This is a genomic window from Campylobacter sp. CCS1377 (assembly GCF_040008265.1).
Lineage (GTDB): Bacteria > Campylobacterota > Campylobacteria > Campylobacterales > Campylobacteraceae > Campylobacter_D.
The window spans coordinates 403,699-461,369 of record NZ_CP155620.1 but is presented as its reverse complement, the minus strand read 5'-3'; the positions used below and the strand labels follow the sequence as shown (position 1 = coordinate 461,369).

50 protein-coding genes and 2 pseudogenes (2 of these 52 only partly in view) are annotated in these 57,671 nt (G+C 31.4%); 26 read left to right on the top strand and 26 right to left on the bottom strand.

Annotated features, from left to right (window positions below):
* Positions 1 to 204, bottom strand: partial view of a translation elongation factor 4 gene (gene lepA, locus AAH949_RS02340; protein ID WP_348518868.1) — the 5' portion only. 1,587 nt of this gene lie to the left of the window's left edge; 204 of the gene's 1,791 nt are visible here — the first part of the coding sequence; it begins with the start codon at positions 202 to 204; the stop codon falls past the left edge of the window.
* Positions 205 to 349: 145 nt separating this feature from the next.
* Between lepA and pseI the strand changes: the two genes are divergently transcribed.
* From pseI to AAH949_RS02240, 20 genes and pseudogenes are all read left to right on the top strand, one after another.
* On the top strand, positions 350 to 1,381 hold the full coding sequence (pseI, locus tag AAH949_RS02335; RefSeq protein ID WP_348518867.1) for a pseudaminic acid synthase: 1,032 nt from the start codon (positions 350 to 352) through the stop codon (positions 1,379 to 1,381).
* A complete protein-coding gene (gene legB / locus AAH949_RS02330) occupies positions 1,378 to 2,346 on the top strand; it encodes a 4,6-dehydratase LegB (protein WP_348518866.1) in 969 nt (322 codons plus the stop codon). The genes pseI and legB overlap by 4 nt, the downstream gene beginning before the upstream one ends.
* Positions 2,339 to 3,481, top strand: a complete 1,143-nt coding sequence (locus AAH949_RS02325; protein WP_348518865.1) for a LegC family aminotransferase — start codon at positions 2,339 to 2,341, stop codon at positions 3,479 to 3,481. The genes legB and AAH949_RS02325 overlap by 8 nt, the downstream gene beginning before the upstream one ends.
* A complete protein-coding gene (locus tag AAH949_RS02320; RefSeq protein WP_348518864.1) occupies positions 3,481 to 4,098 on the top strand; it encodes an acetyltransferase in 618 nt (205 codons plus the stop codon). Before AAH949_RS02325 ends, AAH949_RS02320 begins: the two co-directional genes overlap by 1 nt.
* Complete coding sequence (locus AAH949_RS02315) at positions 4,095 to 4,715, top strand: NeuD/PglB/VioB family sugar acetyltransferase (protein WP_348518863.1); 621 nt, start codon at positions 4,095 to 4,097, stop codon at positions 4,713 to 4,715. The genes AAH949_RS02320 and AAH949_RS02315 overlap by 4 nt, the downstream gene beginning before the upstream one ends.
* Positions 4,712 to 5,464: a 3-hydroxyacyl-CoA dehydrogenase NAD-binding domain-containing protein gene (locus AAH949_RS02310; RefSeq protein ID WP_348518862.1), complete on the top strand. Its 753-nt coding sequence runs from the start codon at positions 4,712 to 4,714 to the stop codon at positions 5,462 to 5,464. The genes AAH949_RS02315 and AAH949_RS02310 overlap by 4 nt, the downstream gene beginning before the upstream one ends.
* 12 nt (positions 5,465 to 5,476) lie before the next feature.
* Complete coding sequence (locus AAH949_RS02305) at positions 5,477 to 6,196, top strand: class I SAM-dependent methyltransferase (RefSeq protein ID WP_134238525.1); 720 nt, start codon at positions 5,477 to 5,479, stop codon at positions 6,194 to 6,196.
* Positions 6,197 to 6,484: 288 nt separating this feature from the next.
* Entirely contained in the window at positions 6,485 to 7,204 is a 720-nt protein-coding gene (locus tag AAH949_RS02300) for a class I SAM-dependent methyltransferase (RefSeq protein ID WP_348518861.1), read from the top strand.
* Positions 7,201 to 8,166 (top strand): hypothetical protein, encoded by a 966-nt coding sequence (locus AAH949_RS02295; protein WP_348518860.1) that lies wholly within the window; start codon positions 7,201 to 7,203, stop codon positions 8,164 to 8,166. The genes AAH949_RS02300 and AAH949_RS02295 overlap by 4 nt, the downstream gene beginning before the upstream one ends.
* 40 nt (positions 8,167 to 8,206) lie before the next feature.
* Positions 8,207 to 9,330, top strand: a pseudogene (locus AAH949_RS02290) (N-acetyl sugar amidotransferase).
* A gap of 10 nt (positions 9,331 to 9,340) precedes the next feature.
* Positions 9,341 to 10,020: pseudogene (locus tag AAH949_RS02285) on the top strand (class I SAM-dependent methyltransferase).
* A 38-nt stretch (positions 10,021 to 10,058) separates the two neighbouring features.
* On the top strand, positions 10,059 to 11,063 hold the full coding sequence (gene neuB, locus AAH949_RS02280; protein WP_348518859.1) for an N-acetylneuraminate synthase: 1,005 nt from the start codon (positions 10,059 to 10,061) through the stop codon (positions 11,061 to 11,063).
* Positions 11,056 to 12,213: a UDP-N-acetylglucosamine 2-epimerase gene (neuC, locus tag AAH949_RS02275; RefSeq protein ID WP_348518858.1), complete on the top strand. Its 1,158-nt coding sequence runs from the start codon at positions 11,056 to 11,058 to the stop codon at positions 12,211 to 12,213. Before neuB ends, neuC begins: the two co-directional genes overlap by 8 nt.
* A gap of 3 nt (positions 12,214 to 12,216) precedes the next feature.
* A complete protein-coding gene (locus tag AAH949_RS02270) occupies positions 12,217 to 13,251 on the top strand; it encodes a nucleotidyltransferase family protein (RefSeq protein ID WP_348518857.1) in 1,035 nt (344 codons plus the stop codon).
* On the top strand, positions 13,248 to 14,153 hold the full coding sequence (locus AAH949_RS02265; RefSeq protein ID WP_348518856.1) for a gfo/Idh/MocA family oxidoreductase: 906 nt from the start codon (positions 13,248 to 13,250) through the stop codon (positions 14,151 to 14,153). The genes AAH949_RS02270 and AAH949_RS02265 overlap by 4 nt, the downstream gene beginning before the upstream one ends.
* Entirely contained in the window at positions 14,146 to 14,853 is a 708-nt protein-coding gene (locus tag AAH949_RS02260; protein ID WP_348518855.1) for a flagellar modification protein B, read from the top strand. Before AAH949_RS02265 ends, AAH949_RS02260 begins: the two co-directional genes overlap by 8 nt.
* On the top strand, positions 14,853 to 15,623 hold the full coding sequence (locus tag AAH949_RS02255) for an oxidoreductase (protein WP_348518854.1): 771 nt from the start codon (positions 14,853 to 14,855) through the stop codon (positions 15,621 to 15,623). Before AAH949_RS02260 ends, AAH949_RS02255 begins: the two co-directional genes overlap by 1 nt.
* Positions 15,623 to 17,476 carry a motility associated factor glycosyltransferase family protein gene (locus tag AAH949_RS02250; protein ID WP_348518853.1) on the top strand — a complete coding sequence of 618 codons (1,854 nt, stop codon included), beginning with the start codon at positions 15,623 to 15,625 and terminating at the stop codon, positions 17,474 to 17,476. Before AAH949_RS02255 ends, AAH949_RS02250 begins: the two co-directional genes overlap by 1 nt.
* Before the next feature lie 9 nt (positions 17,477 to 17,485).
* The gene (locus tag AAH949_RS02245) at positions 17,486 to 19,435 is read left to right on the top strand and encodes a motility associated factor glycosyltransferase family protein (RefSeq protein ID WP_348518852.1); all 1,950 of its coding nucleotides are present in this window, start codon (positions 17,486 to 17,488) and stop codon (positions 19,433 to 19,435) included.
* Entirely contained in the window at positions 19,436 to 21,349 is a 1,914-nt protein-coding gene (locus tag AAH949_RS02240; RefSeq protein ID WP_348518851.1) for a 6-hydroxymethylpterin diphosphokinase MptE-like protein, read from the top strand.
* An 824-nt stretch (positions 21,350 to 22,173) separates the two neighbouring features.
* On the opposite strand, the gene AAH949_RS02235 is transcribed toward AAH949_RS02240, so the two are convergent.
* Together AAH949_RS02235 and AAH949_RS02230 are read right to left on the bottom strand one after the other, a co-directional pair.
* Positions 22,174 to 24,072 carry a flagellin gene (locus AAH949_RS02235; RefSeq protein ID WP_348518850.1) on the bottom strand — a complete coding sequence of 633 codons (1,899 nt, stop codon included), beginning with the start codon at positions 24,070 to 24,072 and terminating at the stop codon, positions 22,174 to 22,176.
* A 251-nt stretch (positions 24,073 to 24,323) separates the two neighbouring features.
* Positions 24,324 to 25,547 carry a tyrosine-type recombinase/integrase gene (locus AAH949_RS02230; RefSeq protein ID WP_348518849.1) on the bottom strand — a complete coding sequence of 408 codons (1,224 nt, stop codon included), beginning with the start codon at positions 25,545 to 25,547 and terminating at the stop codon, positions 24,324 to 24,326.
* A 158-nt stretch (positions 25,548 to 25,705) separates the two neighbouring features.
* Between AAH949_RS02230 and AAH949_RS02225 the strand changes: the two genes are divergently transcribed.
* The 5 genes from AAH949_RS02225 (at position 25,706) to AAH949_RS02205 (ending at position 35,034) form a co-directional block, all read left to right on the top strand.
* Positions 25,706 to 27,463 (top strand): flagellin, encoded by a 1,758-nt coding sequence (locus AAH949_RS02225; protein WP_348518848.1) that lies wholly within the window; start codon positions 25,706 to 25,708, stop codon positions 27,461 to 27,463.
* Positions 27,464 to 28,032: 569 nt separating this feature from the next.
* Entirely contained in the window at positions 28,033 to 29,904 is a 1,872-nt protein-coding gene (locus AAH949_RS02220) for a flagellin (protein ID WP_348518847.1), read from the top strand.
* A gap of 113 nt (positions 29,905 to 30,017) precedes the next feature.
* A complete protein-coding gene (locus AAH949_RS02215) occupies positions 30,018 to 31,271 on the top strand; it encodes a TolC family protein (protein ID WP_134237739.1) in 1,254 nt (417 codons plus the stop codon).
* Positions 31,268 to 32,011 carry an efflux RND transporter periplasmic adaptor subunit gene (locus tag AAH949_RS02210; protein WP_348518846.1) on the top strand — a complete coding sequence of 248 codons (744 nt, stop codon included), beginning with the start codon at positions 31,268 to 31,270 and terminating at the stop codon, positions 32,009 to 32,011. Before AAH949_RS02215 ends, AAH949_RS02210 begins: the two co-directional genes overlap by 4 nt.
* The gene (locus AAH949_RS02205; RefSeq protein ID WP_348518845.1) at positions 32,011 to 35,034 is read left to right on the top strand and encodes an efflux RND transporter permease subunit; all 3,024 of its coding nucleotides are present in this window, start codon (positions 32,011 to 32,013) and stop codon (positions 35,032 to 35,034) included. Before AAH949_RS02210 ends, AAH949_RS02205 begins: the two co-directional genes overlap by 1 nt.
* Before the next feature lie 38 nt (positions 35,035 to 35,072).
* On the opposite strand, the gene serC is transcribed toward AAH949_RS02205, so the two are convergent.
* From serC to AAH949_RS02115, 18 genes are all read right to left on the bottom strand, one after another.
* Positions 35,073 to 36,149: a phosphoserine transaminase gene (gene serC / locus AAH949_RS02200; protein WP_348518844.1), complete on the bottom strand. Its 1,077-nt coding sequence runs from the start codon at positions 36,147 to 36,149 to the stop codon at positions 35,073 to 35,075.
* A gap of 9 nt (positions 36,150 to 36,158) precedes the next feature.
* A complete protein-coding gene (xseA, locus tag AAH949_RS02195; RefSeq protein ID WP_348518843.1) occupies positions 36,159 to 37,322 on the bottom strand; it encodes an exodeoxyribonuclease VII large subunit in 1,164 nt (387 codons plus the stop codon).
* A complete protein-coding gene (ubiE, locus tag AAH949_RS02190; RefSeq protein ID WP_348518842.1) occupies positions 37,319 to 38,026 on the bottom strand; it encodes a bifunctional demethylmenaquinone methyltransferase/2-methoxy-6-polyprenyl-1,4-benzoquinol methylase UbiE in 708 nt (235 codons plus the stop codon). Before ubiE ends, xseA begins: the two co-directional genes overlap by 4 nt.
* A gap of 8 nt (positions 38,027 to 38,034) precedes the next feature.
* Positions 38,035 to 38,796, bottom strand: a complete 762-nt coding sequence (locus AAH949_RS02185) for a hypothetical protein (protein ID WP_134237733.1) — start codon at positions 38,794 to 38,796, stop codon at positions 38,035 to 38,037.
* Positions 38,796 to 39,209 (bottom strand): peroxide-responsive transcriptional repressor PerR, encoded by a 414-nt coding sequence (gene perR / locus AAH949_RS02180; protein WP_134237732.1) that lies wholly within the window; start codon positions 39,207 to 39,209, stop codon positions 38,796 to 38,798. The genes AAH949_RS02185 and perR overlap by 1 nt, the downstream gene beginning before the upstream one ends.
* Before the next feature lie 167 nt (positions 39,210 to 39,376).
* Positions 39,377 to 41,215: a 1-deoxy-D-xylulose-5-phosphate synthase gene (gene dxs, locus AAH949_RS02175; protein WP_348518841.1), complete on the bottom strand. Its 1,839-nt coding sequence runs from the start codon at positions 41,213 to 41,215 to the stop codon at positions 39,377 to 39,379.
* Positions 41,212 to 42,030 carry a flagellar assembly protein FliH gene (gene fliH, locus AAH949_RS02170; protein WP_134237730.1) on the bottom strand — a complete coding sequence of 273 codons (819 nt, stop codon included), beginning with the start codon at positions 42,028 to 42,030 and terminating at the stop codon, positions 41,212 to 41,214. The genes dxs and fliH overlap by 4 nt, the downstream gene beginning before the upstream one ends.
* Before the next feature lie 8 nt (positions 42,031 to 42,038).
* On the bottom strand, positions 42,039 to 43,067 hold the full coding sequence (fliG, locus tag AAH949_RS02165) for a flagellar motor switch protein FliG (protein ID WP_134237729.1): 1,029 nt from the start codon (positions 43,065 to 43,067) through the stop codon (positions 42,039 to 42,041).
* Entirely contained in the window at positions 43,067 to 44,752 is a 1,686-nt protein-coding gene (fliF, locus tag AAH949_RS02160; RefSeq protein WP_348518840.1) for a flagellar basal-body MS-ring/collar protein FliF, read from the bottom strand. The genes fliG and fliF overlap by 1 nt, the downstream gene beginning before the upstream one ends.
* A 161-nt stretch (positions 44,753 to 44,913) precedes the next feature.
* Complete coding sequence (locus AAH949_RS02155; protein WP_348518839.1) at positions 44,914 to 45,279, bottom strand: hypothetical protein; 366 nt, start codon at positions 45,277 to 45,279, stop codon at positions 44,914 to 44,916.
* A 159-nt stretch (positions 45,280 to 45,438) separates the two neighbouring features.
* A complete protein-coding gene (gene hisC / locus AAH949_RS02150; protein ID WP_348518838.1) occupies positions 45,439 to 46,539 on the bottom strand; it encodes a histidinol-phosphate transaminase in 1,101 nt (366 codons plus the stop codon).
* Positions 46,529 to 47,602: a prephenate dehydratase gene (gene pheA / locus AAH949_RS02145; RefSeq protein ID WP_348518837.1), complete on the bottom strand. Its 1,074-nt coding sequence runs from the start codon at positions 47,600 to 47,602 to the stop codon at positions 46,529 to 46,531. The genes hisC and pheA overlap by 11 nt, the downstream gene beginning before the upstream one ends.
* The gene (locus AAH949_RS02140) at positions 47,590 to 48,357 is read right to left on the bottom strand and encodes an HAD-IIA family hydrolase (RefSeq protein WP_348518836.1); all 768 of its coding nucleotides are present in this window, start codon (positions 48,355 to 48,357) and stop codon (positions 47,590 to 47,592) included. Before AAH949_RS02140 ends, pheA begins: the two co-directional genes overlap by 13 nt.
* 1 nt (position 48,358) lies before the next feature.
* A complete protein-coding gene (gene lysA / locus AAH949_RS02135; RefSeq protein ID WP_134237725.1) occupies positions 48,359 to 49,564 on the bottom strand; it encodes a diaminopimelate decarboxylase in 1,206 nt (401 codons plus the stop codon).
* Between the two features lie 16 nt (positions 49,565 to 49,580).
* Positions 49,581 to 50,639, bottom strand: coding sequence for an LptF/LptG family permease (locus tag AAH949_RS02130; RefSeq protein ID WP_348518835.1), 1,059 nt, complete (start codon positions 50,637 to 50,639; stop codon positions 49,581 to 49,583).
* 2 nt (positions 50,640 to 50,641) lie between these two features.
* Positions 50,642 to 51,187 carry an aminoacyl-tRNA hydrolase gene (pth, locus tag AAH949_RS02125; protein ID WP_134237723.1) on the bottom strand — a complete coding sequence of 182 codons (546 nt, stop codon included), beginning with the start codon at positions 51,185 to 51,187 and terminating at the stop codon, positions 50,642 to 50,644.
* Positions 51,184 to 51,720, bottom strand: coding sequence for a 50S ribosomal protein L25/general stress protein Ctc (locus tag AAH949_RS02120; RefSeq protein WP_134237722.1), 537 nt, complete (start codon positions 51,718 to 51,720; stop codon positions 51,184 to 51,186). Before AAH949_RS02120 ends, pth begins: the two co-directional genes overlap by 4 nt.
* A gap of 64 nt (positions 51,721 to 51,784) precedes the next feature.
* Positions 51,785 to 51,916 carry a hypothetical protein gene (locus AAH949_RS02115; RefSeq protein WP_243832557.1) on the bottom strand — a complete coding sequence of 44 codons (132 nt, stop codon included), beginning with the start codon at positions 51,914 to 51,916 and terminating at the stop codon, positions 51,785 to 51,787.
* A gap of 198 nt (positions 51,917 to 52,114) precedes the next feature.
* On the opposite strand from AAH949_RS02115, the gene AAH949_RS02110 reads away from it, so the two are divergent.
* Positions 52,115 to 52,573 (top strand): hypothetical protein, encoded by a 459-nt coding sequence (locus AAH949_RS02110; RefSeq protein WP_348518834.1) that lies wholly within the window; start codon positions 52,115 to 52,117, stop codon positions 52,571 to 52,573.
* 23 nt (positions 52,574 to 52,596) lie between these two features.
* Here the strand turns inward: AAH949_RS02110 and AAH949_RS02105 are convergent, their stop codons facing one another.
* The 5 genes in view from AAH949_RS02105 to AAH949_RS02085 are tightly spaced (at most 4 nt apart) and all read right to left on the bottom strand, a layout consistent with a single transcriptional unit that may run on beyond the window.
* Positions 52,597 to 53,565 (bottom strand): transaldolase, encoded by a 969-nt coding sequence (locus AAH949_RS02105; protein WP_348518833.1) that lies wholly within the window; start codon positions 53,563 to 53,565, stop codon positions 52,597 to 52,599.
* Positions 53,562 to 54,188, bottom strand: coding sequence for a phosphoserine phosphatase SerB (gene serB, locus AAH949_RS02100; protein WP_348518832.1), 627 nt, complete (start codon positions 54,186 to 54,188; stop codon positions 53,562 to 53,564). Before serB ends, AAH949_RS02105 begins: the two co-directional genes overlap by 4 nt.
* Positions 54,188 to 54,706 carry a chemotaxis protein CheW gene (locus tag AAH949_RS02095; protein ID WP_134237719.1) on the bottom strand — a complete coding sequence of 173 codons (519 nt, stop codon included), beginning with the start codon at positions 54,704 to 54,706 and terminating at the stop codon, positions 54,188 to 54,190. The genes serB and AAH949_RS02095 overlap by 1 nt, the downstream gene beginning before the upstream one ends.
* Before the next feature lie 4 nt (positions 54,707 to 54,710).
* Positions 54,711 to 57,038 (bottom strand): chemotaxis protein CheW, encoded by a 2,328-nt coding sequence (locus AAH949_RS02090; protein ID WP_348518831.1) that lies wholly within the window; start codon positions 57,036 to 57,038, stop codon positions 54,711 to 54,713.
* Between the two features lie 3 nt (positions 57,039 to 57,041).
* Positions 57,042 to 57,671, bottom strand: the 3' portion of a protein-coding gene (locus AAH949_RS02085) for a chemotaxis protein (protein WP_348518830.1). The gene runs 327 nt beyond the window's last position; only the last 630 of its 957 coding nucleotides appear in the window; the start codon falls outside the window, past its right edge; the stop codon is at positions 57,042 to 57,044.

Sequence of the window (57,671 nt, the reverse complement as noted above, 5' to 3'; positions counted from 1 at the left end):
TTCATTATTTAACTTATAATTTAATCTTACAGATTGTGCTTTTATGGTGATACCGCGTTCCTTTTCTATATCCATAGTATCCATAACTTGTGAACTCATTTGCCTATCGCTAATGGCTCCGCACTCACTTATAATCCTATCTGCAAGAGTTGATTTTCCATGATCAATATGTGCTATGATAGAGAAATTTCTAATATTTTTCATAATATTTGTTTTCCTAAAAATTAACTTTAAAGTCTGAAATTGTAACAAAATTATTTTTGAAAAATAATAAAATAAAATTCTATAAATTTTTAAATTTCGAAATTAAAAAACCGATATAATATCAACAAAAACAAAGGCTATTTTAATGTTAATAAGAAATTTTGATACAAATGAAAAAGTTTTTATAATAGCAGAACTTAGTGCAAATCACGCAGGAAGTCTTGATACGGCGATAGAAACAATAAAAGCAGCTAAAAAAGCTGGTGCAGATGCGATAAAAATTCAAACCTACACCCCAGATAGTTTAACACTAAATTGCGATAAAGATGATTTTATCATCAAAGGTGGACTTTGGGATAAGCGTAAATTTTATGAGCTTTATGAAAAAGCCAGAACACCTTATGAATGGCATTCTCAAATTTTTGAAGCCGCACAAGATGTTGGAATACTTTGTTTTTCAAGCCCATTTGCAAAAGAAGATGTGGAATTTTTAAAACGCTTTGATATGTGTGCTTATAAAATTGCCTCTTTTGAAGCCAATGATGAAAACTTCGTTCGTTTAATCGCTAAGGAAAATAAACCTACTATCATTTCAACCGGCATTGCTACCGAAGAAGAACTTTTTAAAATATGTGAGATTTTCAAAGAAGTTAAAAATCCTAATCTAATCTTTCTAAAATGCACTTCAGCTTATCCGGCAAAAATTTCTGATATGAATTTAAAAGGTATAGTGAGTTTAAGAGAAAAATTTAATGTTGAAGTAGGTTTAAGCGATCATAGTTTTGGATATTTAGCTCCTGTTATGGCAGTGGCTTTAGGAGCTAGAGTGATAGAAAAGCATTTTATACTTGATAAAAATATAAAAAGTGAAGATAGTAAATTTAGCCTTGATTTTGATGAATTTAAGGCCATGGTTGAAGCAGTAAGAGAAGCTGAAAGTGCTTTGGGAGATGGTAATTTAAGTTTAGATGACAAAAGTCTTAAAAACCGTGCTTTTGCGAGAAGTTTGTATGCAAGCAAAGATATTAAAAAAGGCGAAATTTTTAGCGAAGAAAATGTAAAATCTGTGCGTCCTTCTTTTGGACTTCATCCTAAATTTTATAAAGAAATTCTAGGCAAAAGTGCCACTAAGAATATAGAATTTGGCACGGCTTTAAAAGAAGAGGATTTTAAATGAATGTTTTAGTCACAGGAGCAGATGGCTTCATAGGTTCGCATCTTTGCGAAAGTTTGGTTAAAAAAGACTATCAAGTAAGGGCTTTAAGCCAGTATAATTCTTTTAATTTTTGGGGACATTTGGAAAAAAGTCCTTATTTAAAAGATATGGAAATTATAAGCGGAGATTTAAGAGATAGTTTTTTTTGCGAAAAAATCACTAAAGGAATGGATGCTATTTTTCATCTTGGAGCCTTAATTGCCATTCCTTATTCTTACGAAGCACCACAAAGCTATGTGGATACTAATGTAAAAGGCACCTTAAATATGCTTGAAGCTGCTAGAAAAAATGAAATTTCACATTTTATCCACACTTCTACAAGTGAAGTTTATGGTACAGCCTCTTATGTGCCTATTGACGAAAAACACCCTTTGCAACCTCAAAGCCCTTATTCTGCTAGTAAAATCGCAGCGGATATGATGGCGCTTAGCTACTATAATTCTTTTAATTTAAATGTAAATATTGCACGCCCTTTTAATACTTATGGCCCAAGACAGAGCGCAAGGGCCATTATACCCACTATCATCACACAAATTTTAAGCGGAGCAAAAGAATTAAAACTTGGGGATTTAAGTCCGACAAGAGATTTAAATTTCGTCCTTGATACTTGCGAGGGCTTTATCTCACTTTTAAATTTAAATCATTTTGGAGAAGTTTATAATATAGGCTCAGGGATTGAATATTCCATGCAAGAAGCGCTTGATCTTATACAAAAAATTCTAAACTCAAATGTAAAAATCATTCAAGATGAAAAAAGATTGCGTCCAAAAAATAGCGAAGTTTTTAGATTATGCTGCGATTCAAGCAAACTTAAAGCCGCGACCAATTGGCAAAGCAAAATAAGTCTTGAAGAAGGTTTGAGGCAAAGTATAGAATATTTTAGAGAAAATTTAGCAAATTATAAAAGTGAAATTTACAATGTTTGAAAAAGAAATTGCTTTTATTAAGAAGCTTTTTGATAAAGAAAAAATTGCCTTGCATGAACCTTGTTTTATAGGCAATGAAAAAAAATATTTAATAGAATGCATTGATAGCGGTTTTGTTTCAAGCGTGGGTGAATTTGTAACGCGTTTTGAAGAAGCTTTAAAGCAAAAAACAAAAGCTAAATTTGTTATCGCTACAAACACAGGCACTGCGGCGCTTCATATCGCTTTACTTGCTAATGATATCAATGAAAATTGCGAAATCATCACGCAAAGTATTAGTTTTATAGCAACAGCAAATGCTATTGCTTATACAGGCGCTAAGCCCATTTTTTTAGATATTGATGAAGAAACCTTGAGTCTAAGTCCTAAAGCCTTACAAGATTTTTTGGAAAATCATACTTATCAAAAAAATGGCTTTACCTACAACAAAACCACGCACAAACACATCAAAGCTTGCGTTGTAATGCATACTTTTGGGCTTAGTGCAGACATAGAAAAGCTTTGTAAAATTTGCAAAAATTATAATATTATTTTAATCGAAGATGCAGCAGAAGCCTTAGGAAGTACTTATAAAAACAAGGCCTTAGGCACTTTTGGCAAATGTGGAATTTTAAGTTTTAATGGCAATAAAATCATCACAGGCGGAAGCGGTGGGGCGATTTTGTGCGATGATGAAAATTTAGCTAAAATCGCAAAACATTTAAGTACAACTGCCAAAATACCTCATCCTTACGAATACGATCACGATGAAATAGGCTATAATTACAGACTTTGCAACATAAATGCTGCAATTTTACTTGCCGGACTTGAAAAATTGGATTTTTTCTTAGAAAATAAAAGAGAATTAGCACAAATTTATAAAGATTTTTTTGCAAGCCATAAAGCTTGTAAATTCATAGATGAAAGCAAAAATTCAAAAAGTAATTTTTGGCTTAACACTTTGTGTTTTAAAAATGAGAATTTAAGAAATATTTTTTTGCAAGAGTGTTTGGAAAATAATATTTTCGTGCGTCCAGTATGGAAAAGTTTGCCAAGCCTTAAACCTTTTAAAGCTTGTCAAAAAGATGAACTTTTGGTGACTAAAAATTTGGAAAAATGCTTAGTGAATTTACCTAGTAGTGTAAGGGTGAAATAATGAAAGAAAAAATCATACTCATTGGTGCAGGTGGACACGCAAATTCTTGCATTGATGTGATAGAACTTGAAAATAAATTTAAGATTGCAGGTTTTGTGGTTAATGATGCCACACAAAAGTCTTTTAAATATCCTATTTTAGGTTGTGATGATGATTTGAAAAATCTTTTTAAGCATTATAAGTTTGCCTTCATTGCCATAGGGCAAATTAAAAACGCATACAAAAGAATGCAAATTTATGAAAAATTAAAAAGCATAGGTTTTAAGCTTCCTACCATCGTATCACCCCTAGCCTATGTTTCACCTTATGCTTTTGTTGATGAGGCAAGTATTATAATGCATCAAGCCCTAGTCAATGTCAATGCAAAGATTGGCAAAGCTTGCATTATTAATTCTAAGGCACTCATAGAGCACGATAGCACGGTGCAAGATTTTTGTCATATTTCCACTGCTGCGGTAGTCAATGGAGAATGTTTTGTGAAAAAAGGTAGTTTTTTGGGTTCTAACACTCATTTAAAACACACTCAAATTTTAGAAGAAAGAAGCATTTTTTATAATAAACTCTCTATTATGGGGGGGGGAATTAGCATTTTTACTTCTTTTAGGAGAAGTGCATGAAAAAGCTTATTATAGTTGGAAGTGGAGGTTTTGCAAAAGAAATTTACTCTTATCTTCAAGGTGAAAATTGCGAAATTTTAGGCTATATCGACATCAAAGAAAATGAATTTTATAATTTAGCTTATTTGGGAAATGAAGATAATTTTGACGATAAATTCATCTTTCAAGCCGAATTTATCATTGCTATAGGACAAATAAAAATCAGAAACACTATCATCAAAAAACTTTCTCTAAAATCTTGCTCTTTTTTCACATTCATTCACCCCAGTGCTTTTGTGGCAAAAGACGCTAAAATAGGCAAAGGAAGTATCATTTGTCCTTTTGCTTTTGTGGGTGCAAATTCTTTGATGGGTGAATTTGTAATTTGTAATATTTATTCTAGCATTGCGCATGATTGTCAAGTGGGAAACGGCAGTATTTTAAGCCCTTATGCAACACTTAATGGAAATGCAAAAATAGGAAAAAACTGCTTTGTAAGTACAAGATCAAGCATTTTATCTAATGTAATACTGGCAGATGATTGCACCGTAAGCGCTCACACTGTTTTATCAAAATCATATGAAGAAAAACAACTTATCTTTTCAAAAACTCTCATTAAAACAAGGAAAAAACAATGAAAGAAATTAGCATTTTAGGTTTTGGAAATATGGGAAAGCAAATTACTGCTTTGTTTTATTTAATGGGCTATGAAGTTAAAATTTATAATAAAAGCCCTATTTGTATCCAAGATTGCGATAAATTCATTAAAATTTTGTCAAAAAAACTTGATTTTTCAGCCTTTGAAAAAGGTTCAATGCAAGTCATTAAAGAACTTGATAAAATCACCCGTTGCATTGTCGTAGAAAGTTTAGAAGAAAATTTAGAATTAAAACTTCACTATATCACACAACTCAAACAAAACCACAATCAAATTTTTTCAAATTCTAGCTCTTTTAGTGTAAAAGATTTAGATTGCGCTTTGCTCCACTTTTTTAATCCCATTTTTATTCCCTTAGTAGAATACTCACATGATAATATTTTGCTTAAAGATTTAGAAAAAATAGGATTTTACCTCTTGCACTCAAAAACAAATCGTGGTGCTTTAGGAAATTTACTTCTTTTTCGTGAAATTTCAACCTTTTTTAAAATGATAGAAGTGTGGAATTATCCATATGAAGACTGTCAAAAAATTTATGATTTACTTTATGATAAAAGAAATATTTTTAATATCATTGATACTATTGGCATAGAACTTTGTGATATAATTTGTCAAAATATCAAAGAACAAGATCCAAGTTTTTATCATCCAAAAATTTTTAAAAAAGCTTTATCTTGTGGTATTTTAGGCAAAAAAAATAAAACAAGATTAGCAACTCTTTTTAATTAAAAAGGTAAATCAATGAAAAAATTTATAAGCAACGAAGAAATTTCAAAAAATATCGGCAGTAATGAAGAAATCTGGGAAAATATTTTTTCCAACAAAGAATGGGGTAAATACCCTAGCGAAAACTTAATAAGATTTATCGCAAGGAATTTTTATAATGCTAAAAATAGAAATGAAATTCATATCTTAGAACTAGGACTTGGTACAGGAGCTAATTTATGGTTTTGTGCAAGAGAAGGTTTTAGGGTAAGTGGGATTGAGTGGAGTAAAACGGGGGTAGAGAGATTTAAAAAGCGTTTAGATGATGAAAATTTAAGCATACAAATTGATGAAATATTAACCGGCGATTATGAAGTGAAATTAGATGAATTTAAAGATGAGAGTTTTGATGCGTGGATAGATAGCTATTCTTTAGCTTATAATGATTTTAAAAAAACTAAAACCATTGTAGAAAAAGCCGTGTCAAAGCTAAAAAGTGGAGGTAAATTTTTCTCTATAACCCCTAGTTTTAATAACGAAGGCTTTGAACAAAATGAAAGTTTAGGCTATCATCTTTGCAAACCAACTCTTGGCAGTGATGCATTTACAGGTGTTATAAGGTATTGTGATGAGAAGGATTTAAAAGAGCTTTATAATGGCAAAAATTATAAAATCACCGACATTAAAATCGCCCGTTTTGCAAGTTTAGAGAAAAATCTTAACGAGCTTTATATTATTGAAGGGCAAAAATTATAAATCATACAAAATGTGCTTTTAAAACAATTTTTAGAAGAAAGAAGGCAAAAATATAAAAACGGATTTTATCATTGTACTTAAGTGAGTTTTTCTAAAAATTTAAATCATATCAAAGAAAGCACCTTAAGTGGGGAGCGGACAATATATTTATGATGGAAATTCTTTTTTAGTCGATAAAAATCAAATCATTAACACTAAACAAGATAAATATAAAGAAGTTTTAGAATTTAATTAAAGGATAAAAATGAAAAATCAAATTTTAAATAATAGAATGGGATAAACCAAAATATGAATAGTGCAAATTTATGGAATGAAATTTTTACTAACAAAGAATGGGGTAAATACCCTAGCGAAAACTTAATAAGATTTATCGCAAGGAATTTTTATAATGCTAAAAATAGAAATGAAATTCATATCTTAGAACTAGGACTTGGTACAGGAGCTAATTTATGGTTTTGTGCAAGAGAAGGTTTTAGGGTAAGTGGGATTGAGTGGAGTAAAACGGGGGTAGAGAGATTTAAAAAGCGTTTAGATGATGAAAATTTAAGCATACAAATTGATGAAATATTAACCGGCGATTATGAAGTGAAATTAGATGAATTTAAAGATGAGAGTTTTGATTGTATTATCGATAGCTGTTCGCTTTGTTGTAATGATTTTAACAAGACAAAACGCATTTTTGATAAGGCTATTTCAAAGCTTAAAATAGGCGGTAAGTTTTATTCTAGCACTATAGCAAAAGGTATCGTGGGCTATGATGAGAGTAAAGATAATTTTCAACTTCCAAATGGTGGAATTTATACTCATGTAGGAATGATACGATTTTCAAATAAAGAAGATATTGCAAAACTTTATAAAAATAATAATTTTACTCAAACAAGTCTTAAAATTCAAAGCATAGAAGATGAAACAGGCTTGATTGATAGGCTTTTTATCGTAGAAGGTGAAAAAATCAACCCTAAAGCTACTGGGGGGGGGGATCTACAAATTACGAGGCTTGGAAAATGAACAAAACAAGCCTTGCAGAATTTCTAAAGCAAAATCCCAAACTCCAAACTCATTTTAAAGATGATATTTATTTTCAAAATTTTTATGCTAAGCTTTATGGCGAAGTTTTTGAATTTGAATTTAAAAAAGATAATTTTTATTTTAAAACCATAGCAATAAAAGAAAAAATTCCAAATACCTCATTTTATGATTTACAAAGTCCCTATGGATACAGTGGATTTTATAGTAACACTAACGATCTAACTTTTTTAAAACAAGCCTTAGAAAAACTAAAAGAAAAGGCTTTAAAAGAAAATATCATCGCATTTTTTATCCGCTTTCACCCTTTTGATTTTATCTGCACTACGCTAAAACCGCAACTTCATTTTTTCACCAAAAATAAAAGCATTATCGTCGTAGCCACACACGAAGAACTTCAAAATATAAGATTGCATTACAGCCCACGCATTAGATCTTATGTAAAAAAAGCACGGAAAGAACTTAAGATTGAATTTTGCACCCAAAATGAAGCCACAGCCTTTAAACAACTTTATGATAAAACAATGCAAAGAAACAATGCTAATGATTTTTATTTTTTCAACCAAGATTATTTTGAAAAACTTTTTTCTTTTAAAGAAAGTTTAATCATAAAAGCAAGTTTAAATGGAGAAATTCTTGCTTATGCTTCTTTTCTCTTGTGTCAAAATTTAGCCTATTATCATCTAAGTGCAAATAAATTAAAAGCTAACGCAAATGCTGCACTTTTAGATTTTTTCTTTGAATATGCTCATCAAAAAGGAATTCATTTTTGTCTTTTAGGTGGCGGAGTAAAAGATGATGATACGCTTTTTAAATTTAAAGAAAAATTTTCAAACATCCATGCTGATTTTAACATAGGTGGAATAATTTTTAATGAACAAATTTACAACTCATTATGCCAAAATCACCACAATAATACTTTCCTAAAATACCGTTTTAATTAATTTTAGCTATACTTTGCAATACTTCATAAAAAAGGAAAAAATGATTTATTGCGAACACTGCGTGATGCCAAACACTCGCCCTGGCATTAAATTTTTCAAAGATGAGAATGGCAAAAACATTTGCTCAGCTTGTATAAATCACAAAAACAAAGAAAAGATTGATTACAGGGCAAGATTTAAGGAGCTTGAAATACTATGCGATAAATACCGCAGAATGAATGGCAAATTTGAATACGATTGTGCTATAGCAGTAAGCGGGGGAAAAGACTCACATCTCCAAGTGCATATCATGAAAGAAAAATTAGGTATGAATCCTGTGCTTTTTAGCGTAGAAGATAATTTCACCATGACAGAAGCTGGCAAGAAAAATTTAAGGAATTTAAGCGAAACTTTTGGTTGTCATCTAATCACGCTAAAGCCAGATATTAAGACTCAAAAGAAAGTGATGTTAAAAACCTTTGAAAAATACGGCAAACCTACTTGGTTTATTGATAGACTTATTTATAGCTTTCCTTTTGGCATGGCTTTGAAATTTAACACTCCTTTGCTTGTTTATGGCGAAAATGTCAGTTATGAGTATGGGGGGGGGATGGTGATAAAGAGACCCCTAGTGCAAAAGCTATTTTTGAAAACGGCGTAGCAAGTGATTTAGATATTAGTGAATTTATCGATGATGAAATAAAAGAAGAAAATCTTCAACTCTTTTTTAATCCTCAAAAAGACGATCTTAACCAACTCGACCCAATTTATCTTAGTTATTTTGTAAAATGGAATTCTTATGCAAATTATATCTTTGCCAAAAGTCGTGGATTTAATGATTTAGAAGGTGAATGGGATAGAAGCCATTGTGCAGAAAATTTTGATCAAATTGACAGCATAGGATATATTTTACATGCTTGGATGAAATACCCAAAATTTGGCCATGCAATGGCAAGTGATTACGCATCTCGTTTTGTAAGATATGGCCTTATTAGCAGAGAAGAAGCAATAAAAATCATTCAGCAAAAAGATCACAAACTCGATAATAAATGCATAGAAGACTTTTGTCAATTTACAGGCATTAGTAGGGAAAAATTCTGGAAGATCGTTGAAAAACACTATAATCTTGATCTTTTTTATAAAAATGAATTCAATGAATTTAAACTTAAAAACAAATTAAAATAAAGGAAGAACGATGCGAGACTCACTCAAAACTTACACTCAAAAATACGATGAAAATGGTTATGGACTTTTATATCCTGATTCTCATGTAATACGATTTTATGAAAGAATTTTAAAATACAAACTTGGCATTACAAGCGGAAATTTGCTTGATTTTGGTTGCGGAAATGGAGTGCATTCTAGGTATTTTTTAAGTAAAGGTTTTAAACCTTTTGGTGTGGATATTGTGCCAAGTTTGCAAAAAAATTGGGATGAAAAGATTAAAACTCTGGGGGGGGGTATTGTAAAATCATAGAACCAAACTCAAGTATCAAAGGGCTTTTTGATGAAAAAATGGATATTATTTTTGCTAATCAAAGCCTTTATTATATCCCTAAAACAAAGCTTAAACAAAATATCTTAGAATTTTATGAAATTTTAAATCAAAATGGCATACTTTTTGCTACGATGATGAGCGAGAAAAATTATTATTTTAAAAATAGCGAAAAAGAAAATGAAAATGGATTACGCAAAGTGAGTATAAAAGGTCGTTTAAATGAAACAACTTATATACATTTTGTTAAAAATACCGATGAGCTAACAGAGCTTTTTAAGCCTTTTGAAACTCTATTTTTAGGTGATTATGATCCTATTAATTTTTATAATTTTGAAGGCTCAGCCCATCATTATATTTATATTGGCATAAAAAAATAAATTTTTTGCTCTTTTTGAGGCAAAACAAAGGCGGAAAAATGAAAAAAACTTTAATCATAGCCGAAGCTGGAGTTAATCATAATGGGGATTTAAATTTAGCCAAAAAGTTAATAGAAATCGCTGCAGAGTCTGGGGCTGATTTTGTAAAATTCCAAAGCTTTAAAAGTGAACTTTGTGTAAGTAAAAATGCCAAAAAAGCAGCTTATCAGCTAAAAACCACCGACAAAGATGAAAGTCAGCTTGAAATGATTAAAAAATTAGAGCTTGATTTAAACGCACATAAAATTTTAATTTCTCATGCTAAAAAATGTGGTATTGCTTTTCTTTCTACGCCTTTTGATTTAGAAAGTATTGATCTTTTAGATGATTTAGGACTTGAAATTTTTAAAATTCCAAGCGGAGAAATCACCAATTTGCCTTATCTTAAAAAAATCGCAAAATTAAATAAAAAAATCATTCTCTCAACTGGAATGGCAAATTTAGGTGAAGTGGAAAATACATTAGAAATCTTAGTTAAAAATGGCACAAAAAGATCAAATATCACCTTACTTCATTGCACTACAGAATATCCAGCACCCTTTGATGAAGTCAATCTTAAAGCCATACAAACTTTAAAAAATGCTTTTAATTTAAGCGTGGGATATTCAGATCATACCAAAGGCATACATATTTCTTTAGCAGCGGTAGCTTTAGGTGCGTGCGTGATAGAAAAGCATTTTACAATTGATAAAAATATGATTGGACCTGATCATAAAGCGTCTTTAGAGCCAAATGAGCTAAAAGAGCTCTGCGTTAAAATCAGAGAAATAGAAAGTGCAATGGGCGATGGCATAAAAAGAGCGAGTAAAAGTGAAAAGAAAAATATCAAAATTGCTAGAAAAAGCTTAGTGGCTAAGAGAAAAATCAAAAAAGGCGAGATTTTTAGCGAAGAAAATCTTACCACCAAACGCCCAGCCAGTGGCATAAGTGCGATGAAATATGATGAGTATTTAGGCAAAAAGGCTAATAAGAATTACGAAGAAGATGAGCTAATCGATGAGTAAAAGAAAAATTTGCGTAGTAAGTGCAACAAGGGCTGAATGGTATCTTTTAAGGAATTTATGTAAAGAAATAGAAAATGATGAAGATTTAGAACTTCAAATCATCATTACAGGAGCACATTTAAGTGTTGAGTTTGGACTAACTTACAAAGAAATAGAAAAGGAATTTAAAATAGCTAAAAAAATCTCCATTTTACTCGCAAGTGATGATAAGATAAGTCTTTGCAAGGCTATGGGATTAGCAAATATTAGTTTTTGCGAGGCATTTGATGCATTAAAGCCTGATATTGTAGTTATTTTAGGTGATCGTTACGAAATGCTAAGCGTGGCTAGTGTGTGTCTTATGATGAATATTCCTATCGCACATCTTTGTGGTGGGGAGCTAACTTTAGGTGCGATTGATGATAGTATAAGGCATAGCATTTCTAAAATGGCACATTTGCACTTTGTAAGCACCAAAACTTATAAAAACCGCCTTTTGCAACTTGGTGAAGAAGAAGATCGTGTGTTTAATGTAGGTGCTTTGGCAGGTCCTATCATAAAAAATATCAATTTTTTAGATAAAAAAGAGCTTGAAAATGCTTTAAATTTTGAGTTAAAACAAAATATTTATTTAATCACCTATCATCCTGTAACGCTAAATTTAGAAAATACTCAAAAAGAAATTAAAAGCTTATTAGAAAATTTAGATAAACTTAAAAATGCTAGTTTGATTTTTACTAAGGCAAATGCCGATGAAAATGGACTTTTAATCAATGAAATTTTAAAAGCTTATTGTGAAAAAAATCTTAGCAAAGCTAAGCTTTTTGATAATCTTGGTTCGCAAAAGTATTTAAGCTTGATGAAAATAGCTAAAGCTATGATAGGAAATTCTTCAAGTGGAATTTATGAAAGTGTGTTTTTTAAAACCCCATGTATTAATATAGGCGATCGTCAAAAGGGGCGTTTGAGAACAAAAAATATCATTGATTGCACTATGCAAGACTTGGATAAAGCTTTAAAAAAACTTGAAGGCAAAGATTTTAAAGAGTGTTTAAAAAATTTAGAAAATCCTTATGAAAGTAAAAAAAATCCAAATAAAATCATAAAAGACACCTTAAAAAAAGCAAATTTAGATACAATTTTACAAAAGAATTTCATTGACTTAAGGTAAATTTTGGATATAAATAAACTCAAGCTTACTCCAAATTCTAGTATAGAAGAAGCTTTAAAAATCGTAGGACTTGAACGTGTTCGCCTTGGCATCATCGTGGATAAAAATGATAAATTCTTAGGTGTAATTAGTGATTCAAATATAAGAAAAGCCTTGATAAATGGTAAGAATTTAAAGGATAAAATCAAAGATATTTATACCAAAAATCCTATCACTATAAAAGAAAATACTGGCAAAAATGAGCTTTTAAAACTAAGCGCAAAGACAGATATTTACGATTTTCCTGTGTTAAATGAAAAGGGTAAAATAATCTCTATAAAGTCCATTTCATCGCTACTAGCGCGAAAAATAAATCCAAATTTTATCGTGATAATGGCAGGTGGGCTTGGAAGTCGCTTAAAAGAGCTTACAAAAGATACCCCAAAACCCATGCTAAAGGTTGGGAAAAAACCTATTTTAGAAAATATCGTGCGAAAATTAAAGGAGCAAAATTTTGAAAATTTCATTTTTTGTGTAAATTATAAAAAGCAAGTCATAGAAGAATATTTTAAAAAAGGTAAAGAATTTGGCATAAAAATTTCTTACATCAAAGAACGCAAAAAACTAGGTACTGCAGGAGCTTTAAGTTTGATAGGGAGGGGGCAATTACAAGAAAGTTTTGTTGTCATGAATGCAGACATTTTAACCGAGCTTGATTTTAATGAACTTTTAAGGGCACATAAAGCTTCAAACGCCTTAATGAGTGTATGTGTAAGAGAATTTGAACAACAAATTCCTTTTGGAGTGATAGAGCAAAATGAGGGCTTTATTACAAATATCACAGAAAAACCGGTGCAAAAATTCTTAGTTAGTGCTGGAATTTATGTGTGTGAGAAAGAAATTTTAGAACTTTTAGAAAAAAATGTCTACCTTGATATGCCTGAACTCATTAAACTTGCCATGCAAAAAGGTAAGGTAAATACTTATTTAATTAATGATTATTGGATTGATATTGGAAGGCTTGATGAGTTTTTAAAAGCTAATGAGGATTTTAAATGAAAGCTTTAATTATAGGCTTTGGAAGCATTGGAAAAAAGCATTTTTTAGCCTTAAATGAACTAGGATTTTTAGTAGATATTGTGTCAAAAAGCTATAAATTTAGTATTTATGAAGGAAAAAATTTCACGCTTTTTAAAGACTTAAACGAAGTAAATTTAAAAGAATATGATTTATTTATCATTGCAAATATCACCACAGATCATTTTAAAACGCTTGAAATTTTGGATAAAAATATAAAAGAAAAAACCATACTCGTGGAAAAACCTTTATTTGAAAAAGATATTAACTTTTTTCCTAGCAAAAACAATAAAATTTACATTGCTTATCTTTTGAGATTTAATCCTTTGATTAAAGATTTAAAAAACTTAATAGATATAAATGAAATTTATTTTGCTAAATTTGTTTGTAATTCTTATTTGCCAAATTGGCGAAAAATCGATTACAGACAAAATTATAGTGCCAAAAAAGAGCTTGGCGGTGGGGTAATGCTTGATTTATCTCATGAAATTGACTTGGCTTTTTATTTTTTTAAAGATTTAAATTTAGAATTTGGACAAAATTTAAAAATTTCAGAGCTTGAAATAAATAGTGATGATTTTACTTTTTTAGCCCTAAATTCAAAAAAAGCTAAAATTCACATCGAGCTTGATTATTTTTCAAAATTAAATCAAAGAAAAATTCTTTTTCATAGCAAAGAAAAAACCATAGAAACCGATTTAATTCATAATAAATTAAATATTTATGATAAATTTAATAATATTAAAAGTAAAACTTATGAAAGCAATACTTTTAAAACCTTGCAAAATATGTATAAAGCAATTTTAAAAGATGATGAGAATTTATGCACCTTAGAAGAAGCAAGAAAGATTTTAAAACTATGCGATGAGGCAAGAAATGGGTGAAATTTTATGCACGATTTGTGCAAGAGGCGGAAGTAAGGGCGTTAAAAACAAAAATATACGCAAAATCAATAATCTTGAAATGATAGCTTATAGTATTATCCAAGCTAAAAATTCAAAGCTTTTTAAACATATCGTTATCAGCACCGATAGTGATGAAATCGCCGAAGTTGCAAGGAAATATGGCGGAGAAGTTTTTTTTAAAAGAGAAGCACACTTAGCAAGTGATAGCGCGGCAAAAGTGCCTGTAATGCGTGATGCATTGCTAAGAAGTGAAGAGTATTTTAAATGCAAATTTGACACTCTAATCGATCTTGACGCATCCGCTCCGCTTAGATCAAGTGCTGATATAAAAAATGCTTATAATCAGTTTTGTAAAAATAACAATGATAATCTAATCACCGCCGTTCCTGCTAGACGCAATCCTTATTTTAATTTAATTGAAGTGCAAAATGAAAAAGTTATAAAATCTAAGCAAGGAAATTTCACCACACGCCAAAGTGCGCCAAAGTGCTACGATATGAATGCGAGTATTTATATCTTTAAAAGAGATTTTTTGCTTAAAAATGATGGCATTTTTGGAGAAAAAACAGGACTTTTTGTAATGGATGAAAGCACGGCTTTTGATATAGATAGTGAGCTTGATTTTAAAATAGTTGAGTTTTTAATTAAAGAAAAAAATTTAGAGCCAAAGGATTTTTAATGCTAGAAAATAAAATCATATTTGTAGCAGGAGCTTGTGGGCGTATAGGAAAAGCTCTTTGTAAAAAGATACTTCAAAGTGGCGGTGCGCCAATTTTAGCTGATATCAATGAAAATAATTTAAAAAATTTAGCTAATGAACTTGAAAATGAATTCAAAAAAGAACTTTTAAGTCTTAAACTCGACATCACTTCTAAAGAAAGCTTAAATTCATGCATTGATGAAGCTTTTAAAAAATACACCAAAATTGATGCTTTTGTAAATTCTAGCTATCCTGTGGGAAAGGATTGGGGTAAAATAGCTTATTATGAAGCTAGTTTTGAGCAAATTTGCGAAAGTTTAAATTTGCATTTAGGCGGTTTTATCTTAGCTTCACAAGAATTTGTGAAATTTTTTAAAAAGCAAGGTTATGGAAATATCATCAATCTTAGCTCCATTATGGGAGTTTTTGCACCTAAATTTGAAAATTATGAAAACACCACTATGCAAAGCTCTTTAGAATACAGCGTGATAAAAGCAGGGATTAATCATCTTGGCGTTTGGCTTGCAAAAGAATTATTTAATACAAATATCAGAGTAAATACTTTAGCAAGCGGTGGAATTTTAGACAATCAACCTGCGAATTTTTTAGAAAAATACCGCAAATGTTGTGCGAGCAAAGGAATGCTAGAAGCAGCAGATATTTGTGGAACTTTAATATTTTTACTTAGTGATGAGAGTAAATTTATCACAGGGCAAACTATAGTCGTTGCTGATGGCTGGGGGCTTTGATGGATAAAGAACTTTTTTTAAAAAACACTCAAGCGCTTTTTGAAGTCGATCAAATTTTAGCCTATGAATTAAGAAAAATCAAACAATGCTTTAGCTTTACATTGCAAGGAAATAGTCTAGAAAATCTTAACATTATCCATCTACCAAGCAAAGAAGGTGTTTATAAAAATTCTTACAAAGAATTGGGCGGGAATTTAAGTTTTTTTAAAACACAATACTCTAAATATCCTACTTTGTTTTTTTATGGCTTTGGTAGCGGTGCGCTTTATAAATCCTTACTTGCAAACCAAAATCACAAGCAAATTATTGTCTTTGAAAGTGAACTTGAAATTTTATATTTGGCTTTTCATTTGTTTGATTTTAGCAAAGATATTAAAAATGAAAGATTGATTCTTTTTTATACCCCCAATTTAAATATCGCTCAGCTAAATGCTTTATTAAATCACAAAAAAGTAAAATACAGCATTAAAACTTATGATTTTCATATCCATAGTGAATTTTATCTGACGCATTATAAAAATATCATTCAAAATCTCAACCAAAGCCTTATAGATATCATTAAATTTATAGTTTTAAGTCACGGAAATGATCCTAAGGACTCGCACATTGGTATCGAGCATACTTTAAAAAATTTAAAAGCCTTGATTTTTGGCGGAGTTTTTCAACACTTTTTAAAACACAACCGTGCAAAATCAAAAAACGCCATCATCGTTTCAACCGGTCCAAGCCTTACAAAACAACTCCCACTTTTAAAAGAATATGCAAATAAAGCTACGATTTTTTGTGCGGATTCTTCTTATCCTATCTTAGCAAAAGCAGGAATAAAACCTGATTATGTTTTAAGCCTTGAAAGACTTGCATTAACGAGTGAATTTTTTAATAATGATTTTGGTGAATTTGATAAGGATATTTTATTTTTAATCACTTCAGTAGCTCATGAAAATACTCTAAAATATCTTGAAAAAAACCACAGAAATTATATGCTGATATTAAGACCTTTGCTTTTCTCTTCACTTTTAAAATTAGATGATTTTGGTTATCTTGGCGTAGGAATGAGCGTTGCAAATATGGCTTATGAATTAGCTGCGGCTTTAAGGCATGAAAATATTATTTTAATCGGACAAGATTTAGCCTATGATGATTTAGGACATTCTCATCCAAAAGATCATATTTATGGCGAACAAGGCGATGAGATACGCGGAGAAATCTACACTATAGCTTATGGTGGCGAAAGAAAGGTAAGAACTCAGCTTTCTTGGCAACTCTTCAGACAAAGTTTTGAAAAAGATATACTTTTTGTTAAAGAAAAATTAAAAATTACCACTTATAATTGCACTGAAGGTGGAGCAAGAATAGAAGGAAGTATAGAAAAGCCTTTCAAGGAAATTTGCGAAAATTTATTAAATACAAATTTAAACAAGCCTTTTAAAAATGATTTTCGCTTAAATTCTAAAGAAGCGCAAAAAATTTACGAAAAAACCAAAAAACACCTTCTTAATCAAGTCAAAACAAGCAAAGAACTTATAGAAGAAATGAAAAACAAGCTTAATGTCTTACAAAGCATTTTAAATGAGACGGAATCAAATTTAGATTTTAAAAAGCTTAAAAAAATAGAACTTGATTTTCAAACCCTAGCCACCAAAATGAAAAGTTATGGACTAATGAGTGAACTTTTACAAGCCCTAGTTTTTCATCAAGAATGTGATCTTTTAAAACTCAAAGTAAAGCCTTGTAAAAATCAAGAAGAAGAAAAGGAGCAGATTTTGCTTTGTTTAAAACATTATCATGAAAAATTCAATGAATTCATTTTATATATGCAAATTCAAAATGAACTCATAGAAAAATATATTTAAAGGAAAAATATGGCTTTCACAGAAGAACAAAAAAAGTATTATAAAAAAAACTTCAACGCCTTAGCCGATACACTTATTCTTAAACAAGATCTTGCAAAGCTTTCTAAAAGTAAAAAATTTAAAATCATACAAGGTCAAGATCCACTTGATGTTAATCTCATAAACACCTACACTCGCAAAAAAATTTATAGCGATCCTTTAATGGAATTAAATTCCTTACTTGCAACCTATAATGAAAAATATGCTTTATATCCTATACTTTATTTTTATGGTTTGGGCAATGGTGTGCTTTATAAGGCTCTTTGTCAAAATCCAAAATTACAGCACATCATCATCTTTGAAAGCGATATAGAACTCATTTTTACAAGCTTACATTTAATCGACTTATCTAGTGAAATCAAAGATAGAAAAATTAACATCATATCACCAAAAAATAACAGACAACAAATTCTTTCAATCTTTTATAATCAACCTTTTTTAAATTTTGTAAGAGTATATTTTTTAGAACTTCATAGCGATTATTATGAGAGTGAACACGATGAGATTATAAAGCTAAATAAAGATATATATCACACCATTAAAGAAGCAGTATGTGCACATGGAAATGATCCAAAAGATGCTTTACAAGGTATAGAACAATTTGTTTATAATCTACCAAAAATGCTTACTCATCCCAATGCTAAAGAGTTGGTTAATACAAGAAAAGAACTTGGCAAAAATGCTATCATCGTTTCAACCGGTCCAAGCCTTACAAAACAACTCCCACTTTTAAAAGAATATGCAAATAAAGCCACTATTTTTTGTGCGGATTCTTCTTATCCTATCTTAGCAAAAGCAGGAATAAAACCTGATTATGTAATGATGCTTGAAAGAACACATGTAACAGCTGAATTTTTTAATCACGATTTTGGTGATTTTGATAAGGATATTATTTTTATTACTACCGCCTTAGTGCATCCAAAAGCTATTGAGTATTTAGAAAAATATAATAGAACTTATATTTTAATCGAGAAATTCCTTGGTTTTGAAAGCTATATGGAATTTCATTCTTTTGGTTATTTGATGATGGTTTCAAGTGTTGCACATATGGCTTATGAGTTAGCTATGGCTTTAAGATGCGAAAACATCATCTTCATAGGACAAGACTTAGCCTATGCAAAAGATGGCTGCTCTCACCCAAAAGACTATCAAAATTCATCAACTTATGAAACAAATATGTATGAACATATTACAACCAAAGCTTACGGCGGGGAAGGTGAAGTCGAAACTCATTTTATATGGAATATGTTTCGCACCATTTTAGAAAAGCACATTCTTGGCACTCCAAAAACTACTAAAATTTATAATTGCACTGAAGGTGGAGCAAGAATAGAAGGAACCATAGAAAAGCCCTTTAAAGAAATTTGTGAAAATTTGTTAAATGTGGATTTAAATAAACCATTTCCAAGTCTTAAATTTCCAAACCAAAATAAGCAAAATGAAAGAATGTTAAAAGCTTATTACAAAATTCAAAAAAGCATTAAAAACTGCGATAAATTAGAGCTTTTTGTCTTAGAAAAACAACAAAATATCCTAAAAAAGATCAACCAAGAAGAATTTAAAAATTTAAGCTATGAAAACAAAGAACTTGCTGGGAGTGTCATTGAAGATATTGATGTGCTAAAAAGTGAAATAGAAAAAATTCATACTATTTATGGAGATTTAAATGAAATTTTACAACCCTTATACCATCAATTTGAGCTAAATTTAGCAAAAATTTATGTTTTAAACCCACTCACAGAAGAAGATTGGGTCAACAAAACCTTATTTTGGATCAAAGAGCATTTAGACTGGATCATTTATGTTTTAATACACCTTAAAGCGCAAAAAGAAGCTTTGCAAAACAATGTCTCGCCTTTGGAAAATGAACTTTTGCAAAGAAATTTTGGAAATTTACTTAATAAAATCAAAAGGAATTAAATGATGAAAACAACAGATATTTTTGAAAAAAATCTCCTTTCTCTTTGCGGAAAAGAATACGAAAGCTTAGTTAAAAAACTTAAAAAAATCAAAGAAAGCAAAAAATTTTTCCCACTTCTTGATGCTAAAGATCCACTGAATTTAAATATTATAGAAAAATCTACTAAGGAAAAAATTTATCAAAATCCCTTAAAAGAGCTAGAAAGCAAAATCACTTTCATTCAAGAAAAATACCTTAAATACCCTGTTTTATTTTTCTATGGCATAGGTAATGGCTTTTTATATAAAGCCTTATTGCAAAACCCAAATTTCAAACGCATTATTGTTTTCGAAAAAGAAATTGAACTCATTTTTCTTGCTTTAAATTTAGCCGATTTCACTCAAGAACTGGTTAAAGGAAGATTGATCATTATTTTAAGTAGCGAAATGAATGACGCCAAAGCAAGCTCTTTGTTTTCTTTACCTGAGTTAAATTTACTGTTTAGGTCTTATTTTTTAGATTTGCATTCAGATTTTTATGAAAAATACTCAAAAGATATTATTAAAATCAACAATATTAATAAAAATATTATCATTCATTCATCTTTAAAACAAGGCAATGATCCAAAAGATGCTTTACAAGGCGTGGATCAATTTGTAAGACACATACCTTATATGATCACCCATCCAACCCTTAACGAACTCATAAAAAAAAGATACAAAAAGGCAAAAACTGCTATCATTGTAGCCACAGGTCCAAGCCTTCAAAAACAAATTCCACTTCTTAAAAAATATCATAAAAAAGCCAGCATTTTTTGCCTTGATGCATCTTATTCTATCTTACACGAAAATGATATCAAACCTGATTATGTTTTAAGCCTTGAAAGAGTAATAGCAACAAGCGAATTTTTTAATAACAATTTTGGTGAATTTGACAAGGATATATTATTTATCCTTTTAGCACTTACTCATCCACAAACCATTAAATATCTAGAATCAAACAAAAGATCTTATATACTTACACCAAGAGCCTTACCTTTCTCGCAAAATATGAAACATTTAAAAGCTTTCTCTTCGCTAAATGGAATGAGCGTGGCACATATGGCCTTAATCTTGGCCTATCGTTTAGGGCATGAAAATGTGATTTTAATCGGACAAGATTTAGCTTTTGGAAAAGATGGTGCTTCGCATTCAAAAGGCTATGGTAGAGGTGAAGAACTTGCCAAAAAAGAAACACAAGCCTTACCACAAACCAAAGTAAAGGCTTATGGGGGCAAGGGTTTAGTCAAAACGACAAAAATTTGGGAGCTTTTCATTAGGGTTTTTGAAACCTTAACTACAACCATCAACGCACAAAAAATTTGCACTATTTATAACGCTACTGAAGGTGGGGCAAGGATAGGTGGAACTATAGAAAAACCTTTTAAGGAACTTTGCGATGATTTATTGGATAAAGATCTTAAAAAACCTTTAACGAAAGTAAAAAAACTAAGTAAAGAAGATCAAAATGCCCTACTTTTAAAATCTTACAAACAAATCAAAACTTTCATATCAAGAAGTGAAAAAATCGCAAAAGATCTTAGAAAGACTGGAAAGCAAATTAGAAATTTAACCAAAGACATTAAGCAAAAATACAAATTTGAACAAATCAGCCAAAATATCGATGAAATCAAAACCAAGCTCGCAAGTAGTAATTACGCTTATTTAGCTGAAGTTTTAGGACCAAGCGTTTATCATGCAGAAAGCTCTTTAGGGGAACTTTACTTGCAAAATATGAGTAATGAAAGCGATAGGCAGAATAAGCTCATCGCTTGGATTTATGCACATGAGGCGTGGATTGATGAAGTGCATAATTTAATCGTCTTGCAAAACGGTGTTTTAAAAAGCGCCATCATACCTTTAAGAGATATGGTAGAAAAAAGAAATTTAGTTTAAAAATTTAAAGAGCTTTAAGACTCTTTAAAACTTTTCAAATTTTCAAAAAACCAAGTCCTAAACTCTTTCTAAAACAATTTTTTATATAATTTCCAAGCTTTAAGGATAACCGACTGAAGACTTTGAATAAAGTTGAAAGGAGGTTGAGATGGTAGAAGTAACGATTTTTATGATTACTTTGATTGTCCTTGTTTTAGTCATCAAGAACTAAAACAAGAAAACTAATTTTTAAAACATTTAGAACATTTTAAAAAAACCCTGCTTAGTTTGTCCTTAAAGTCATAAAGTCTTCATAAATAGCAGGGTGAAGACTTGGAAATTACTTTGCTTTAAATTCAATACAAAATTAAAAATTCTAATCTTTTCCTAAAACAATTTTTTATATAATTTTCAAGCTTTAAGGATAACCGACTGAAGACTTTGAATAAAGTTGAAAGGAGGTTGAGATGATTGAGATTATTGCCTTCGTGATAGTTTTAGTTGTCCTCATTTTAGCAGTTAAACACTAAAATGAGAACTAATAATTAAAAAACTCTTTGTTATTTTAGATTAGCCCTGCTTAGTTTGTCCTTAAAGTCATAAAGTCTTCATAAATAGCAGGGTGAAGACTTCAAAATTTAAATTTCTTTATTTCTTTTCTTTATTTTTATTTCTTTATGCCTTCTTTATTCATTTTATTTCTTTTGAAAAATTCAAATTTCTTTACAAACATACAGTATAAATTCATCAAAAACATTAAATAAATCTATTAAATAAAAAAGCTCCGTATGGAAATTCCACACGAAGCTTAAAGTTTAGTTTTGTAAAAAGATTAAGATAAATTACTACTGTAATAATCTTAATACATTTTGTTGAGAAGCATTAGCTTGAGCTAGTGCATAAGATCCACTTTGAGCTAAGATATTTGCTTTAGAGTAATTTGCACTCTCACTTGCAAAGTCTACATCTCTGATGGTTGATTCAGCTGATTTAACATTAACTTGAGTTACGGTAATGTTATTGATAGTTGCTGAAATTTGATTTTGTATAGAACCAAGATCTGCTCTAATGGTATCAAGATTTGTGATAGCAGTTTCTGCTACATCCATTACAGCCATAGCACCTTTCAAAGTTGTTACACCTGCGGTTTGTTCTGTTCCTATGTTTTCAGCTCTTGTTTCGCCACTTAAAATTCCAAGTCCTGCACCCCAACCAGATACTGTACTAACTACTATAAGCTTATCACCGTGATCCTTAGACATAGCTACCGAAAAAGACATTCCGGCATTTCCACTTGTGGCATACATTACAGAGAAAGATGCCATTGATAAAGCTGAATTAATATGACTAAATCCAAAGGTAGAATTTCCAGAACCTCCTGAAATTTTCATAATTGCAGAAATACCAGTAGCAAAATCACTATGATTTGGACCCAAGTCAATTACTTGACCTATCATATCCAAATGACTAATTCCAGAAATAGTAAATGCACTGAAGCCACTACCAGCACTGTGTAATAAAGATTTTTCATTACTTAAACCTGTTCCATCAAGTACCGTCATAGAACTAACGCCAATTCTGATACTACCTACACGGTTACTTGAGTTAAATCCCATAGCATCAGCGATTTCTTGAGAAATTTGTCCTTTAGTATCTCTTAAGGATACTGATTGTTGAGAAACAAGTTTTTCATTTTCAAAACCAAAGCCAGTCCCAGAGATAGCTATATCTCTACCATCGTTTTTAATTAGCGAAAGACGACCATAGTTTTCATACATATTTGCAGCTATACCAGAACCAGCACCGATACTACCTTCAATTTTAATACCCCTACCTTCTCTTGAAGTAAGAACAAGTTGTCCGTTTTCATTTAAAGCTGCTTCAACGCCCGTAGTGTCTTTAACTGCATTGATAGATGCAACCAGTGAGCCATTTTTATCACCTGATTCATAATCAATTTTGCCAATTTTTACACCATTGATGGAGAAATTATCACTTGTAGAGCCTTTAAGAACAGCCGCTCCACCCACAGTTTGCACATTAAAACTAGCTCTAACACCTGTTCTATCAGCCACACGGTTAATCTCTTCAGCCAAAGCTCCAAGTCCAGTTCCAACAGAAGTTGAAATCACTACATCTTGGAATTTAAAATCATCTATACCATTGTAGTTTTTGATAGTCATAGAAGCAATGCCTGATTGCATAACATTAGCTCCTGTTTCAAATCTTGTTACACCAATTTTACTTGATTGAGTAGCTCCGATTGAAGCTTTAATGCTTTGATTTGATTGTGCGCCGATTTGGAATTCTTGATTGATAAAACCACCACTTAGAAGTTGTTTGCCGTTAAAAGAAGTAGTATTAGCAATGTTATCAAGCTCTTCCATCAAACGATTGATATCAGCTTGAAGCATATTTCTTGTTTTAGCACTTTGTCCATCTTGTGCTGCTTGAGTTGCTTTAACTTTGATGGTATCTAAGATTTTTAACTGCTCATCCATAGCTTTATCAGCAGTTTGTAAGATACTTGCTGCATCATTACCATTGTTAATCGCTTGTCCTAAAGTAGAAGCTTGAGTTCTTAAACTGTCTGCGATAGCCATACCTGACGCATCATCTGCTGCAGAGTTGATTCGAAGACCAGAACTAAGTCTTGCCAAAGATTGATCTAAACTTTTGCTGTTTAAATCAGCATTTGCCTTAGCATTAAGTGCTGCCACATTAGTGTTGATACGAAATCCCATTTTAAATCCTTTTAAATGAATTCAACCGCTTCCTTGCGATTGTTAAAAGCAATATCGTTAAGATAAAAAAATAATTTATAGTTTTTTGGATATTTTTTATAATTTTTTATCAAAGCAAGTAAAAATAGATGTTTGAAAAGTTTTTTTGGAATTTTCATATCAAAAAAGTCAATAAAAAAGTCAATAAAATTTAACAATTTGGCTAGAAAAATGACTTGCTTGTGTTGTCAAAATCTAGCATTAGTAAGGTTTTAGTGTCTGTCTTTAATATTTTGGTGATTTTTGTTTGATTTATTTGTAAATAATTCATCAATTTTTTCATCCCACGCAATGATACTTTGTAAATAATCGCCCCACCACTGCATTAATTTTGCTTTTGCTTTTAAATTTAAGGCATGATTGTAGCTTGCTTTTACTTTGTTTAATTCACTATGTGCAAGACATTGTTCTATAATATCACTTGAAATTTTATGTTTAAAACGATACTCGTGAGCTAAGGTACTAAACATTGCACGAAAACCGTGAGGTGTAAATTCATCTCCTGTATAACCAAGACTTTTAAACATCATACGCATGGTATTTTCTCCAAGAATTCCATCGTAACTGTTTGGACTTGAAAAAAGGTATTTTTTGGAAGCAAAAGTTTTGTAGCGTTTTAGTATATCGATAAGTTGAGAATTTAAGCTAATGTTGTGATTTTTTCTTGCTTTCATTTTAAAGGCTGGGATATGCCAAATTTGATTTTTCAAATCAAGCTCGCTCCATTTGCAAGTGCGGATATTAAATGCTCTTTGAACACTTAACATACACATAAGAGTTGCGACTTTAACTTCCAAACTTCCTTTATAAGAAAATATAGAAAGCAGTAATTTTTTTATGGAATTTTTATCCAATAAAGTGGCATAATGTTTGGTATGGCGTTTGATGATTAAATCTTTGCGTGAAAGATTATTCATAGGATTATTTGCAATAAGTCCTTTCATCATAGCAAAACGAAAAATTTCATTTAATATAGAAAAAAATTTACTCGCACTTTCTTTTATACCTTTTTTTCTAAAAAGCTCAAAACTTTTTAATAAATCCAATGTGCTAATTTTGTCTATTTCATAGTTTCCATAAAAAACAAAAGCAAAACGCTTAAGCAAGCTTAGTAAAGATTGATAAGTTTTATCTGTAACTTGTTTTTGTTTTGTTTGCATTTTTTCTAAAGCAAGGGTTTGGAATGTTGTTTTTGAAATATCTTTAAGCAATGTCTTTTTAAGTATATTGCGTTGATTTCTTGCAAATTTAAGATTTATTAATGGATGTTTGCCTAGACTTTTCCTTTTGTATTTAAGAGTTTTTGTGCATTTGTAATTGTAAAAAAATGTTTTTGTTCCACTAGGATAAATGCAGAGTAAAAGATTGTCCTTATCTGCAACATAATATTTTACATCCTTTGGCTTTAAACCCCTTATTTTTCTTTCATTTAGCATAATAATCCTTTTAAAATAAAGTCAATAAAAAAGTCAATAGTATAAAAATTCTTTGGCTTAAATTTTTGAAATTTTTAAAGCAAAAAAGGGCTTTTGCTGGAAGTGCTTAGTAAAATGTAGGTCTTCGAATCAACTCTGCAGCAGATGATGCGTCAGGTATGGCTATCGCAGACAGTTTAAGAACTCAAGCTTCTACTTTAGGACAAGCGATTAACAATGGTAATGATGCAGCAAGTATCTTACAAACTGCTGATAAAGCTATGGATGAGCAGTTAAAAATCTTAGATACCATCAAAGTTAAAGCAACTCAAGCAGCACAAGATGGACAAAGTGCTAAAACAAGAAATATGCTTCAAGCTGATATCAATCGTTTGATGGAAGAGCTTGATAACATTGCTAATACTACTTCTTTTAACGGCAAACAACTTCTAAGTGGTGGTTTTATCAATCAAGAATTCCAAATCGGCGCACAATCAAATCAAAGCATTAAAGCTTCAATCGGAGCTACTCAATCAAGTAAAATTGGTGTAACAAGATTTGAAACAGGAGCTAATGTTATGCAATCAGGCATTGCTTCTATGACTATCAAAAACTACAATGGTATAGATGATTTTAAATTCCAAGATGTAGTGATTTCAACTTCTGTTGGAACTGGACTTGGAGCTTTGGCTGAAGAGATTAACCGTGTGGCTGATAGAACAGGTGTTAGAGCTAGTTTTAATGTTCAAACTGTGGGTGGGGCAGCTATTCTTAAAGGCTCTACAAGTGATGATTTCTCCATCAATGGTGTAAAAATTGGCAAAATTGATTATGAATCAGGCGATAAAAACGGTTCTTTAGTAAATTCTATCAATGCAGTTAAAGACACTACGGGCGTTGAAGCAGCTTTAAATGAAAACGGACAACTTGTTCTTACTTCAAGAGAAGGTAGGGGTATTAAAATTGAAGGTAGTATCGGTGCTGGTTCTGGTATAGCTGCAAATATGTATGAAAACTATGGTCGTCTTTCTTTAGTAAAAAACGATGGTAGAGATATAGCTATCTCTGGGACTGGTTTTGGTTTTGAAAATGAAAAACTTGTTTCTCAACAATCAGTATCCTTAAGAGATACTAAAGGACAAATTTCTCAAGAAATCGCTGATGCTATGGGATTTAACTCAAGTAACCGTGTAGGTAGTATCAGAATTGGCGTTAGTTCTATGACGGTACTTGATGGAACAGGTTTAAGTAATGAAAAATCTTTATTACACAGTGCTGGTAGTGGCTTCAGTGCATTTACTATTTCTGGAATTAGTCATTTGGATATGATAGGTCAAGTCATTGATCTTGGACCACAACACAGTGCTTTTAGCGGAGGTGTTAGTGCTTTAGGTCTTGAAGTAGGTAACGGCAAAGGCTTTTCATTTATAAATTCAGCACTATCTCAATTAATGTATTCTAAAATGTATGGAACTCTTACTGGGGCTGCTAAATTTTCAAATGCTGTTGCTATGAGTACAGGGGATATCCAAGTAATCTCTACATTAAGTGCTGCTAATGGTCTTTCTGGCTTATATCAACATCTTGGTTTAAAAGACGGTGAATTAAGAATCGAAAACGTAGGAACAGAACAAACCGCAGGTGTAACAACTTTGAAAGGTGCTATGGCTGTAATGGATGTAGCAGAAACTGCTATCACAAATCTTGATACCATTAGAGCAGATCTTGGTTCTATACAAAATCAAATTTCAGCAACTATCAATAACATTACCGTAACTCAAGTTAATGTTAAATCAGCTGAATCAACCATCAGAGATGTAGACTTTGCAAGTGAGAGTGCAAATTACTCTAAAGCAAATATCTTAGCTCAAAGTGGATCTTATGCACTAGCTCAAGCTAATGCTTCTCAACAAAATGTATTAAGATTATTACAGTAGTAATTTATCTTAATCTTTTTACAAAACTAAACTTTAAGCTTCGTGTGGAATTTCCATACGGAGCTTTTTTATTTAATAGATTTATTTAATGTTTTTGATGAATTTATACTGTATGTTTGTAAAGAAATTTGAATTTTTCAAAAGAAATAAAATGAATAAAGAAGGCATAAAGAAATAAAAATAAAGAAAAGAAATAAAGAAATTTAAATTTTGAAGTCTTCACCCTGCTATTTATGAAGACTTTATGACTTTAAGGACAAACTAAGCAGGGTTACTTTAGAATTCTATAGATTTTTTAAGTAATTAGTTCTTGTTTTAGTTCTTAATGACCAAAACAAGGACAATCAAAGTAATCATAAAAATTATTACTTCTGCCATCTCAACCTCCTTTCAACTTTATTCAAAGTCTTCAGTCGGTTATCCTTAAAGCTTGAAAATTATATAAAAAATTATTTTAGGAAAAGATTAGAAATCAAACTTATAAATTTTGCTTAACTATCCTTAACACTTTTTAAATTTGGAACAAAAATTGCTTTAAAAGAACGAGCAATATTTTGAAAGGATTTAAAATGGGTTTTAGAATAAACACTAACATTGGCGCTTTAAATGCTCATGCCAATGCAACTGTCAACTCACGAGAGCTTGATAAATCTCTATCAAGACTTAGTTCAGGTCTTAGGATTAATTCTGCAGCAGATGATGCATCAGGGATGGCCATCGCAGATAGCTTAAGATCTCAAGCAGCAACCTTAGGACAAGCGATTAACAATGGTAATGATGCCATCGGTATCTTACAAACTGCTGATAAAGCTATGGATGAGCAGTTAAAAATCTTAGATACCATCAAAGTTAAAGCAACTCAAGCAGCACAAGATGGACAAAGCACCAAAACAAGAAATATGCTTCAAGCTGATATCAATCGTTTGATGGAAGAGCTTGATAACATTGCTAATACTACTTCTTTTAACGGCAAACAACTTCTAAGTGGTGGTTTTATCAATCAAGAATTTCAAATTGGTGCACAATCAAATCAAACCATAAAAGCTTCAATCGGAGCTACTCAATCAAGCAAGATTGGTGTAACAAGATTTGAAACAGGAACAAATGTCGTAACTTCTGGAGTTGCTTCTTTAACTATTAAAAATTATAACGGTTTAGAAGACTTTAAATTCCAAGATGTAGTGATTTCAACTTCTGTTGGAACTGGACTTGGAGCTTTGGCTGAAGAGATTAACCGTGTGGCTGATAAAACAGGTGTTCGTGCAACTTACAATGTGCAAACTGTAGGTGGGGCACCGATTATGGAAGGGAAAACCGGAAAAGACTTTGCAATTAATGGTGTAGTTATTGGCGATATTTCTTATATGGCTGGTGATGAAAATGGTGCATTGGTTAATGCAATAAATTCTGTAAAAGACACTACGGGCGTTGAAGCTGCAAGAGATGAAAATGGGAGATTAATTCTTACCTCAAGAGAAGGTAGAGGTATTAAAATCACTGGTGATATGGGAACAGGTACCGGTATAGCTGTAAATATGAGAGAAAACTACGGCCGTCTTTCACTCGTTAAAAACGATGGTAGAGATATAGCTATCTCTGGAACAGGCTTTGGTTTTGAACATGAAAATTTAATTTCTCAAACTTCAGTTTCACTAAGAGACACTAAAGGACAAATTTCTCAAGAAGTAGCCGATGCTATGGGATTTAATGCAATTGATCGTGTAGCGAGTGTAAGAATAGGTGTATCGGGCTTAAGTATTTTAGCAGGAACAGGTTTAAGCAAAATGACTTCTTTGCTCTACTCAGCAGGCAGTGGTTTTAGTGCATTTGTAACCACCGCTGTTTCGATGGTAGGAAATGTTATAGATATAGGACCTTTACATTCTAAATTTGACTCTGGATTTTATTCTGCCGGATCAGGCTTTTCAACACTTAATAATGCCTTTTCAGCGGCTTCTTTTTCAAAAATGTATGCGGTAAATAGCGGAGCTGTTAAATTTTCAGTTGCAATTTCTAAAGTAAATGTTAATGAAGATTTAAAAATTGTTTCAACCATTAGTGCAGGTGGAACTTCAGGTTTATTCTTAGATGGTTTAAAACCAGGCGAGCTTAGAATCGAAAACATCGGCACCCAGCAAACCGCAGGTGTAACAACTTTAAAAGGTGCTATGGCTGTGATGGATATCGTAGAAACTGCGACAATAAATTTAGATCAAATTCGTGCAGACATTGGTTCAGTACAAAATCAACTTCAAGTTACCATCAACAACATTACAGTAACTCAAGTTAATGTTAAATCAGCTGAATCAACCATCAGAGATGTGGATTTTGCGGCAGAAAGTGCAAATTTCTCTAAATACAATATCTTGGCACAAAGCGGATCTTATGCAATGAGTCAAGCAAACGCTGTACAACAAAATGTTTTAAAACTCTTACAATAGATTCTCTTTATAAAATGATTCTAAAATGGCGACAAATGCCATTTTAGAAATTTTTTAAATCTTTTTTAACCTTTTTAAACTATACTAACAAATAAAGCCTTTGAAAGTTATTTATGAAATTTTTAGTTTTTTTACTACCTGTTTTACTATGTGCTTCTAATCTAAAAGATTTTATAGAACTTAGCACACAAAACGAACAATATCTAATTGAAGAATTAAAAAGCCTACAAGCTAGTAAAGAAGAAGAAAAAATTACTAAATCTTATTATCCAAATTTGAGTTTAAATTCAGGCTATATCAGCAATCACAAAGATAGACTTATCATTGATCCCAAAGAAAGCCTCTTTGCACAATTTAGTTTAAATTTTTTGCTTTTAGATGGCGGTGAAAGAAGTGCTAATATCAAAACATTCGAACACAAAAGCAAACTTGCGAAATTAAGAGGAGAACAGAGTAAAAATTATCTTGCATTAAGTGCTAGTGCGTTGTTTTTTAATTATCAAAGTTTAGAAAAAATCATACAAGCTAAAAAACAACAAAGTCTTTATCTTGAAAATACTTTAAGTAGACTAGAGAAATTTCACGAGGCGGGACTAAGCGCAAAAGATGAATTAGAAAGTATTAGAGCTAAATATCATTTAAGTTTATTGGAACTAAGTCAAAACGAATTAAAACTTTTGCAAATTCAAAAAGAAATCAAGCAACTTTTAAAAAAAGATCTTATCCCACAAGGTTTTGCAAATATCAAAGAACCACAAAATATTAAAAGCCAAAATTTAGAACTTGCCATGGCAAAAGAGCAAATTAGTATCTCGCAAGAACAAGTTAATGCCGCAAAATCTTTATATTTTCCTAAAATTTCTTTGCAAAATAATTTTATGCTTTATCAAAACAATTATGAACCCAAAATTCCTAGGCCTTATAAAGATATGGCACAAATGCTAATAGAAGAAAGTGGGCAAAGTAATCAAATCATGCTTGTTCTAGAATGGAAACTTTTTGACTTTGGCGCAAGAAAGCAAAATTTAGAAAGTAAGAGATTAGAAGTACAAATGCAAAATTTAAATTTAAATTATTTAGAAAGAAAAAATACTTTAGAGCTTGATTATTTAAATCAAAATTTAAAAGTTTTAAAACAACAAATTTGGGCACTAAATTCAGCCTTAAATGCCGCACAAATTGCATTTGAAAGTATAGATCAAAAATACAGTAGCGGACTTTGCACCTATATAGAATACCTTGGGGCTTTGCAAACCTTATTTAAAGCGCAAAGTGATTTAGAATTTGCAAAAAATGAATTTGAAATTGCTAAGGCGAATTATTATTTTACCGCTGGTATTGATATTAAAACAAAGGTAGAAGAATGAAAAAAATTATTTTATTTTTAATGAGTGTTTTTTCTTTGCATGCAGAAGAAATTTATGCAAGTTTTGATGTAATAGCTCTAAATTCTAGCAAACTGGCTATTGAAAGCATAGGTATCATTAAAGAAATTAAAGTCGATGTTGCGCAAAAAGTCAAAAAAGGCGAAATTCTACTCACTTTAGACAATACAAGTGAAAAAATAGCCTTACAAAACGCCAAAAACGATCACGAGCTTGCCTTAGTAGCCTTTAATAATGCCAAAAGTCGCTTGGAAAAATTTAAAAAAGTACAAAGTGTGATTGACAAGCAAAGTTATGAAGATATTTTGGCTGAATATGAAAAACAAAGTCTTTTGCTTCAAAAGGCTAAAATCAACATTAAATATTACGAAAATTTATTGGATAAAAAAATACTTAAAGCTCCATATGATGGCATTATTAGTGCAAAATTTAAGGATATTGGAGATGGAGTTGGCGGAGTAAGTCAGCCTTTATTAGAAATCTTTTCCTATCCTGAAGTAAAACTTTTAATTAGTTTTGATGAGCAATACAAAGATAAGGTAAAAATTGGGCAAAATTATATTTATAAAATAGACAAAGAAACTAAAGAATATCAAGGAAAAATCAGCCTAATTTATCCTAGCATTGACACAAAAACAAGAAAAATTTACGCCGAAGTTAGGGCTAGAAATTTAACTCCTGGACTCTTTGGCGAAGGTAGAATTCAAATTAAAGAAAAATAATGTATAAATTTGCCATAAACCGTCCCATTACTGTATTGATGCTCTTTTTGGCTCTTGTGATTTTTGGACTTATTTCAGCTTTTAGTATGAGTGTGAATTTATTCCCCAATGTTAGCATTCCTTTGATTAAAATCACGGTTGAAACCAATGGGGATTTAAACTACATAGAATCAAAAATCACCAAAGAAATAGAAAATGCTCTAAGTGAAATTGATAGCATTAAAACAATCAATTCAGCAAGTTATGATAATTTTAGCATCACTATGGTTGAATTTGAGCTTGATAAAGATTTAGAAATCGCAGCCAATGATGTTAGAGATAAACTTGGGACTCTAAACTTAAACGCCAATGCAAAAGTAGAAAAAGTCGCTTCAGATGCTGGAGCGGCTATTAGTCTTTTTATACATTCAAAAAGCAATGATAGTGTGAAACTTATGCAAAATGTTGATGAAAAAATCAAACCCTTTTTGCAAAGAATTTCTGGCGTAGGTAAAATCGAAGATACTGCTTTTTTAAAGCCACAAATTCGCATTGTTTTAGATCCAAATTTACTGGAAAAATACCATCTTAACGCTTTTGAAGTGGCACAAATGATTAAAAATCAAAATTTCAAACAAGCCTTAGGCGAACTTGAAAATTCCAAAGATACTTTTTTAATTAAAGGCTATTTTGAAGCAAATTCAATCAAAGAATTAGAAGAATTAAGACTAATGAGTGGCGTTTTTCTAAAAGATGTTGCCAAAATCATTCCCCTTTATGAAGACAAAAAACAAAGCGCGATTTACAAAGACAAAGAAGGTGTGGTGCTAGAACTAGGTAAAATCACAAATTATAATACTTTACAACTCATCACTAATGTTAAAAACGCACTGGTAAATTTAGAGCAAATTATCGATGAAGATTTAGAGATTAATATCATTTATGATAAAAGTTTAAATATCCACAAACACTTATTTCAAGTTATTATCGATATGTGTATAGGTATAGCTTTAACTGTAATGATAGTGTTTTTGTTTTTGCGAAATTTAAGCGCGACTTTGATCGCTTGTATCGCCATACCAACTTCTATCATTTCAACCTTTTTTATCATTGATCTTTTGGGCTATGATTTAAACCGCCTTACCTTTATCGCCTTAACTCTAAGCATAGGAATATTTATCGATGATGCTATCGTTGTCATTGAAAATATCGCTAAAAAAATCAAAACCTACCCACCGCTTGAAGCTGCGTTTTTAGGCATTAGCGAAATAGGTTTTAGTGTTTTGAGTATTAGTGTTGTTTTGCTTTGCGTTTTCATACCTATTTCTTATATGAATTCCATTCCTGGTTTGTTTTTTAACACTCTAGGCATTAGCGTAGCTTCTGGCATAGTCATTAGTTTTTTTGTGTCAATCTTACTTATACCAAGTTTAAGTGCAAGATTTTTTAACCCCAAAGAGAGTAAATTTTATCAAAAGAGTGAGAAAATTTTCGAAAAAATAGAACAAAGTTATGAAAAACTACTCTTTGTAATTTTAAAAAATAAAATCAAATTTATACTTAGTAGTTTTGCTTTTATAGCCTTTTGTTTTTTCCTGGCTACTAAAATCGGACTTGATTTTTTACCTATGGAAGATGATAGCGAATTTCAAATACACCTTGAAAGCAAAGAAGATATTTCCTTAGAAGCCATGCAAGAAAAATCTTTAGAAATTCTTTCTTGGATCAAAGCAGATGAAAAGGTTGATTACGCATATTTGCTTGTAGCTTATGATGATGCAAAGGATTCTACAAAGGCAAAAATTTATGTAAAATTAAAAGCATTGGAAAAAAGAAAACAAAGGCAAAGTGAAATTGTAGCAGCTTATAGAGAGAATCTACAAAATTCGGACTTAAAAATCAAAGTTCTTGAAATTCCAAAAATAGAAGGTGCAGGCATAGAATATCCAGTGCAATTTTTAATCTTAGGAGAAGATCTAAACGATATCAAACAAGCAGCCCAAAAAACAAAAGAACTCTTAAAAAGCAATGAAAATATTGTTGATATTGATGATAATCTAGGGGCACAAAAAAATGAAATTGGCATTTATCTTAATAAAGAAAAAGCTAAAAAACTCGATGTAAATCCACAATATCTTGCTATGGTTTTGGCACACTCTTTTGCTGGATTAAATGTAGGAAGTATGGATAATGGCAATACAAAAAATGATATTGTTATCAGTTTTGATAAAAATTACAAGCAAAATTTAGACTCGCTTAAAAGGATAAAAATCAAAAACAATCAAGGTCAAATTTTAGATCTTATCAGCGTTGTAGATATTATCTATAAGCAAAATATCAAGTCAATCAATCGTTATAACAAAAACCGTAGCGTAAAAATTAGTGCTGGAGTTAATGGCATTTCTTTAAGCGAGGTGCAAAATTTGCTTATTTCGCACTCTAAAGAACTTTTAAGCGTGGGTAAGAATTTAAACTATGCTTTTTCAGGTTTTATCAACCTTTTAGATGAAACGGTGCAAGGCTTTGTTTTTTCTATTATTTTAGGAGTTATTTTAATTTATCTGGTCTTAGCTGCACTTTATGAAAGCTTGATTTTACCTCTAGTCATTATGATTACTATGCCTTTAGCATTTGCTGGGACTTGCGTGGGACTTTTTTTAAGCGGAAATAATTTTTCTTTATTTGTTTTAGTTGCCATTATTTTACTTTTTGGTATGGTGGGTAAAAATGCGATTTTGCTTGTAGATTTAGCCAATAAAAAATGCCTTGAAGGAAATGACGGGGATGCAGCTTTGATTTATGCAGGAAAATCAAGACTTAGAGCAATTTTGATGACAACTTTTGCAATGATTTTTGCTATGCTACCTTTGGCTTTCTCAAAGGGCGCAGGATATGAAGCCAATTCACCTATGGCTATTGCGGTAATTTCAGGACTTATTAGCTCGACTATACTTACTTTGCTTGTTGTGCCTGCTTTATTTAAAGCTTGCTTTAGGCTTGATAGTAAATTAAGAAAATTTTATCAAAGAAAGAAATTAGACTGATTTTCCTTTGATTTTTAACCAAAGGAAAATTAAAATTTTTAAGCGTGCTTTTTGGCAAATTCTTTCATAAATTCACATAAAGTTTTTACTTGATCTAAAGTAATGGCATTATAAATACTTGCACGAATTCCACCTAAAAGCCTATGTCCTTTTAAGCCTATCATACCCGCTTCCTCGGCTTCTTTAACAAAAATTGACTCAAGATCAGAACTTTTACTTATATTAAAACTCACATTCATCAAAGAACGGCTATCTGACTTAGCATGACCCTTATAAAAACCTTCACTACTATCAATAGTATCATATAAAAGCTTGGCTTTTTGAGTATTTTTTTCATTGATCTTATCAAGTCCACCTTGATTTAAAAGCCACGCCATTTCAAGATTAAACATATAAATTGCAAAAGTTGGTGGGGTATTAAATAAAGACTGATTTTCCGCATGAACGCTGAATTTTAACATACTAGGGATATTTTTACTTTGACTTCTTTCTAGCATATCTTTGCGGATAAATACACAACTAAGACCAGAAATTCCAGCATTTTTTTGCACTCCACCATAAAAAATCGCAATATTAGAAAAATCCACTTTTCTTGAGAAAAAATCACTTGAAGCATCGACAATTAATGGGGCTTTTGTTTTTGGATACTCTTTATACTGAGTGCCATAAATTGTATTATTTGAACAAATATAAGCATAATCAGCATTATCACTAAATTTCACTTCAGGAATATAACTGAAATTTTTATCCTCACTACTTGCAACCACTTTAACATCAATGCCTAAAATTTGTGCTTCCTTGATGGCTTTTTTGGTCCAAATTCCTGTATTAGCATACTCGCAAACTCCGCCTAAATTTAAATTCATAGGAATCATAGCAAATTGCAAACTTGCCCCACCTTGCAAAAACAAAACCTCATAATCATCACCCAAGCCATAAAGCTCTTTTGCTTTTTGCATAGCACCAAAATGCACTTCTTCAAAAATTTTAGTCCTATGGCTAATCTCCATAATAGAATAACCCTTGCCCTCATAATCCACAAGTTCATTTTGCGCCTTTTGCAAAATTTCCAAAGGTAAAGTTGAAGGCCCTGCACTAAAATTAATTTTTCTCATAATCTCTCCTTAAATAATAGTTGCATCTTTTTTACAATCTTGTGAATAAAGCGTTATAGTATCGCCGCTTTTTAATTGATTTAAATGAATTTTTTTACCATTTCTTTCAATGCTGACTAAATCCTTACTTTTTTTAAAAAAGCTTTCATGCTGCATAAAAGCTTGATGAAAATTATTTAAATTCAACTCACAATATTGAATTTTATTTTTTAAAGCTAGATCAAGTTGAATTTTTAATAACTCAAGCTGCTTGATTTTATGTGTGATAATTTTACTCAAAGAATGGCTTTGAAAAAGCTTAAATAAAGAATTTAAATTTTGCTCTAATTGCATTATTTTACCCAAAAACACATTTTTAAATCTTTCTTCTAAAATATCCAAACCTTGCTCTAAGTCTTGTTTTGCCGGAAGTAAAATATCAATGGCTGCACTTGGAGTTGGCGCTCTAAAATCGGATACAAAATCACTAATGACATAATCAATCTCATGACCGATAGCTGAAATGACAGGGGTTTTAACCTTGAAAATTTCCCTTGCTAAGTTTTCATCATTAAAACAAAAAAGATCCTCTCTGCTTCCACCGCCTCTTGCTAAAATAAGCACATCAAGCTTCATACTATCAGCTTTATTTAAAGCTTCTATTAAAGAATTTGGTGCTGCTAGTCCTTGCGTAAGGGCGTTAAAGATATAAATTTTAGCCAAAAAATACTCTTTGTGTTTGATAAGTTTTAACATATCTTGTAAAGCTGCTGAAGTTTGCGAAGTGATAATACCAATTTTCAAAGGAAATTTAGGCAAAGATTTTTTATGAATTGGATTAAATAAACCCTCTTTTTCAAGCTTATCTTTTAAGGCCAAAAATTTAGCCTCTAAATCTCCAAAACCTGCTTTTTGCATACTCTTAGCGATGAATTGATAACGCCCACTCTGGGTATACAAACTCAAATTTCCACTAAGCTCTAAAAAATCTCCCACACTTGGCTTAAAATCTACTTTTAAATTATTCCCCATAAACATCGCACAAGCTATACTTGATCTCTCATCTTTAAGCTCAAAATACCAATGTCCTGAACCATGTATGGTGATTTTTGAAATTTCACCCTTTAAAATAATATCTTCAAAATGGGTTTCTAAAAGGGTTTTCGCCTTTAAATTAAGCTCGCTAACTGTCATTGTTTTTGCGCTACAAATAAAGAACTCACACCGAAGCTAAAGCTTTGAAAATATTGCATTTTAAAACCCGATTTTTCTAATTCTGCTATGAATTCTTCCTTACTTAAAAAACCCTCTATAGAATTTGGCAGATATTCATAAGCGCTTTTATTTTTACTCACAAGAGCGCCTAAAAAGGGCAGAATTTTACTCAAATAAAAATCCCTAAAAAATGCTACAAAACCTCCTTTATCGCGTTTAGTAAATTCCAAAACCACCAAATTTCCACCCTTTTTTAAAACCCTAGCAAATTCATTCAAAGCCTCTTGTCTTTGCACAACATTTCTAATGCCATAACTAATGCTAATAATATCAGTACTATCGCTTTCTAAAGGCAAACTTTGCGCTCCTGATTGTATAAACTCTACACCTTGAAATTTTTTCTTTGCAACTTCGAGCATACCACGACTTGGGTCAATGCCTTTAATGGATAAAATTTTTTTGGTCATTTTTTTTGCTTGCATCTGCCAAATGCCTATCATATCGCCTGTTCCACAGGCTACATCTACGATATCAAGCTCATTTTTAGGATGAGTTTTAAGCACATAAGCACAAGCTTTTTTACGCCAGCTCACATCCACGCCAAAACTTAAAATTCTATTGGCTTTATCATAAGTTGGCGCTATTTCATCAAACATTTCTATAATTTTTTCTTGTTTTTGCATTTTTGACCTTAGTTGAGTTTTCGCACTTCTTGTAATAAAGAAATAATTTTATCTTTTTTACTTGAAATTTTTCTAAGTATTACCTCTTCTTCTTGAATGAAAAAATATTTATTGATTTTTTTTATCAATTTTGTATCAAAAAAAGGGTTTAAAATTTCAAATAAAATACAAATTCTATAATAAATTTCAAACAATTTTTTATGTTTAAAATCATCCATAAAAGTTAAAAATTTATCAATACTTTCTTTAAGATAACAAAAAAGCTTTTTTTGATAATTCAAAACACTTTTTGCTTGAAATAAAAAAGCATGATGAATGAAAAATTCAAGATTAACTAAAAAAAGATAAAAATCTTGCGAATTTAAAAAACTGAGTAATTTTTGAGAGAAAAAATGAGATTTATAAAGATCTTGATTTTGAAAAATCATTCTTTGACATTGTAAAAATTTATGCTTTAATTCTGTAAAAAATTCTTGAATTTTTTCATCAAAAATATCGAAAAAACAATAAAAAAATTCATAAATTCTATAAAAAGAATAATAAAATTCCAAAGCGTATTTGCCTTTTAACTGCTTAATGAATTTATCTTTTGAAAAAACAATGCTACGCAAGTAAAATGAGGATAAATTTTGAAAATATTCAAAAAAATCATCATAAAAATAAGAAGCATTGTAAATAAAATGTTGAAATTTATAAGCCTTGTAAAAATAAGGCATTTTTATAAAAGCTTGTTTTTCATTAAAAGAAATTTGAGCACGCCCTAAAAGCATTATTTTTTACATTTAGAACAAGTTTTAACATAAGCACAAACGCTTAAATGCTCGATTAAATTTGAAAGCTTGCGTTCTAAATGCTCTTGATACTCGTTTAATTTCGCATCTTCAAAATGTAAATCTTCGATATTACCGCAATTTGAACAAACAACATGAATGTGTTTTTCTTCGTAAATATCATAACAAGTTTTTCTGTTTCCTGCATTGATTTCAACCACCAAGCCATTTTCTTGCAAGGTATTTAAATTTTTATAAACAGTCGCTAAAGAAATGGTAGGATAATCTTTTTTAATATCAGCATATAATTCATCAATGCTTGGATGCTCATGACGCTTTAGAATATTTAAAATACAAAGTCTTTGTGGCGTTGCTTTTAAATCATATTTTTTTAAAATTTGAAGAAATTCCATAATATTCACCTTATTCTTAAATAACTCGCTATAATATAAAAAAAAAGATTAAAAAAAGTTTATATTAAATAATATTTTTTATTAAATAATAAAAGATTATAGATATTTATAAAATAAATTTTTAAAATATTTATTAAATATTTATAATAATCAATACAAATTATTATTTAAAAATAGGTTTTAACCTTATTAAGCAAACTTTGAACATCAAGTTCTAAAGACTTTTCTACTTCACTAGTTTTACCATGCTCTATAAATTTATCTTGGTACTCAAAAGAAATAATTTTTATATTTAAATCATTAGTTTGTACAAAATTTTGCAATAAACTCCCCACGCCACCAATTTTTGCATTTTCGCTAAATACAAACCAAATTTGAGAAATTTTAGCTAGCTCTTTTAAAAGTGTCTCATCTAAAGGCTTAGCAAAAATTAAATCAATCAAATTAACGTTTTTTCCATCATTTTGCAATTTTTCTAAAACCTGCCATGCCTTGCCCACGCCTTGTCCATAGCCTAAAAATGCAACTTTACTTCCATTTTTTACAAGCCACTGTGCTTTGGCAAATTCTATCTTACAAGGATGAAATTCATCATCTAAAATAAAACTTCCCCTAGGATAACGAAAAGCGATAGGACCTTCATGAAAATATGCATACTCCATAATCTCTTGCATCATAGCTTCATCTCTTGGAGCAAGTAAAGTCAAATTTGGCAAAGGAGCTAAAAAACTCACATCAAAAACCCCTTGATGCGTCTCCCCATCTTCACCTACTATCCCTGCTCTATCCATAGCAAAAACAACATTTAAATTCATGATAGCACAATCATGTATAACTTGATCATAAGCGCGCTGTAAAAAAGTACTATAAATAGCAATAAAAGGTTTAAAGCCCTCTTTTGCCATAGCAGCCATAGAAGTAACCGCGTGTTGTTCTGCAATAGCTACATCCCAAAAACGATTAGGATAAGTTTCAATAAGCTTTTCAAGTCCTGTTCCACTAGGCATTGCAGCAGTTACGCCAACTATATTTTCATATTTTTGTGCTAAATCGAACAAAGTATTGGAAAAAATCTCTGTAGCCGATTTTTTAACATCACTCTTTTTAAGACTTTCTCCACTATCCACATCAAATGCCCCCACTCCATGCCACTTAGCATGCTTTCCTTCAGCCAAAGCATAACCTTTGCCTTTGATGGTTTGTGCGTGGATAACACAAGGTTTTTGCATAGCTTTAGCTTGTTTTAAAGCAGAAATCACTTCACTTAAATTATGTCCATCAATAGGACCAATATATTCAAGGCCAAGCTCTTCAAAAAAAAGTCCTGGAGTAATAAGCTTAAAACTTTCTTCAAAGCGTTTTGCCATATAAGTCGCACCTTCTGGCAATACATCCAACATCTTTACCACACGCTTTTTAAATCTTTGGTAAAACTGCGTTGCCATAGCTTGAGAAAGGTATTTTGAAATCGCTCCAATAGGTTTTGAAATACTCATTTCATTATCATTTAAAATGATCACACAAGGAAATTTAGAATCACCTAATTCATTTAAAGCCTCATAAGCCATTCCCGCACTTAAAGCCCCATCGCCTATTAAAGCTATAGGAATACGATCTTCATTTTTTAAAGCTATAGCTTTACAAGCCCCAACTGCTAAAGAAATCGAAGTGCTAGAATGCCCTGCTACAAAATAATCTCCCTCATTTGGCTTGGTGTATCCACTAAGCCCATTAAACTGCCTCAAAGTGTGAAAAATATCTTCTTTGCCACTTAAAAGCTTATGCGGATAAGATTGATGAGATACATCAAATATAAAAGGATCTTTCTTTGCATCAAAAACATAATGCATTCCTATGCTAAGCTCTACAACGCCCAAATTTGAGCTTAAATGTCCGCCATTTTTGCTAACAACATCAATGATCCTTTCTCTTAAATTTAGCGCTAAATGCTCCAAGTCTTCAACGCTCATAGCCTTAAGATCAAGATCTTTAAAAGAAAAACTCATTGCGAAACCATTTGTTTGATTTTAGCCAAACGATTATTTAAATTTGATTCTATATTTCCCACATCACTCAAAACAATGACACTACCTTTACTGATCGCATCATCTAAAGTGATCTTAATCTGAGAATTTTGTTCAAATTGTGCTTTTAAAAATTCATAATCACTTGAATTAACTTTTAACTCAATCGCACTGGCACCCTTAAGCTCAGTGATTAAATCCTTAGCTAATGCAAAGGCAATTTTGCTTGAATTTTCTTCAAGTTCTTTAAGTATCACTTCTTTAGCGATATCTAGCGCAGCATCGGCTAATTCTTGTTCATTTTTTTGCACAAAAGCATCTAAATTTACACAAGCCTCATTAAGCTTTGCAACACTTTTTAGATACTTATCTTTTAATTCACTTAGCTCTTTTTCGTATTCTGCCTTGGCTTGTTCGTAGCCTTCTTTTGTGAATTTTTCTTTGGCATTTTCAAGTTCAGCATTTAAACGATTGCTAAATTCACTTTCTTGACTTTCAATTTGCATTTGAAGCTTTATAATATTTTCTGACATTTCATCTGTTTTTTTAAGCAAATCCTCTACAAAACTTGGTGCAAAAGCACTTTCTTCTTTTGCTGTGACATTTTGTTGCTGTGCTTCTTGCTCATTTTGTTCTTGTTGTAATATAGGTTGTTGCTGAGTGTTTTCTTCAATCTTTTGTTTTTCTTGCTGCTTTTCTTGCTCGCTTACAAATTCTGACATTACTTTAAAGCGATAACCTTCAATAACATGTTTATTTGAGTTATTTTGTGAAATCACATTCGTATGCTTAATCATTTAATACCCTATTCTATCATCTCATCGGCTTCGCCAGTTTGCACCAAGCCTTGCTCTGCAAGCTTTTGCACCACTTCAACCACTTTTCTTTGTGCCTCTTCAACATCTTTAACACGCACCGCACCCAAAAAGCCCATTTCTTCAAGGAAAGCTTCGCTCGCACGGCTAGACATATTGGACAAGAATTTTTGCTTCAATTCCTCACTTGCGCCTTTTAAGCCTATCATCAAATCACGCTTATCTGCAACTTTTAAAATTTCTCTAATTGCCGCGGTGTTAAGTTTAGAAATATCATCAAAAGTAAACATAAGTTCTTTAATAGTTTCAGCCAAGCGCTCATCGCTTTGTTCTATGTAAGAAATAGTTGATTTAGATGCTTTTTGTCCTAAGCGATTAAGCACTTCAGCCACCGCTCTTGGGCCTCCCACTTCAACCTTATAAGAAGTAAGGCTTTCAAGCTTACTTTCAAGCACAGCAGAAACCCTTTTAATCACAGAAGGAGAAATATCGCCAAGATTTGCCATTCTTATCACAACCTCAGCTCTTAACTCATCACTAAAATACTCCAAAGTTTCAGCTGCATGAATAGAATCCATATGTGCTAAAATCAAAGCTATGGTTTGCGGGTGTTCTTTTGTGATAAAGTCTGCAAGCTGCTGAGGCTTGATTTGTGCCAAGTATGCAAAATTTTGATTATTTTCCATACTTTTGGTAAGTTTTTCTAAAATTTTATTTGCAATTTCAGGACCAAAAGTGCGGTAAAGTATTTCTTTGGCATATTCCAAACCGCCACTTTTAATGTATTGATTAGACTGAAGCAGAGTATAAAATTCCTCTAAAACCGCAGTGGCTATTGCACGATCAACATTTTTAGCCATAGCAATATAGCGAGAAATTTCAGTAATTACATCAATTTCCATATGCGAAAATACCGAAGTTGTAGCATCTTCACCAAGTTGTATGAGAAATATCGCTACCTTTTCAGGCATCGATAAATCATCATAAATCATTTTTTGTTCTTCACTAAGCTTGATCATCAAATATCCTTATGTTCGCTACTAAATTCTGCATCATTTTCAATCAAACCTTGAAGCAAACTTGCAATTTCTTGGCTTTTATCGCCAACCATAGTTTTAAGTTTTTCAAGTAAAACTTCGTATTGCAATTCATCTTCATTAATGCTTTCACCAAGCCCGAGCTGCTCTTCAACCTTTTTCCTTGCGGCATTAAATTTCTCCAAAGCATCTTCAGCATCATCAAGCACTACACTATCACCTTGCATAATTTCTTCTTGCAAATTAACATCTTGCAGCATTTTTTGTGTAAATGGAGCAATAACTTTTTTGTAAAAAATAAAAAGCAAAATCGCAGCAATAATATATCTTACAGGAGGAATAATAGGCTCGATAAATCTTGCATAAAAAGTCTTAACCTTACTTTCCACTTTAACTGTAGTTTTTTGGAATTCTAAGTTACTTACTGTAACTTCATCTCCTCTTGCAGCATTATAATTGATAGCACTTTGAACTAAATTCTTGATATTTTGCATTTCATTATCACTAAGCGGGGCATATTCAAGTTTTGTATCGCCATTTTCATCGGTAATTTCTTTATATTTTCCATCAATCACAACAGCAGCTGAAGTTCTCACTATAGTAGCAAATTCTTTTTTTGTGCTAGTGATGGTTTTTGAAAGCTCGTTATTGGTTGTTACTTGATTTTTTTTATAAATTTCAAGCTGATTATTAGGATCTAACCCTTCCACTGGCCCTATATTAGAAACTGCACCTGGAACACCTTGAATTTGAGGATCTTGTCTGCCTTGTTTTTCTTCATTTAAGGTTTGTTCGCTACGAATGATTGGATTTGGATCATAAATTTCGCTTTGTGATTCTTTTTTAGAAAAATCAAAATCAATATTTACATTAGCCACAACTTTATCAACACCGCCAGCAAAAGGAGCAAGGGTATTAACGATTTTTTGCTCCAATTCTTGCTCGTGATCTCTTTTGTATTTAATTTGCGCTGCAATGATATCAATATCATAAGCTTCTTGCTCATCTAGAGGCACACCATTTTGATCGGTGATTTTTACATTTTGAGTTGTCATTTTTGGAATGGCTGCTGCAATGATATTTTTTATCCCATCAATTTGTTTTCTAGTGAGCTTTAAGCCTTCTTTAATATTCAACACTACAGAAGCAGTAGGCGGGGTTTGTCTTTGAGTAAATACACTCTCCTTAGGAAAAGCTATGTTTACCGTTGCTTGTCTTATAGGCTCTAAAGTTTCAATAGTCCTTGAAAGTTCGCCTTGTATTGCCCTTTGATATTTAATTCTTTGTTCTTCATCTGTAGCCCCAAATTGCTGCTGATCAAAGCCTTCAAAGCCCATACGACTGTCTTTTAGCAAGCCCTCTGAAGCCACCATCATTCTTTGTCTATAAACTTGATCTTTTGGTACTAAAATTGTAGTTTCATCTTTAAGCTGATAAGGCACTCCGTTTTTTTCAAGCTGTGCAACAATTAAAGCTGAAGAACTAGGATTGACATTTTCCACTAAAACCGCATAATTATTTGTCCCGCTAGAACTTCCACGATAAAGAGTTAAAAATACTAAAAAACCGACAACAAGCACGATAGCTGCTGCAATAACAATGCGTTGCTTGCGAGTTAAATTTTGATAAAGTTGCCCAATTTGATGCAACATATTTTTAAAATCCATTAATCCTCATCCCTATAGTTTGCTCAATTTTAACATAATTTTTAATAATTTTTACATAAAAATTATGTAACTTTGTATAACTTTGATACATTTGAAATTTATCTTAAGCTTATATTGTCTTTGTTCGTTTTCAAAACCAAATACAAAAATGATTTAAAATACTAAAAATTTAATTTTTCGAATTTAAATTCAACAGACTTAAGCTCGGTAGTATTTTCATCACCAAACCACTCCAAAAGTTCTGTTTTTATCAAAGTTTTAATTTGATTTTCATTTAAAACATAAGGGCTATAAATTTTAATACAATATTGCCCTTTCATAAAAAGCCAATATCTCGCAAGCATAGGTGATATATCGCAAATAGTATTAGGCGGACAAAAATAATCATCAATGATTTTAACACTGCTATATGCGTTTGTAAAATTATTTTGTTCTAAAAGTTCATCAAAGCGTTTTTGAAAAAAGGTGCTTTGACTTATTTCAAAAAGATTATAGATTAAAAGCTCATCGTTTTTTTGAAAATTCATTGTTATTTTAGCTATTTTTTTATTTCTTTTAAATCCAAATCCGTAAGCTCTCTAGGCGTTTTTTAAGTTCTTTTTCTTCTATGTCTTTAGCAAAAGAACTTAAGCTTAAAAATACGATAAAACAAGCTAAAAATCTTTTTAAAAACATTAAATTTTATTTTAAACCATGCTGTAGATTCCACCAAACTCCACAAAAAATCTTTCATTTTGATAAGGTGTCCCAATAGTAATTCTCATCGCATTTAAACCATAGCTTTTTAAATTTCTTACAATAATGCCTTTCTTAAGCAATTCTTCACACAAAACACTGCTATTTTTCTCATCAAAAAAATAAGTAATAAAATTGGTATAACTTTCAATAAATTTAATATCATATTTTTTAGCAAAATCCTTAAAAAGCTCCATTTGAGAAAAATTATTTTCTAAGGTTTTTTTACTAAATTCGTCATCATCTAACGCTGCAACTGCTGCTTTTAGAGCTAAATTACTCACATTAAAAGGTGCACGAAGTTTGTAAAATGCACTAATAATTTCTTTGCTTGCTATACCATAACCAATGCGTAACCCACCAAGCCCATAAAGCTTAGAAAAAGTCCCCAAATAAAGCACATTTTCATAACTCTTTATCAAGTCTTTTGGCTCTAAGTGCTTTTTGCTATCTTTAAAAGATGCAAATTCATTATAAGCTGCGTCAATTATAATTAAACAATCCTTATCAACACCCCTTATAAATTCAAGCACTAAATCCTTATCTAAACACTCGCCCAAAGGATTATTTGGCAGACATAAAAAAATAATTTTAATTTCATCTCTATGACTTTCATAGAGTGCTTTAAACTCGTCTAAATCATGTGTTATACTTTGCGTTTTATAGCATTTTGAACCGCATTGTTTAGCATAAATTTCATACATCGCAAAAGTCACTCCGGCTTGCAAAAAAGCATTTTTAGAATTTAGCTTAGAATGGATTGCAAATTCTATAACTTGATCGCTACCCGCACCGATGATGATATTTTCATTTAAAACGCTGTATTTTTGTGCTAATTTGCTTTTAAGTTCTACCATACTATCATCAGGATAAAGATTAGCTTTAAAAACATTTTCTTCTAAGGCTTTTATAGCTTTTGATGGAACACCAAAAGGATTTTCATTGCTTGCTAGTTTGATAATTTCTTTTACGCCATATTCCTTAGCAACTACTTCTATATCTTTGCCTGGTTCATAAGTGCTTAAATTATCTAAAAATTCATTAAATTTCATTTTTTTCTCCCGATAGATACGATCCCAACCAAACAATTTCATCAGCTTGCTTCAAAGCCCTTTGGACATTTTCATCATCAATGTGTCCTTCAAAATCTATATAAAAGCTATGTAAAAATTCCTTAGCTTTAACAGGACGCGATTCAAGCTTAGTAAGATTGATATTTTCTCTTTTAAATTCATACAATAAATCACTAAGCCCTCCTGGTTTATGTGCCGTATGTGCCAGAATGGAAGTTTTACAATTATCCATTTTAGGGTTTTTAATATCACTTAAAATCAAAAATCTCGTGCGATTTGCTAAATTATCTTCTATAGTATCAAATAAAATTGGCACATTATAAAGCTTGGCTGCTATTTTGGAACAAATCGCTGCTGAATATCTATCTTGCGAAGCTAAATAAGCAGCATTAGCTGTAGATTTTGAAGGTACAAATTCGACTAAATTTAAACCATGGCTTTCTAAAAATTTACGGCATTGATTGTAACCTTGCGGATGAGAATAAATCCTTTGTATATCTTTTAAATTTTCATTTAAACTCACAAAAGAATGATGAATATCCATATAAATTTCGCCAAAAATTTTAAGTTCTTGATATTTTCCTAAACAATCAAGCGTAACGCCTACTGCACCTTCAGTGTTATTTTCTATAGGCACAACACCGTATTTTGCCTCTTTATGTATTAATTCTTTAAACACATCTTCAATGGTTGCTAAAGGGATATAACGACTCATAGCCCCAAAACGACTTCTTGCAGCTTGATGAGTATAAGTTCCTTCAGGTCCAAAATACGCCACACTTTGAGGCATTTCTAAATTTCTTGATACAGCAAAAATTTCTTGATAAATAGCTTCAATAGCGTTTTGATCCAAAAGTCCAAAATTAGTATTCTTTAAACGATTGATAATCGCTCTTTCTCTTTCTGGACGATAAATGGTTCCACCCGAATTTTGCTTAATTTCTCCTATGGTTTTAACATAATTCATTCTCTCATTTAACAAAACTAAAATTTGGTCATCCACTACATCAATTTTTGCTCTAAATTCCTCTAAATTTGGCATTTTAGCTCCTTTGTAATTTCTAAAACACTAGGATAAATCCCATCAAGCAAACTTGTATCAAGTCCTTTGGTATCGCTAATTTTACCACTTAAAACAAGCAAAGTTTTCATTTTAAGTTCTTTAGCTTTTAACAAATCTCCCTTAAAATCATCGCTAATGATTTTAATATCTTTAAATTCGGCTCCCTCATTTTGCATTTTTAAAAGCTTTAAAGCCTCATTATAAAAAGCAAAACTTGGCTTCCCTATAACTTCATAATCAAAATTTATAGCATTTTTAAGCATAGCCATAATACTTCCAACGCCTGGATAAAGCCTATTGTCCTTTTTATAAATGCTAGTTTCATGCATAGCAATCATTTTCAGCCCATCTTTTGCAAACTCTATCATGCTGGCAAAATCTTTAAATTTAAAATTATCGTAACTCGCTACAAGCACGGCTTGTGGGTTTTTAAAATCAAGCTCAAAACCAAGTTTTTCTACGCTTTGTAAAAACTCACCTGCTCCAAAAGCAGCAATTTTACAAGGTTTTAAATAATCTTGCAGAACACAAAAAGGATCAATATAAGCATTTTCTTTAATAGCTAAGCCTTTTTGTCTTAAATTTTCTAAAAAATTAAGTTTTTTTGTATTGTTTGTAATGATAACATAAGGCAAATTTCGCTCATTTAAAAAATCAATTAAATCTTTCGCTCCACAAATCAAAGATTTATCAGCATCAGAAATCAAAGTCCCTTGCACATCTAAAAAAAACATTTCAAGCCTTTAAAAATTTAACTTCCAAAGCAATTTGATCTTCAAAACTCTCTCTTTGACGAATAAGTCTAATCTCGCTATCTTCAACTGCAAGTTCGCATGCACGATTTCTTGTATTATAATTGCTACTCATACTAAAACCATAAGCGCCTGCGTTTTTAATAATCATTATATCTCCATTTTGACTTTGAGGCAAAAGACGATCTTTAGCAAAAAAGTCACCACTTTCGCAAATTCCCCCTACAACATCGCACAAACTTTTTTCACCTTCGCTAAAAGGCAACAAAATTTCATGATAAGCCTCATATAAACTCGGACGAATTAAATCATTCATCGCAGCATCTACAACAATAAATCTTTTATGATTGTTATTTTTCTCATACAAAATGCTACAAACTAATTCTCCATTTTTTGCAACCAAAAAACGACCTGGCTCCATTCCAATAGTAAGATCAAGCCCGCTTAAATTTTCTAAAATTCCTTGTGCATAAGCGTATAAATCAGGTTCTTTTTCTCCTTCATAACCAACGCCTAAACCTCCGCCTATATCAAAAAATTTAAGCTCAATTTTTAGAGCTTTTAATTCTCTTACTAGCTTTGCAACAATGCCCGCAGCTTCATGAATAGGAGAAATATCTAAAAGCTGCGATCCAATATGAAAATGCACGCCAACTGGCTCCAAAAAAGAAGAATTTTTGGCATATAAATACATTTTTCTAGCAGTTTCAATTTCTACGCCAAATTTGTTTTCATTAAGTCCTGTGGAAATGTAAGGATGAGTTTTTGCATCGACATTTGGATTAACGCGGATACTGATTCTTGCTTTTAAATTAAGCTCTCTAGCTACACTTTCTAAAAGCATCATTTCAGCTTCACTTTCAAGATTGATATACAAAATATCATATTCTAAAGCAAGTTTTAACTCTTCTTTAGTCTTGCCTACTCCACTAAAAATGATTTTATAATTTTTAGCTCCAGCCCTTAAAGCGCGTTTTACTTCCCCGATACTGACGCAGTCAAAGCCGCTATCAAGTCTTGCTAACATTTGTAAAAGACTTAAATTTGAATTGGCTTTTACAGCATAAAAAATTTGTGATTTTCTTGCCTTAAATGCCTCTTTTAACGAAAGAAATTTTTGCTTAATAGCATCAAAATCATATATATAAAAAGGCGTTTGAAAATCTTTTCTTAATCTTTCGTAATCCATATTTAGTTTTCCTTTATCATCTGTGTTTAAAAAATAAAAACAAAGCCGCCAAAGACAAGCATAAAACTGGGAAAATAATACCCAATTCTGGTATCAAAACACCATTTTCACTAAGTCTTAAAAATAAAAATAAAACTCCCCATACTACAAGCGTAACAATTAGAAACACAAAACCAATAAAAGCTAAATTAAAAAATCGCCCTATTGCTGGAAAAAAATAATACATTATTAGCATCAAAAAAGGAGCAAAAAAAGGAGCAAAAATAAGGATATAAAGTTCAGTTTTTAAAGCATTGGTATTAATACCTTGTTGAGAAAAAATTCTAATTCCTTCAATGGCATCAATAATCGAATTTGAATTCACGCTAGCAGCTCCTTCGATAATTCTTGGTTTAAAACCATATAAAGCTTGCATTTTATCATATTCCGCCAATTTCAACCCTTCTTTGCTTAGATTAAAATCTTGTGGCAAATAAATCTCTTTAATATTATCAAAAACCCAATGGTCTCTATCAAAAAAAGCACTTGAAATTTCAGAAACTTGAGTGAGTTTTAAATCTTTAATATCAAAAATTTTCATCTCCATCACTTTGTTTTGCAAGGGATCAAGCTTTGAAATATAAATAAATTGTTCATTGTATTTTAAAAAAATATTATCACTTTGATTTGCTAAAACTGCGTTATTTAAAATATTTCCCTTATAATTTTCAGCATACGCAAAAGGCGTGGAATTTAAACCCACATAAACAAGACAAAAAAACAAAGCCCATAAAAAAGGATATAAAATCACATGATTTTTGCTCAAACCCAAAGCATAAAGACTAACTAATTCATTACTGCGTATCATGGAAATTAAAGACATGATTAAAGCAAAAACCAAAGACACGGGCAAAATATAGCTCATCGCAGAAAAAGATAAAAAAATAACATATAAGATATCCAGATTAGCAGAATCTGGCAAATTTTTAAAATTCAAAAGTAAATCTACGCCAACAAAAAATAAAACCAAAGAAAAAAATATAATAAAAAAACTCTTAAGATAAATAGCTGAGATAAAACGAAAAAATACACTCATACTCAACTCTTTAGGCTATATTTTGATGATACAGCAGTTAAATCACCGCTGCTAATAAGCTCAAGTAAGGCTTTTTTGGACTGCTCTAAAACCTTGCTTAAAATTACTTCTTCATCAGTTTTAAATCTACCTAAAACATGAGAAATTACATTTTCTCCTTTTCCTACCCCTATGCGCACTCTTTCATAATCGCTTCCACATAAACTATCAATGCTTTTAAGTCCATTATGTCCACCACTTGAACCGCCTTTCTTAAAACGCAAAGCCCCTAAGTTAATATCAATATCATCATGTATAACTATAATTCTTTCACATTTATAAAAATCATTTACGGCTTTGACACTAAGTCCTGAATTATTCATATAAGTACTAGGTTTAAGAAGAAGTAAGGAAGAACCTATTTTAAAAAGTTCTCCTTTAAATTTAGAATTACTAAGATTTGTAAAATTGCTCTCTTTTAAAAGCAAATCAATTAACATAAAGCCCACATTATGGCGAGTATCTTCATACTCTTTGCCTATATTGCCAAGCCCTACGACTAAAATCATCTAGCTTTTTCTACGCCAACAACTGCAACTCTATCCGCATCTACCATAGTAACACCCGCAGGAACTACTATATCTCTAACAAGCAAAGCATCGCCCACATCAAGCTTACTTACATCAAGCTCAAAAAAGTCTGGTAAATTTTCAGCCGCACATTTTACTTTTAGTCTTCTTTTTGATTGGATTAAAACACCTTTATTTTTAAGACCTATTGCTGTTCCTGTGATTTTTACTGGAACCATGTATTTAGAAATCACGCCTTTTTGTGCAACTTTTAAATCCACATGCTTAAGTTCTGCAGTTACAGGATCTTTTTGATAATCTACAACTACAACGCTTAAAGTTTGTGAACCTACTTTTACATCAAAAATTAAGCTTGTTTTTTTGCGAACTTCTTTAATAAAATCATTTATTTTAAAAGCCGCATTGATGTTTTCTAATCCTTTACCATAGATGTTTGCGATTAGATAACCATCTCTTTTTAAAGCTTTAGCTGCTTTTCTACCGATACTCTCTCTAACGATACCTTCTAACATCTTTTGTCCTTTCTGAAAAAATAAGGGTTTATTATAGCTGATTTTGGCTTAGTAGAGTATAAATTTATTTAAAGAAATCACAAATATCTATTTCAAAAATTTCAGCCATCTGAAACAAGTGATTTAAATTAAAATGTGCTCCTCTATAATGCCTTTCTGCGCTTGCGACAATAGATACACTTTTATGTCCCAGCAATAAAGATAATTCTAACTGAGAAATTCCTTTTTCTTTTCTAATTCTTGCAATATTTTCCCTATTTTACGATGTTTTTCTGACATTTTTTATTTCATGCAACTAAGCCTTATAACACTTTATTTATAAGTTTAGTTTTTATATAATTTTTCATTAATTATTTATAACACAAAGCATTATTAAACTATAATTTGGATTAGATTGGACTTGGAGCCAATCATAGTAAAAATAATTGACAAAAATGAAGGATTAGGATGGAGTTTAGAGTATGCTAAATGCGTTGAAGTTGAATATAGAAAATTTCTTCTTCTATGTCTTGAAAACAAAGAAGCATCCATAGTGCCACCAACAGACGTTGATAAATTTTGGCATTATCATATCTTAGATACATTAAAATATGCTCAAGATTGCGAAAATATCTTTGGTTACTTTTTGCACCATTTTCCTTATTTTGGAATGCGTGGCAAAAAAGATCTAGAAAATCTCAATAAATCTTGGGATGAAACTTGTCTATTATATGAAAGAAGATTTGGAAAACCATCAAAATATATAAAAGAAAATTTATGGAAAGCAGTAGGCAGATGTCCAAATTGCGGCAGAAGATCGCCATCTAATATTTTTTCAGTTAAAAGACCAACTCTAGCAGATGCAAGTGCTTAATCTCGAGCGAGATTAAGCTTAATTTATAAAGCTTTTAAAATATCTTCAAATGCTATGCAAAATTGCTCCAAACCATCATCTAGCAAAGTCTTACAAGCTTTAATTAATTCATCTTGTGCAATATTAGCATTTAATTTCTTCTCTATACACTCATCCTTTAATGGCTCTTTAAAAATCAATTCCTTGTCCAAAAATGCTCTAATTGCATCTAGTGGTGCTGTATTGATGGCCTTTTCATAAAGAAGTTCTTTGATATAATAATCCTTTGCCAAATCATCACCTTTTATGCCTGTGCTTGCAAACAAGGCTCTAATGCCTTCTTCGTTTTGCGAAACAATATACTTATAAGCCTTTGTAGCTGTTAAAATTCCTATGGTATTTTTATCTACCACTCTCTCATTTAAAAGCCTATCAAAACGACTTACAAAGATACTTATAACCGCTTTTGGCTCTCTTGATCTTGGATTGTTTTTTCTAAATTCTTTAAGTCCAGCACTTAAAGCTTCAAAACAAGACTTGCTTTGCTCAAAATCAAAAATCAAAGTCGCATTGACACTAATTCCATTTTTCATCAATTCATACATCACTTCATAAGAAGCCTTGGTAGCTGGAATTTTAATCATCACATTTTCTTTGGCTATATTTGTATAAAGCCTTTTTGCCTCGCCCAAACTTAAACTTGTATTATCATGAAATCTTGGATCGATCTCAAGGCTAATAAAACCATCATTTCCTTGATAAAACAAAGGAGCTAATTTATCGGCGGCTTTCTGTATATCGGCAATTGCGAGTTCTTCATAAATTTCTTTTGCTTTTTTGCCTCTTAATTTGGTAATTTTTTCCTTATATATAGGCGAGGTTAAAATAGCATTTTTAAAAATAGCAGGATTTGAAGTCGCACCATTAATCGCATTTTTTGCAATTAAATCTAAAAATTCATTGTCCAAAAAATTATTTTCTATAAAATCACACCATAGGGAAAATTTTTTCATTTTATTACCTTTATAATCTCTTTTAAATCTTTTTCATCTACGCAAATATCTGCATAAGTTTTTAAAATTTGTTTTGCACAAAATGCTATTTTTAAACCACTTTCTTTAAACATAGCAATATCATTAGCCCCATCGCCAACACACATTACTTCTTCATTTTTTAAATTTAGAAATTTCTTTAACCTTTGAAGCATAAATCCTTTAGAATTTGCAAACATAATTTCTCCGCCAACAAGACCGGTTAAAATCCCATCTTTATGATGCAAAAAATTTGCAAAACCTAAGCTGAAATTTAATTTTTCTTGAGCAAAATCAATGCCCTCATGAAAACCTCCGCTAAAAACAACAGTTCTGATCTGCTTAGAATGCAAAAATTCAATAAGCTCACAACTTCCTTTCATCAATGGCAAGGTTTTGCATACCTCTAAAACAGTTTGGTATTTCATATTCTTAAGCAAAGACACTCTTTGAACTAAGCTTTCAAAAAAATCAAGCTCCCCATCCATAGCTTTTTGCGTGATCGCCTTAACTTCATCACCTACCCCATAGACATTCGCTAAAATATCTATGGTTTCTCCATCCATTAAAGTGGAATCAAAATCAAAAACACAAAGTTTTATCATTAAAATTCACGCTTTAAAAGAGCTTCAACTTTTAATATAGTAAGGATATTATCATCTCTTTTACCTATACCATAAATCATACCCTTTTCTTTCAATAAAGTCTCAGGTGGCGGATCAATCCTGCTTCTGTGAATTTTAATAGCTTCAGTAAGTCTATCTATCACAAAACCAGCATTTCCTCCAACACCACTGCCATTGCTTTCCCCTTTAAGCACTATGTAACGAGTTTGAGGAGTCATCTTTGAACTACCCAAATTAAATCTTTGAGCCAAATCAATGAGAGGCATAACATTTCCTCTCATATTAAATACACCTAAAACATAAGAAGGAACACTAGGAACTCTTGTATATTCTATAGGTTTGATAATTTCTTGGATATTAAGAATTGGAATAGCATATTCCTCTTCCCCAACCACAAAGCCAACCAACTGAATAATATCATCATCACTATGGTTTGTGCCAACACCTGCGATTTGCGTTTTTTGTCTTTGCAAAATTTGATTTAATTTCTCACTCATGACATTATCCTAATTTTAAATTCTTTCTGACTACATTTTCTAAGTATTCTGGCGAATAAGGCTTAGTGATATACTCAGTCATTCCTACTTCAACGCCTCTTAAACGATCAGTTTTGCTTGTTCTTGAAGTTACAGCAATTAAAGGCAAATAGCGGTATTTAGAATACTTTCTAATTTCGCCTGCTAAAGTATAACCATCCATTCTTGGCATCTCAATATCAATCAATACTGCATCGATATCATGCTCATTAGATTTAATAAGACCTAAAGCTTCAACACCATTTGTGGCTTCTAAAGTTGAAACTCCAAGCGGCTCTAAGGATTTTTGCATTAAAGTTCTATCCATCTTAGAATCGTCCACAATTAAAACTTTATAATCACTTGGTTTTTCTTTTGGTTTTTTCGCACTTGATTCAATCTGAGCCTTAATATCTACCTTAATTTCCTTTGCCATATCCATCATGGCGCCCACATCAACAATCAGAGTTACCCTACCATCACCACGAATGGTAGCTCCAGCAATGCCTTGAATATTTTGCAAATAATCACCCATGGATTTAATAACAATCTCTTCTTGACCCACAAGAGTATCTACAATAATACCTAGTTTACTTTCAGCAATACCCACAACAACCACATAAGTTTGATCACCACCTTCAAGAACTTGCTTAACTCCAAAAACATCTGAAAGTCTTACAAGAGAAAGAACTTCATCTCTTAAACGCAAGACATTTTTACCTTCAATTGTATAAATATTATCAATTGGCACTCTAACCGTTTCAAGAACACTTGCAAGTGGTATAGCATAAAACTCTTCTTGAGTTCCTACAAGCAAAGATTGAATGATTGCTAGAGTTAATGGAATTTTAAGTTTAAATGAACTTCCTTTACCCAATTCACTGTCTATTTCAATAACACCATTAAGTTTTTCAATATTCGTTTTAACAACATCCATACCCACACCACGACCTGAAACATTTGTTACCTTCGCAGCCATTGAAAAACCAGGTTTAAAAATCAAAGCAAAAGCCTCCTTATCGCTCATTTGCTCCGCTTCTCTTTCAGTAATTAAATTCTTCTCAATTGCTTTTACTTTAAGTGCATTAGCATCAAGCCCCTTACCATCATCGGTAATTTCCACAACAATATGATTACCTTCATTATAGGCCTTAAGCTGCACTATACCCTTTTCTGGCTTTCCTAATGCCAAGCGTGTGGCTGGATCTTCTATACCATGATCACATGAATTTCTAATCATATGCATAATAGGATCACCTATTTCTTCGACAATAGACTTATCAAGTTCTGTTTCTTCACCTGAAATTTCAAGCTCCATTTGCTTACCAAGCTCACGACTTAAATCACGCACAACTCTTGGAAATTTATTAAAAACCTTCGCAATTGGTTGCATTCTTGTTTTCATAACCGCAAGTTGGACATCAGTTGTTATGATGCTTAATTGACCTACGACTTGATTAAGCTCTTCTAGGAATTTTTCTCCTTCATAACGCTCTTCTACATCATCATAAATTTTAAGCAAACGGTTTTTACCCAAAACAAGTTCGCCAATTAAATTCATTAAATGATCAAGCCTTTTTACTTCAACACGGATAGTTTGATCCATAGATGAGCTATTTGCACCACCTACAGCAGGAACTTTTTTATCTGCATTAGCTCCAGAATTTGTTTGTGTTTTAGGAGCTTGTTTGGCCACATTAGCCTTTTCTTCTTGTTTTTTTCTCTCTCTTCTAGCTTGATCCTCTGCTTTTCTGACTTTTAAAAGTCTTTCAATTTCAGCTTCAACTTCAGAGTCGCTTAACTGATTTACATCAATTTCTGGCTCCTCTTTTATTTGTTCTGATGCTGATGTTTCTTGTGTTTGTGGTTGTGAAATTGCATCAGAATTCTCACTAGAGTTTATCTCAGCGGAGCTATTGTCATTGCCTTCAGAAATTGCAGTTAATTTTGTGCAAATTGGCTCTATATCCATTCCAATAGCCGTATCATTGCCATTATCCCTAATAGAATTAAGCAAAGTTTTCATTCTATCAACTGACTCCAAAACCACATCCATGATATCTGGAGTAATTTTCAACTCTCCGTGTCTTGCTTTGTTTAAAACATCTTCCATATGATGAGTAAGTTTTGTCAAAACATCAAAATTTAAAAAGCTTGATGAACCCTTAATGGTATGAGCAACGCGAAATATACTATTTAACAGCTCTAAATCTTCTGGATTAGTTTCCAACTCCACTAAATCATGGTCGATTTGCTCAACTAACTCAAAAGCTTCAACCAAAAAATCTTCAAGTATTTCTTGCATATCTTCCATATCTTACTCCTGTTCCTGTACTTGACGCTCTTTTAATACACGCGCTATTTCAGCAAAAAAGTCACCTGCATTAAATTTAACCAAATAACTTTCTCCGCCTGCTTCTTGAACGCCTTTTTCATTCATAAATTCATTTGACAAAGATGAATTAAATACTATAGGAATGTTTTTAAATCTTACATCAGCTTTTAAATGAGCTGCGAAATGGAAACCATCCATTTGTGGCATCTCAACATCACTTACTATAATTTTTAAATGCTTATGTAAATCTTCACCATAAAGCTGATAAAGTTCTTCGAGTTTTTCAATCCCTTCAACTCCATCCTTAGCTTCTACAATATGAAGTCCCATTTTTTGTAACATTTCTTTAACGCGTTTTCTAGCAGTTAAGCTATCATCTAAAATTAATGCTGTACCACTAAATTTTTCAATTTGAGAATAATCAATATCGCTTCTTGGAGAATATATGCCAAGCTCTTCTACCACACTCTCAAGATCCAATATAAGCAATACCTCATCATTTTCTATACGCGTTACACCCGTGATCTTACCCTTATCTAAAGCTCCAGATCCTGTAGAAAAAGTAGCTGGCTCAATATCCTTCCAATTAATACGGCGAATTCTTTTTGCCTC

What these genes read in the sequence shown, in the direction of transcription:
- pseI (WP_348518867.1), top strand. Translation starts at nt 350, where the DNA reads ATGTTAATAAGAAATTTTGATACAAATGAAAAAGTTTTTATAATAGCA.
- legB (WP_348518866.1), top strand. Translation starts at nt 1,378, where the DNA reads ATGAATGTTTTAGTCACAGGAGCAGATGGCTTCATAGGTTCGCATCTT.
- AAH949_RS02325 (WP_348518865.1), top strand. Translation starts at nt 2,339, where the DNA reads ATGTTTGAAAAAGAAATTGCTTTTATTAAGAAGCTTTTTGATAAAGAA.
- AAH949_RS02320 (WP_348518864.1), top strand. Translation starts at nt 3,481, where the DNA reads ATGAAAGAAAAAATCATACTCATTGGTGCAGGTGGACACGCAAATTCT.
- AAH949_RS02315 (WP_348518863.1), top strand. Translation starts at nt 4,095, where the DNA reads ATGAAAAAGCTTATTATAGTTGGAAGTGGAGGTTTTGCAAAAGAAATT.
- AAH949_RS02310 (WP_348518862.1), top strand. Translation starts at nt 4,712, where the DNA reads ATGAAAGAAATTAGCATTTTAGGTTTTGGAAATATGGGAAAGCAAATT.
- AAH949_RS02305 (WP_134238525.1), top strand. Translation starts at nt 5,477, where the DNA reads ATGAAAAAATTTATAAGCAACGAAGAAATTTCAAAAAATATCGGCAGT.
- AAH949_RS02300 (WP_348518861.1), top strand. Translation starts at nt 6,485, where the DNA reads ATGAATAGTGCAAATTTATGGAATGAAATTTTTACTAACAAAGAATGG.
- AAH949_RS02295 (WP_348518860.1), top strand. Translation starts at nt 7,201, where the DNA reads ATGAACAAAACAAGCCTTGCAGAATTTCTAAAGCAAAATCCCAAACTC.
- neuB (WP_348518859.1), top strand. Translation starts at nt 10,059, where the DNA reads ATGAAAAAAACTTTAATCATAGCCGAAGCTGGAGTTAATCATAATGGG.
- neuC (WP_348518858.1), top strand. Translation starts at nt 11,056, where the DNA reads ATGAGTAAAAGAAAAATTTGCGTAGTAAGTGCAACAAGGGCTGAATGG.
- AAH949_RS02265 (WP_348518856.1), top strand. Translation starts at nt 13,248, where the DNA reads ATGAAAGCTTTAATTATAGGCTTTGGAAGCATTGGAAAAAAGCATTTT.
- AAH949_RS02260 (WP_348518855.1), top strand. Translation starts at nt 14,146, where the DNA reads ATGGGTGAAATTTTATGCACGATTTGTGCAAGAGGCGGAAGTAAGGGC.
- AAH949_RS02255 (WP_348518854.1), top strand. Translation starts at nt 14,853, where the DNA reads ATGCTAGAAAATAAAATCATATTTGTAGCAGGAGCTTGTGGGCGTATA.
- AAH949_RS02250 (WP_348518853.1), top strand. Translation starts at nt 15,623, where the DNA reads ATGGATAAAGAACTTTTTTTAAAAAACACTCAAGCGCTTTTTGAAGTC.
- AAH949_RS02245 (WP_348518852.1), top strand. Translation starts at nt 17,486, where the DNA reads ATGGCTTTCACAGAAGAACAAAAAAAGTATTATAAAAAAAACTTCAAC.
- AAH949_RS02240 (WP_348518851.1), top strand. Translation starts at nt 19,436, where the DNA reads ATGATGAAAACAACAGATATTTTTGAAAAAAATCTCCTTTCTCTTTGC.
- AAH949_RS02235 (WP_348518850.1), bottom strand. Translation starts at nt 24,072, where the DNA reads ATGGGATTTCGTATCAACACTAATGTGGCAGCACTTAATGCTAAGGCA.
- AAH949_RS02230 (WP_348518849.1), bottom strand. Translation starts at nt 25,547, where the DNA reads ATGCTAAATGAAAGAAAAATAAGGGGTTTAAAGCCAAAGGATGTAAAA.
- AAH949_RS02225 (WP_348518848.1), top strand. Translation starts at nt 25,706, where the DNA reads ATGGCTATCGCAGACAGTTTAAGAACTCAAGCTTCTACTTTAGGACAA.
- AAH949_RS02220 (WP_348518847.1), top strand. Translation starts at nt 28,033, where the DNA reads ATGGGTTTTAGAATAAACACTAACATTGGCGCTTTAAATGCTCATGCC.
- AAH949_RS02215 (WP_134237739.1), top strand. Translation starts at nt 30,018, where the DNA reads ATGAAATTTTTAGTTTTTTTACTACCTGTTTTACTATGTGCTTCTAAT.
- AAH949_RS02210 (WP_348518846.1), top strand. Translation starts at nt 31,268, where the DNA reads ATGAAAAAAATTATTTTATTTTTAATGAGTGTTTTTTCTTTGCATGCA.
- AAH949_RS02205 (WP_348518845.1), top strand. Translation starts at nt 32,011, where the DNA reads ATGTATAAATTTGCCATAAACCGTCCCATTACTGTATTGATGCTCTTT.
- serC (WP_348518844.1), bottom strand. Translation starts at nt 36,149, where the DNA reads ATGAGAAAAATTAATTTTAGTGCAGGGCCTTCAACTTTACCTTTGGAA.
- xseA (WP_348518843.1), bottom strand. Translation starts at nt 37,322, where the DNA reads ATGACAGTTAGCGAGCTTAATTTAAAGGCGAAAACCCTTTTAGAAACC.
- ubiE (WP_348518842.1), bottom strand. Translation starts at nt 38,026, where the DNA reads ATGCAAAAACAAGAAAAAATTATAGAAATGTTTGATGAAATAGCGCCA.
- AAH949_RS02185 (WP_134237733.1), bottom strand. Translation starts at nt 38,796, where the DNA reads ATGCTTTTAGGGCGTGCTCAAATTTCTTTTAATGAAAAACAAGCTTTT.
- perR (WP_134237732.1), bottom strand. Translation starts at nt 39,209, where the DNA reads ATGGAATTTCTTCAAATTTTAAAAAAATATGATTTAAAAGCAACGCCA.
- dxs (WP_348518841.1), bottom strand. Translation starts at nt 41,215, where the DNA reads ATGAGTTTTTCTTTTAAAGATCTTGATCTTAAGGCTATGAGCGTTGAA.
- fliH (WP_134237730.1), bottom strand. Translation starts at nt 42,030, where the DNA reads ATGATTAAGCATACGAATGTGATTTCACAAAATAACTCAAATAAACAT.
- fliG (WP_134237729.1), bottom strand. Translation starts at nt 43,067, where the DNA reads ATGATCAAGCTTAGTGAAGAACAAAAAATGATTTATGATGATTTATCG.
- fliF (WP_348518840.1), bottom strand. Translation starts at nt 44,752, where the DNA reads ATGGATTTTAAAAATATGTTGCATCAAATTGGGCAACTTTATCAAAAT.
- AAH949_RS02155 (WP_348518839.1), bottom strand. Translation starts at nt 45,279, where the DNA reads ATGAATTTTCAAAAAAACGATGAGCTTTTAATCTATAATCTTTTTGAA.
- hisC (WP_348518838.1), bottom strand. Translation starts at nt 46,539, where the DNA reads ATGAAATTTAATGAATTTTTAGATAATTTAAGCACTTATGAACCAGGC.
- pheA (WP_348518837.1), bottom strand. Translation starts at nt 47,602, where the DNA reads ATGCCAAATTTAGAGGAATTTAGAGCAAAAATTGATGTAGTGGATGAC.
- AAH949_RS02140 (WP_348518836.1), bottom strand. Translation starts at nt 48,357, where the DNA reads ATGTTTTTTTTAGATGTGCAAGGGACTTTGATTTCTGATGCTGATAAA.
- lysA (WP_134237725.1), bottom strand. Translation starts at nt 49,564, where the DNA reads ATGGATTACGAAAGATTAAGAAAAGATTTTCAAACGCCTTTTTATATA.
- AAH949_RS02130 (WP_348518835.1), bottom strand. Translation starts at nt 50,639, where the DNA reads ATGAGTGTATTTTTTCGTTTTATCTCAGCTATTTATCTTAAGAGTTTT.
- pth (WP_134237723.1), bottom strand. Translation starts at nt 51,187, where the DNA reads ATGATTTTAGTCGTAGGGCTTGGCAATATAGGCAAAGAGTATGAAGAT.
- AAH949_RS02120 (WP_134237722.1), bottom strand. Translation starts at nt 51,720, where the DNA reads ATGTTAGAAGGTATCGTTAGAGAGAGTATCGGTAGAAAAGCAGCTAAA.
- AAH949_RS02105 (WP_348518833.1), bottom strand. Translation starts at nt 53,565, where the DNA reads ATGAAAAAATTTTCCCTATGGTGTGATTTTATAGAAAATAATTTTTTG.
- serB (WP_348518832.1), bottom strand. Translation starts at nt 54,188, where the DNA reads ATGATAAAACTTTGTGTTTTTGATTTTGATTCCACTTTAATGGATGGA.
- AAH949_RS02095 (WP_134237719.1), bottom strand. Translation starts at nt 54,706, where the DNA reads ATGAGTGAGAAATTAAATCAAATTTTGCAAAGACAAAAAACGCAAATC.
- AAH949_RS02090 (WP_348518831.1), bottom strand. Translation starts at nt 57,038, where the DNA reads ATGGAAGATATGCAAGAAATACTTGAAGATTTTTTGGTTGAAGCTTTT.